This is a genomic window from Lacrimispora sp. YZC11, assembly GCF_057543815.1.
Map to the genome: position 1 here is coordinate 115,343 of NZ_BAAJYQ010000021.1, position 57,671 is coordinate 173,013.

51 protein-coding genes are annotated in these 57,671 nt (G+C 45.1%); 8 read left to right on the forward strand and 43 right to left on the reverse strand.

The annotated features are described in order from the left end of the window. Positions 1 to 8 precede the first annotated feature (8 nt). The 24 genes from AC27IJ_RS25670 to AC27IJ_RS25785 all read right to left on the reverse strand — a co-directional run bounded on the left by AC27IJ_RS25670 (position 9) and on the right by AC27IJ_RS25785 (position 29,138). Positions 9 to 1,244, reverse strand: a complete 1,236-nt coding sequence (locus tag AC27IJ_RS25670) for an ammonium transporter (protein ID WP_487151412.1) — start codon at positions 1,242 to 1,244, stop codon at positions 9 to 11. A 278-nt stretch (positions 1,245 to 1,522) separates the two neighbouring features. Next, positions 1,523 to 3,040, reverse strand: a complete 1,518-nt coding sequence (locus AC27IJ_RS25675; RefSeq protein WP_487151414.1) for a bifunctional metallophosphatase/5'-nucleotidase — start codon at positions 3,038 to 3,040, stop codon at positions 1,523 to 1,525. Between the two features lie 4 nt (positions 3,041 to 3,044). Then, positions 3,045 to 3,854: a phosphonate ABC transporter, permease protein PhnE gene (phnE, locus tag AC27IJ_RS25680; RefSeq protein WP_487151416.1), complete on the reverse strand. Its 810-nt coding sequence runs from the start codon at positions 3,852 to 3,854 to the stop codon at positions 3,045 to 3,047. Positions 3,855 to 3,866: 12 nt separating this feature from the next. Further along, on the reverse strand, positions 3,867 to 4,688 hold the full coding sequence (gene phnE / locus AC27IJ_RS25685; RefSeq protein WP_312503032.1) for a phosphonate ABC transporter, permease protein PhnE: 822 nt from the start codon (positions 4,686 to 4,688) through the stop codon (positions 3,867 to 3,869). After that, entirely contained in the window at positions 4,685 to 5,443 is a 759-nt protein-coding gene (gene phnC / locus AC27IJ_RS25690; protein ID WP_312443829.1) for a phosphonate ABC transporter ATP-binding protein, read from the reverse strand. The genes phnE (AC27IJ_RS25685) and phnC overlap by 4 nt, the downstream gene beginning before the upstream one ends. Before the next feature lie 92 nt (positions 5,444 to 5,535). After that, a complete protein-coding gene (locus AC27IJ_RS25695) occupies positions 5,536 to 6,642 on the reverse strand; it encodes a phosphate/phosphite/phosphonate ABC transporter substrate-binding protein (protein ID WP_312503031.1) in 1,107 nt (368 codons plus the stop codon). Positions 6,643 to 6,690: 48 nt separating this feature from the next. After that, positions 6,691 to 7,665: a LacI family DNA-binding transcriptional regulator gene (locus AC27IJ_RS25700; protein ID WP_312443828.1), complete on the reverse strand. Its 975-nt coding sequence runs from the start codon at positions 7,663 to 7,665 to the stop codon at positions 6,691 to 6,693. A 206-nt stretch (positions 7,666 to 7,871) separates the two neighbouring features. Continuing rightward, the gene (locus AC27IJ_RS25705) at positions 7,872 to 10,076 is read right to left on the reverse strand and encodes a DNA topoisomerase III (RefSeq protein WP_312443826.1); all 2,205 of its coding nucleotides are present in this window, start codon (positions 10,074 to 10,076) and stop codon (positions 7,872 to 7,874) included. A 36-nt stretch (positions 10,077 to 10,112) separates the two neighbouring features. After that, positions 10,113 to 11,498, reverse strand: coding sequence for an MATE family efflux transporter (locus AC27IJ_RS25710; RefSeq protein WP_312443825.1), 1,386 nt, complete (start codon positions 11,496 to 11,498; stop codon positions 10,113 to 10,115). Between the two features lie 250 nt (positions 11,499 to 11,748). Next, positions 11,749 to 12,762 (reverse strand): ABC transporter permease subunit, encoded by a 1,014-nt coding sequence (locus AC27IJ_RS25715; RefSeq protein ID WP_312443824.1) that lies wholly within the window; start codon positions 12,760 to 12,762, stop codon positions 11,749 to 11,751. Beyond that, a complete protein-coding gene (locus AC27IJ_RS25720; RefSeq protein WP_331655696.1) occupies positions 12,763 to 13,818 on the reverse strand; it encodes an ABC transporter permease in 1,056 nt (351 codons plus the stop codon). After that, a complete protein-coding gene (locus AC27IJ_RS25725; RefSeq protein ID WP_487151421.1) occupies positions 13,811 to 15,331 on the reverse strand; it encodes a sugar ABC transporter ATP-binding protein in 1,521 nt (506 codons plus the stop codon). Before AC27IJ_RS25725 ends, AC27IJ_RS25720 begins: the two co-directional genes overlap by 8 nt. Positions 15,332 to 15,483: 152 nt before the next feature. Continuing rightward, a complete protein-coding gene (locus tag AC27IJ_RS25730; protein WP_487151423.1) occupies positions 15,484 to 16,557 on the reverse strand; it encodes an ABC transporter substrate-binding protein in 1,074 nt (357 codons plus the stop codon). A 174-nt stretch (positions 16,558 to 16,731) separates the two neighbouring features. Further along, positions 16,732 to 18,171 carry a sensor histidine kinase gene (locus AC27IJ_RS25735; protein WP_487151426.1) on the reverse strand — a complete coding sequence of 480 codons (1,440 nt, stop codon included), beginning with the start codon at positions 18,169 to 18,171 and terminating at the stop codon, positions 16,732 to 16,734. After that, positions 18,155 to 19,783: a response regulator transcription factor gene (locus AC27IJ_RS25740; RefSeq protein ID WP_487151428.1), complete on the reverse strand. Its 1,629-nt coding sequence runs from the start codon at positions 19,781 to 19,783 to the stop codon at positions 18,155 to 18,157. The genes AC27IJ_RS25735 and AC27IJ_RS25740 overlap by 17 nt, the downstream gene beginning before the upstream one ends. Before the next feature lie 228 nt (positions 19,784 to 20,011). Beyond that, positions 20,012 to 21,451, reverse strand: coding sequence for a glycoside hydrolase family 1 protein (locus tag AC27IJ_RS25745; protein WP_312443816.1), 1,440 nt, complete (start codon positions 21,449 to 21,451; stop codon positions 20,012 to 20,014). Positions 21,452 to 21,472: 21 nt separating this feature from the next. Continuing rightward, a complete protein-coding gene (locus AC27IJ_RS25750; RefSeq protein ID WP_312443814.1) occupies positions 21,473 to 23,344 on the reverse strand; it encodes a beta-glucoside-specific PTS transporter subunit IIABC in 1,872 nt (623 codons plus the stop codon). A 216-nt stretch (positions 23,345 to 23,560) separates the two neighbouring features. Further along, positions 23,561 to 24,400: a BglG family transcription antiterminator LicT gene (gene licT / locus AC27IJ_RS25755; RefSeq protein ID WP_312443813.1), complete on the reverse strand. Its 840-nt coding sequence runs from the start codon at positions 24,398 to 24,400 to the stop codon at positions 23,561 to 23,563. 344 nt (positions 24,401 to 24,744) lie between these two features. Beyond that, the gene (dagF, locus tag AC27IJ_RS25760) at positions 24,745 to 25,479 is read right to left on the reverse strand and encodes a 2-dehydro-3-deoxy-phosphogluconate aldolase (RefSeq protein WP_312443811.1); all 735 of its coding nucleotides are present in this window, start codon (positions 25,477 to 25,479) and stop codon (positions 24,745 to 24,747) included. Between the two features lie 3 nt (positions 25,480 to 25,482). Further along, complete coding sequence (locus AC27IJ_RS25765; protein ID WP_487151432.1) at positions 25,483 to 26,613, reverse strand: DgaE family pyridoxal phosphate-dependent ammonia lyase; 1,131 nt, start codon at positions 26,611 to 26,613, stop codon at positions 25,483 to 25,485. Positions 26,614 to 26,634: 21 nt separating this feature from the next. Further along, positions 26,635 to 27,462, reverse strand: coding sequence for a PTS system mannose/fructose/sorbose family transporter subunit IID (locus tag AC27IJ_RS25770; RefSeq protein WP_312443809.1), 828 nt, complete (start codon positions 27,460 to 27,462; stop codon positions 26,635 to 26,637). Position 27,463: 1 nt separating this feature from the next. Beyond that, positions 27,464 to 28,213, reverse strand: a complete 750-nt coding sequence (locus tag AC27IJ_RS25775) for a PTS mannose/fructose/sorbose/N-acetylgalactosamine transporter subunit IIC (RefSeq protein WP_312443807.1) — start codon at positions 28,211 to 28,213, stop codon at positions 27,464 to 27,466. Positions 28,214 to 28,224: 11 nt separating this feature from the next. Beyond that, positions 28,225 to 28,716 carry a PTS sugar transporter subunit IIB gene (locus tag AC27IJ_RS25780; protein WP_312503016.1) on the reverse strand — a complete coding sequence of 164 codons (492 nt, stop codon included), beginning with the start codon at positions 28,714 to 28,716 and terminating at the stop codon, positions 28,225 to 28,227. 5 nt (positions 28,717 to 28,721) lie between these two features. Further along, a complete protein-coding gene (locus AC27IJ_RS25785) occupies positions 28,722 to 29,138 on the reverse strand; it encodes a PTS sugar transporter subunit IIA (RefSeq protein WP_312443803.1) in 417 nt (138 codons plus the stop codon). Between the two features lie 270 nt (positions 29,139 to 29,408). Here AC27IJ_RS25785 and AC27IJ_RS25790 point away from each other — a divergent pair, with 270 nt between their 5' ends. Both AC27IJ_RS25790 and AC27IJ_RS25795 read left to right on the forward strand, forming a co-directional pair. Next, positions 29,409 to 30,281: a MurR/RpiR family transcriptional regulator gene (locus AC27IJ_RS25790; RefSeq protein ID WP_312503014.1), complete on the forward strand. Its 873-nt coding sequence runs from the start codon at positions 29,409 to 29,411 to the stop codon at positions 30,279 to 30,281. 163 nt (positions 30,282 to 30,444) lie between these two features. After that, positions 30,445 to 31,935 (forward strand): arylsulfotransferase family protein, encoded by a 1,491-nt coding sequence (locus AC27IJ_RS25795; RefSeq protein WP_312443801.1) that lies wholly within the window; start codon positions 30,445 to 30,447, stop codon positions 31,933 to 31,935. A 159-nt stretch (positions 31,936 to 32,094) separates the two neighbouring features. On the opposite strand, the gene AC27IJ_RS25800 is transcribed toward AC27IJ_RS25795, so the two are convergent. Then, positions 32,095 to 33,552 (reverse strand): sodium:solute symporter family protein, encoded by a 1,458-nt coding sequence (locus AC27IJ_RS25800; RefSeq protein ID WP_487151436.1) that lies wholly within the window; start codon positions 33,550 to 33,552, stop codon positions 32,095 to 32,097. Positions 33,553 to 33,729: 177 nt separating this feature from the next. Here AC27IJ_RS25800 and AC27IJ_RS25805 point away from each other — a divergent pair, with 177 nt between their 5' ends. From AC27IJ_RS25805 to AC27IJ_RS25830, 6 genes are all read left to right on the forward strand, one after another. Further along, positions 33,730 to 34,437, forward strand: coding sequence for a LytR/AlgR family response regulator transcription factor (locus AC27IJ_RS25805; RefSeq protein ID WP_312443798.1), 708 nt, complete (start codon positions 33,730 to 33,732; stop codon positions 34,435 to 34,437). A 7-nt stretch (positions 34,438 to 34,444) separates the two neighbouring features. Further along, complete coding sequence (locus AC27IJ_RS25810) at positions 34,445 to 35,749, forward strand: GHKL domain-containing protein (RefSeq protein ID WP_312503013.1); 1,305 nt, start codon at positions 34,445 to 34,447, stop codon at positions 35,747 to 35,749. Between the two features lie 228 nt (positions 35,750 to 35,977). Then, positions 35,978 to 36,940, forward strand: a complete 963-nt coding sequence (locus AC27IJ_RS25815) for a methionine ABC transporter ATP-binding protein (protein ID WP_487151439.1) — start codon at positions 35,978 to 35,980, stop codon at positions 36,938 to 36,940. Further along, entirely contained in the window at positions 36,940 to 37,623 is a 684-nt protein-coding gene (locus AC27IJ_RS25820) for a methionine ABC transporter permease (protein WP_312503011.1), read from the forward strand. The genes AC27IJ_RS25815 and AC27IJ_RS25820 overlap by 1 nt, the downstream gene beginning before the upstream one ends. Before the next feature lie 14 nt (positions 37,624 to 37,637). Further along, positions 37,638 to 38,531, forward strand: a complete 894-nt coding sequence (locus tag AC27IJ_RS25825; RefSeq protein WP_312443794.1) for a MetQ/NlpA family ABC transporter substrate-binding protein — start codon at positions 37,638 to 37,640, stop codon at positions 38,529 to 38,531. Then, positions 38,531 to 39,310 (forward strand): DUF169 domain-containing protein, encoded by a 780-nt coding sequence (locus tag AC27IJ_RS25830; RefSeq protein WP_312503010.1) that lies wholly within the window; start codon positions 38,531 to 38,533, stop codon positions 39,308 to 39,310. Before AC27IJ_RS25825 ends, AC27IJ_RS25830 begins: the two co-directional genes overlap by 1 nt. A 149-nt stretch (positions 39,311 to 39,459) precedes the next feature. On the opposite strand, the gene AC27IJ_RS25835 is transcribed toward AC27IJ_RS25830, so the two are convergent. The 18 genes from AC27IJ_RS25835 to AC27IJ_RS25920 form a co-directional block, all read right to left on the reverse strand. Continuing rightward, positions 39,460 to 39,720 (reverse strand): GlsB/YeaQ/YmgE family stress response membrane protein, encoded by a 261-nt coding sequence (locus tag AC27IJ_RS25835; protein WP_312443792.1) that lies wholly within the window; start codon positions 39,718 to 39,720, stop codon positions 39,460 to 39,462. 257 nt (positions 39,721 to 39,977) lie between these two features. Next, the gene (locus AC27IJ_RS25840; protein ID WP_312443791.1) at positions 39,978 to 40,730 is read right to left on the reverse strand and encodes a hypothetical protein; all 753 of its coding nucleotides are present in this window, start codon (positions 40,728 to 40,730) and stop codon (positions 39,978 to 39,980) included. A 71-nt stretch (positions 40,731 to 40,801) separates the two neighbouring features. Next, complete coding sequence (locus tag AC27IJ_RS25845; RefSeq protein ID WP_312443790.1) at positions 40,802 to 41,224, reverse strand: hypothetical protein; 423 nt, start codon at positions 41,222 to 41,224, stop codon at positions 40,802 to 40,804. Positions 41,225 to 41,333: 109 nt separating this feature from the next. Next, on the reverse strand, positions 41,334 to 42,752 hold the full coding sequence (locus AC27IJ_RS25850; RefSeq protein WP_312443789.1) for a sensor histidine kinase: 1,419 nt from the start codon (positions 42,750 to 42,752) through the stop codon (positions 41,334 to 41,336). Next, positions 42,753 to 43,406, reverse strand: a complete 654-nt coding sequence (locus AC27IJ_RS25855; RefSeq protein WP_312443787.1) for a response regulator transcription factor — start codon at positions 43,404 to 43,406, stop codon at positions 42,753 to 42,755. It lies immediately after the preceding gene. Between the two features lie 243 nt (positions 43,407 to 43,649). Continuing rightward, a complete protein-coding gene (ascB, locus tag AC27IJ_RS25860; RefSeq protein ID WP_312503005.1) occupies positions 43,650 to 45,080 on the reverse strand; it encodes a 6-phospho-beta-glucosidase in 1,431 nt (476 codons plus the stop codon). Position 45,081: 1 nt separating this feature from the next. Next, on the reverse strand, positions 45,082 to 46,488 hold the full coding sequence (gene ascF / locus AC27IJ_RS25865) for a PTS cellobiose/arbutin/salicin transporter subunit IIBC (RefSeq protein ID WP_312443785.1): 1,407 nt from the start codon (positions 46,486 to 46,488) through the stop codon (positions 45,082 to 45,084). A 169-nt stretch (positions 46,489 to 46,657) separates the two neighbouring features. Then, a complete protein-coding gene (locus AC27IJ_RS25870; RefSeq protein ID WP_312503003.1) occupies positions 46,658 to 47,551 on the reverse strand; it encodes a MurR/RpiR family transcriptional regulator in 894 nt (297 codons plus the stop codon). A 13-nt stretch (positions 47,552 to 47,564) separates the two neighbouring features. After that, positions 47,565 to 47,948 (reverse strand): hypothetical protein, encoded by a 384-nt coding sequence (locus AC27IJ_RS25875; protein WP_312443782.1) that lies wholly within the window; start codon positions 47,946 to 47,948, stop codon positions 47,565 to 47,567. A gap of 14 nt (positions 47,949 to 47,962) precedes the next feature. Next, positions 47,963 to 48,802: a GNAT family N-acetyltransferase gene (locus AC27IJ_RS25880; RefSeq protein ID WP_313256591.1), complete on the reverse strand. Its 840-nt coding sequence runs from the start codon at positions 48,800 to 48,802 to the stop codon at positions 47,963 to 47,965. Positions 48,803 to 48,903: 101 nt separating this feature from the next. Beyond that, positions 48,904 to 49,677, reverse strand: a complete 774-nt coding sequence (locus AC27IJ_RS25885) for a sugar phosphate isomerase/epimerase family protein (protein WP_487151445.1) — start codon at positions 49,675 to 49,677, stop codon at positions 48,904 to 48,906. Positions 49,678 to 50,157: 480 nt separating this feature from the next. Further along, a complete protein-coding gene (gene deoD, locus AC27IJ_RS25890; protein ID WP_312443778.1) occupies positions 50,158 to 50,889 on the reverse strand; it encodes a purine-nucleoside phosphorylase in 732 nt (243 codons plus the stop codon). A 4-nt stretch (positions 50,890 to 50,893) separates the two neighbouring features. Beyond that, a complete protein-coding gene (locus AC27IJ_RS25895) occupies positions 50,894 to 51,805 on the reverse strand; it encodes a ribokinase (RefSeq protein WP_487151448.1) in 912 nt (303 codons plus the stop codon). Position 51,806: 1 nt separating this feature from the next. Further along, on the reverse strand, positions 51,807 to 52,775 hold the full coding sequence (locus tag AC27IJ_RS25900) for a nucleoside hydrolase (RefSeq protein WP_312443776.1): 969 nt from the start codon (positions 52,773 to 52,775) through the stop codon (positions 51,807 to 51,809). 3 nt (positions 52,776 to 52,778) lie between these two features. Further along, complete coding sequence (locus AC27IJ_RS25905) at positions 52,779 to 53,723, reverse strand: ABC transporter permease (protein WP_312443774.1); 945 nt, start codon at positions 53,721 to 53,723, stop codon at positions 52,779 to 52,781. A 19-nt stretch (positions 53,724 to 53,742) separates the two neighbouring features. After that, a complete protein-coding gene (locus AC27IJ_RS25910; RefSeq protein ID WP_312443772.1) occupies positions 53,743 to 54,888 on the reverse strand; it encodes an ABC transporter permease in 1,146 nt (381 codons plus the stop codon). After that, positions 54,885 to 56,435, reverse strand: a complete 1,551-nt coding sequence (locus AC27IJ_RS25915; protein ID WP_312443770.1) for an ABC transporter ATP-binding protein — start codon at positions 56,433 to 56,435, stop codon at positions 54,885 to 54,887. The genes AC27IJ_RS25910 and AC27IJ_RS25915 overlap by 4 nt, the downstream gene beginning before the upstream one ends. A gap of 66 nt (positions 56,436 to 56,501) precedes the next feature. After that, the gene (locus AC27IJ_RS25920) at positions 56,502 to 57,656 is read right to left on the reverse strand and encodes a BMP family ABC transporter substrate-binding protein (protein ID WP_312443768.1); all 1,155 of its coding nucleotides are present in this window, start codon (positions 57,654 to 57,656) and stop codon (positions 56,502 to 56,504) included. Positions 57,657 to 57,671 lie beyond the last annotated feature (15 nt).

Genomic DNA, 57,671 nt, shown 5'->3' on the forward strand with positions numbered 1-57,671 from the left:
CCTGTCTCTTAATCCATTCCATTAAATGCTGGATAGGCGTTTTCTCCGTGCTCCGAGATATCAAGTCCGAGAGCTTCATTTTTCTTTGAAACCTTAAATCCTTTTGTTACAAACGACGTAATCCCTGCGGTGATAAAAGTTCCTGCGACGGCGATCACAATGGTGATCCCTATGGCAGTCAGCTGGCGGAGGAAAAGGGCTGTTTCACCGAATGCAAGGCCGTTCCAGGCCGCCGCTGGATTAATGCTGGTTTTCCCAAATATTCCGGTGGCTATGCCGCCCCAGATACCGCCGATCCCATGGCATCCGAATACATCAAGGGCATCGTCATAGCCAAATCTGGGCTTTACTGCATCGATAAAAAAATAACAAATAGGGCTTACTAGGCCGCCAATGACAATCGCTGCCCAGACAGGGACGAAACCGGCTCCGGGAGTTATTGCCACCAGACCGATGACAAGGCCGGTGGAGGCCCCCACAAGGGTGGGTTTTCCGTTTTTTATGACCTCAACCAGCACCCAGGAAAGAAGGGCAGAGGCCGCTGCAATGTTGGTCGTCATGAATGCATGGGCGGCCAGCTCATTTGCTGCTAAGGCACTGCCCCCGTTAAAGCCAAACCAGCCAAACCAAAGCAGGGAGGCGCCGAGAAATACGAATGGGATATTGTGAGGATGGTATGGCGCTTTCCCCAGGTTCGTACGTTTGCCCAGGAGTATGGAAAGCACAAGAGCACTGACGCCGGAGCTGATATGTACCACATTTCCTCCCGCAAAATCTACTGAACCAATCTGGAATAAAAAGCCTCCTCCCCATACCATATGAGCCAGGGGATAATAAACGATCAATGACCAGAGGGCCATGAAAAGAACAAGGGAACCAAACTTCATACGCTCCGCAATGGCTCCGGTAATCAAAGCCGGTGCGATAATGGCAAACATCATCTGGAATATGGCAAAGGCCAGGGTGTTGGGATAAGGCAGAGTCGCGTCCGTAAAGGTGTTGAAATTGAAACCGGCCCATTTTAAATCACCGATGACTCCTCCCAGATCACCGCTGAAAGACAGGGAAAAACCGATCAATACCCATAAAACGGATCCGACACCCATTATGATGGCAGATGACATCAACATATTGATAACATTTCTGCGCTTTACAAGGCCTCCGTAAAAGAATGCCAGTCCCGGTGTCATAATAAAAACCATTGCCGAGCTTATTAAAAGCCAGGCCAAATCTCCATGATCCATAATCGAATCTCCTCTTTTTTCTAAAATAAAAAATGAGGCCATAACCCTGTGCGCTGCTGCACAATATTATGGCTTCATTGCCTTGAAATTTTTCTGCCGTTTCCGGTATAGGGCTAGACTAAAGGAAGAGCATATTTTTGTCAAGAAATTTTCGGAGAATGATTGGATAAACTTATTTATTTAATTAAACGATTTAAATAATAAATATAATTGTTTCAATTTAAATGATTTTTTCTGTGTTTAAAATTTTTACGCTGAGAAAGGACCGGTTATTTTTCTTACAGCAGTATCACCCCGCCGTTTTTCCTGATCTCTACCTCAGAATGCTTTCTCATATACTCCAGGGCCATCTGGGGAACCTCTGTTCCAATGCGTTTTATGACCCGGCATTCCCTATATATCTCGTAGCCTCCGGTGCCGCTTGCCCGGTAATCGCTCATGCAAAGACTTAAAAAACGTTCTCCAAGAGGCGCTCCCTTATACAGGATCTTTTTCACCCGTTTTCCCACGGGCTCTTTTAAGTCCGCTTCAAAGGTTATCCCGGCAAAGTAATCATAATTATAATGCTCTACTTTAGGCATCAAAAACACATCCGATATCTCAATATTCCCATCTTTTAAAGTAAAATATTCGGCACAGCGTTCCAAGGCCTTTTTAAGAGATTCTTCATTTACCTCCAGGACCACAAGAGTATTGGAAAATGGATACACCCGCACCATGTCCCGCATGGTCACATGATCCGGCAGGCTGATGGGCGAATTTCCCAGGCCAACGCAGGAAATATCCGCGCCCGAATATTCCAGCTGGACCTGATTGAAAAAATCTGCAATGGCTGACCCATGAAGGGCCATTTCCAGCTTATTCCTTTCCGCAACCGGCTCTTTTAAGCGGCCGATGTCCACATCCAGCCATTCCTGCACTGCCTCCTCCAACGGAAGCAAGGACTCATAAAGCTCTTTCCCATGAACCTCTCCGGCAGGGCAGATGGAAGAATTTACAGAAACCTTTCCGTTTTCAAACCTGATATCCAGACATGCATACTGCACGGCATTAGGAGCCAGCTGCAAGGTATGGGTCCCGAAAAGCTCTCTTCCGGGAACGGACATGTGCTGGTGGGCGGTCAAAAGGATGTCATAATCCAGCTCTTTTAAAATTCGGCAGCCCACATTTTCGCCGGTTGTACTTAAAATCATTCCCTTGTCAAGATCACATTCATAGCCGCCATGATAAATGCATATGGTGACATCCGCCTGGCTTTTCAGCTTTTGAAGTTCTTCCGCTGCCGCTTCAAAAGCATAGGTAATGCGGATCTTGTCTAAATGCTCCGGCTGCTCCCACACGTTTACATAATCCGTGACAATTCCGGTCACTCCCAGTCGAAGGCCATTTTCCAGGGTAAAGACATGGCTCCTTGATATCCGGGTATTTCCTTCTAAATCCTTAGCATTGGCACAGAGGCAGACTCCCTGAAGCGCCTGAAAGTATTCTGCAAGGCATTCATAGCCAAAATTAAAGTCATGGTTTCCCGGGACTACAGCATCGTACCCTGCCGCATTATATACCCTCGCTATAGGATTCATCTCCGGGGCAGCTTCTTTCCGTGAAGTGATGTAAGTAGCAAAAGGGGCCCCCTGCAGCGTATCCCCTCCGTCAAACACAAGAGTATTTCCATCCTTTTTAAAGTTGGAAATACAGTTTAAAAGCCCCATGGGCCGCTCTTCTCTGTCTCCGTAAGAGGTAGGGAACAGGTATCCGTGAACATCCGAAGTGTAATAAATTCTTGCCTGTTTCTCCAACTGATCACCCCCTGGCCAGCTTTACGCGGATTTTGGTGGAAATGTACTCCACGATAAGAACCAGAACCACAAGGCCTACCAAAATAGCCCCTGCCTCATTCCACCGATAGGAATTCATGGCAAAGATTAAAGGCGCGCCAATGCCTCCGGCTCCTACGAGTCCAAGAACGGTTGCATCCCTTAAATTAATGTCAAACCGGTAGATCACCGTTGATGCAAAGTTTGGAATGAGCTGGGGCAGGATCCCATACCGTATTTTCTGGAAGGTATTACAGCCGCAGGCATCTAAGGATTCCAGAATCCTGGTATCTAAATCCTCAATGGCTTCAATGTACATTTTGGATACCATACCAATGGAGCAGACGGACATGGTTAAAAGTCCGGTAAATGCACCGGGTCCGCTGACTCGGATGAACATGAGGCCATATACAAAGGCTGGAATGGTTCTCACCGCCATGATCACCAAACGGCTCAAATAAGCAATGGGAGCCGGCATCAAATTGGAAGCGGATAAAAAGGATAAGGGAATGGCAAGAAATGCCCCCACAATGGTTCCTAAAAATGCAATACAAATCGTTTCTAAAAGAAGATAGGGAACTCCTTGTACGGTCAGGTTAAAAAGCAGCTTCCTGTCCGGATGAATAATCCCGTTTAATATATTTCCCGCAATTGAAAGACCTCCAAGTCCGCCTCCTGAAAAATCCACGGCAGAACCTGACCATAAAATGAAGGCCAGGACAACCACGGTCACGGTTATCTTATAAACCGTATTTCTTGGGCGCTCTTCATATGCCTTTTCTATCTGTTTATTCATCTGCCAGCCCTCCTACACCAGTTTCCGGCGGCAGTAACGGCTCACCGACTCAATTAAAAATACGGCAACAAACAGCATGATAAGGATCATGCCCACGCTGGGGTATTCTCTCCAGCCTAATTTCTCATTCAGGATCAGACCAAGGCCGCCTGCGCCTACATAGCCTAAAATGGCCGCGTAGCGGACATTTCCTTCAAAGCAGAACAACCCATTGGAAATATAGGAAGGAAGTACCTGAGGAATGATGGCGCTCACAAATGCCCGGATCTTGGTGGCTCCAATGGCTTCCATGGCCTCAAAGGCCCCCATATCAGCAGTTTCGATCTCTTCATATAAAATCTTACCCATATAGGCAAAGGTAAAAATTGCTATAGCCGTAGTTCCTGCCAGGGTACCCAGGCCGAACACATAAGTGGCGATCAAAGCGGTTACCAGGGTAGGAAGTGTCCTTACAATGCTTAAAAACAATCTCATGATACCGACGATTGCGGCATTTTTTATGATATTGGTAGAAGCGGCCATTGCAAAGGGAATGACCACCAGCGCTCCTGCCACGGTCCCCAGAAGAGACATCTTTATGGTGTCAAACAAGGGCTTCCACACCTGGGCACTATAGGAAAATGCCGGAGGAACCATCATCCCAAGAATAACAAAGAACTGGTTTCCCCTTTCCAGTAAAATCCTCATATCAAAGCCGGTGATTTTCACGGACAGCACGGTTAAAAACACCAGGATCAAGGCGACCAGAGGAAGCCTGGAAACCGGCCGAAAGACGGTCTTTCCGCTGGACAATACGATTTTCCTGGGCGGAAATATCTTGTCATATAAACTCATCCTGCCGCCTCCTCTTCTTCTTTTCCTTCATATATCTGATCTAAAATATCCTGGGTAACTTCAGTGGCCGGACCGTCGTATACGATCTGGCCGGCCCGTATGCCTACAACACGGCTGGCATACTGGAGTGCCAGATCCACATGATGAATGTTTAACAGGATCGTAATGTTCATTTCCTTATTGATCCTTAAGAAATCCCCCATAACCTGTTTTGCAGTAACCGGGTCAAGGGAAGCCACCGGCTCATCCGCCAGGATGATTTGGGGGTTCTGGGCAAGGGTCCTTGCAAGGGCAACCCTTTGCTGCTGGCCTCCTGAAAGCTGATCCGCACGGACAAAAGCCTTATCCAGGATCCCCACCTTGTCAAGAGCCTCTAAGGCCCCCAGCTTATCCTCTTTTGGATAAATGCCGAATAAAGCCTTTAAAAACGGCAGTTCCGGTACCTTTGACATAAGGACATTATTAATGACCAGGGTCCTGGTCACCAGGTTAAAAGACTGGAAGATCATGCCGATCCTGCGGCGGAAGCGTCTTAACTCCTTTCCTTTTAACTGCATCACATCGGTCCCATCCACGGTCAGACTGCCTTCCGTGATATCATGCATGCGGTTGATGGTCCGAAGAAGGGTGGATTTTCCGGCACCTGAAAGGCCGATGATCGCAACAAACTCCCCCTGCTCAATCTTCAGATTAATATCCTTTAAGGCATGAAAACCATTGGGATATTTTTTACCTACCTGATTAAATTCAATCATATTTTCCTCATTTCCCAGGATAGAGAGAGGAGGCGCCGCAAATGTTTTCCGTTTACGACGCCTCCGCAGCCTGTATGTATTGTATTTATTATTTATTTTGCATTTAATTCCTTAATCATCTTCTGTGCCGCGCGTTCATTATCATAATCAGAGCTCTGTGCAGGCTTATATCCTTTGTGACTGTAGATGGCGATAACTTCCTTGCCCTCTTCTGTATTTCCAATGTTGATAAATGCGTTCTGAACTGCCTTTTTTAAATCATCATCCATGATTTTGGAGGTCTTGCTCACGCTGACCGTATCATTAAAAATTGGAGGAGTCACACCGATTACACCTGTTTCTTCCCAGATGGAGCTTGCTCTGCCGTATTCGGAGTTCCATTTGTCCACATAATCCCTGCGGGCATCTGCATAGGTACAGAGAACATCTACCTGGCCGGAAGCAAGTCTTGCAAATGCGCTTCCATAGGAATCAGACTGTACTGCGTGGGAAAGATTTAATATATTCTTCTGGAAATTATCCTGAAGCCATAAGGAGGGGTAAATGTATCCTGCCGGGGAGGAGGATGACATAACGCTCCAGTTTGCTCCGTCTAAATCCTCAAAGGTCAACGCTTCGCCTTTATTTACCTTGTCTGCAAGCGCTTTTCCCTTTTCAGAAGGTCCTGCAATAATAAGCGCACGGTAGGAGGTTGCCTGATCCGTAGTTCCCTCGGTGGCCTTACCGTCATTCCAGTCCTTAGCGGAATCGGAATTCTTATTCAATGCGTCTCTGGTGGCCGTAAGAATCACTTCTGCACCATCATCATAAAGGACATAAGTTCCTCCGGGAATCAGACCGATATCTGCGGTGCCTGCGGAAAGAGCTTCTCCAACCGCTTCGTAGCTGGTACCAACCGTAATCACTACTTCACCGATATCATAGCCTTCTTTTCCCAGCTCTGACTTCAGCATTTCTTTTAAAGGCTCTGTGGCGGTTACGATCTCTTCCGGCTCTCTGGAAGGAACAAAGTATACGTTCAGTTTGCCAATCTTCTTGTTCTCAGCTTTTGCCTCCGCCTTTGTGGTCTCTCCTGCCGCAGACGAAGCTGCCTCTGTCCCTGCTGCGGTTGTGGCTCCTGTTTGGCTGCCGCCAGAACATCCGCCGATCATTGCTGCACAAAGTGCTGCTGCCATTAATACAGAAACTGTTTTTTTCATACTGCTCTCCTTTTTTTGTGATTCATCGGTTCTTGAGATCATGGGTCTTTACGCACTGTCCCCTACCTCTAGCTTTGTCGGGAGAAAAATTGTCATATTGTCTTTGCGGCCTTCCTGGGTCTGTTCCAGCAGAAGCTTGATCGCCGTCTGCCATACGATATCAGGAAACATCCGGACCTTGGTGTAAGTGGGCCATTTGGATTCTAAGGTCTCAATGTCCTTATAGATGACTACCGCCACATCCTTTGGCACGCGAAGTCCTGCATCCTGGAAGGCTTCTAAAGCCCCTTCCGCGACTTCTTCGCTTCCTAAGAGCACCGCTTCCGGAAGACGGCCTGACTGGATTGCCTTCTTTGCCAGCTCATAACCGCTTTCCCTGCTGATATCGCCTATGTAAAAGTTCCCTTCCTCATAAAAGCCCCTCTGCTTAAAAGTTGCCCGGATTCCTTCCAGCCTCCGGTAGCCGATCCTTACCTGGCCTTCTTCATAAAGGCCTCCGATATAGCCGACGCTGCAGTATTTTTTCCTGTCCATGAGATAGTCCAGCATTTCATGGATTCCCTTATTAAAGTCCATAACAATGCTGTCGTACGCATAATCCTTTGGATCCGAATTGATGAATACGATGGCATAGCTCTGCATCCGCAGAAACTCCATCTCTTCCTCGGAAAAAACGCCGAAGGCCATGATACCGTCGTACTGACCAGGCTTATTTTTATCCAGCCGTTCAAACCGCACATCATTCTTTCCTGACATGGACTTTACGATCAAGTCCAGGGAAGAAAGCCTGATATTGGTCCGGTCCTTCCGGATAATATGCCAGTCAGCCACTCCTATGACAATTCCTCTTTCTTTCAGTGCATGACGCCTCCTGGGTGGGACATATTTTAACTCGTGGGCAATTCTGAATATCCTTTTTCTCACTTCCGGACTCACCACAATCGTATCATCCTGGTTTAGTACCCTTGATACCGTTGCAATGGATACATCCGCAAGCTGAGAAATTTCTTTTATTGTAGCCATAATCTATATCCTCACCTTTCAATTTTCATTATAATTGCAGTTTCTGTCACCGTCAATAAGCAAAGTAAAATTTTACTAAATTTTTACTTCAACTTGATCATAGATTCACAAAAAGGAGGTCCCAAGCGTATATTTCAAAGCAGAAAACATACTTGAGACATCCTTTCTTATTGTCCAGGCCGGTACAAGGGCTTTCAACGGAAAGGCTATTCCTCATTCCCTCCCAGGTTCAGCTTTGCAAAGGCGTCTGCAAAAGCCGAATTAATGGGCTTATCCTCTTCCTTTTTCTGCTGGTTCAAATACTTCGCCACATCTTTTTTGGATACCCCGGCTCCCTCCTTGGAACGCCGTTCCTTAAAGGAAGAAAGTTTTTCCTTATAACCACATCTGCATACAAAGATCTGTCCGTCTCCCTTTCCTTTAAGCTCCAGCTTCTTATGGCAGACCGGGCATCTTGCATTGCTGGTCTTAGAAACGACCTCCCTGTGCCCGCACTCCCTGTCCTGACATACCAGCATCTCGCTGTTTTTCCCTTTGACTGCCAGCATCCGCTTGCCGCAGTCCGGGCATTTGTGATTCGTTATGTTGTCATGGTTAAAACTGCCTTCGCCGGTCCTGATCTGATGGATCAAGTCTCCGGAATACTGCCTGATATCCTTCATAAACGCGGCCCGTTTTAATTTCCCCCCTGCGATTTCAGAAAGCCTCATCTCCCATTCAGCCGTCAGCTCCGGTTTCTTTAGGTCCTCCGGCACAAGAGTGAGAAGCTGTCTGGCCTTGGAGGTCAGATAGATATCCTTTCCACGCCGTTCCAGAAGAAATCCGGAAAATAGCTTTTCAATGATATCCGCCCTTGTGGCCACGGTCCCAAGCCCCCCTGTTTCTCCCAGGGTCTTTGCCAATCCTAAGTCTTTCGTTTCCATATAAGAAACCGGATTTTCCATGGCGGTAAGAAGGGTCGCCTCCTGAAAGGGCGACGGAGGCTTTGTCTTTCCTTCGGTCATGGCAACCGTCAGCCCTGCAAGCCGGTCCCCCTTTTTCACGGAAGGAAGATTTTGCTCCTTTAATTCCTGTTCCTCATCTTCCTCCTCCTGGTTTTCATATACTTCTTTCCAGCCAAGGGCTTTTACGGTCTTTCCTCTGGCTGCGAGTATCTCTCCGCCTAAATCCAGGGTGATCTCTGTCTGTTCATATTCAAAAGGAGGATACAATACCGCCAGGAATCTGCGGACCACCAGATCATAGATCTTCCTCTCATCAATGGTCATATGGTCCATTTGGACAAACTGTTCCGTTGGAATGATGGCATGATGATCCGTCACCTTCTTGTCGTTTACAAAGGAAGGAGATGCCTGGATCTTCTTGTTTACCAGCCTTCCTGCCAGCTTCCGGTATGGCCCGACGCCGCATGCTTCAAGCCTTTCCCTGATGGAGGGAACGATATCCGAGCTTAAATACCTGGAATCCGTTCTGGGGTAAGTCAGAACTTTGTGGTTTTCATAAAGCCTCTGCATGATATTTAAAGTCTCTTTTGCAGAATAGTTAAACCTTCGGTTGGCTTCCCTCTGCAGCTCCGTCAGATCATAAAGCTGGGGAGAATCGGTCTTCTTGGGGACGCTTTTCACCTCTGTGATCACGCCTTCGCCCTGAGCTTTCATTTTATTTAAAAGAGTTTCTACCCGGTCCTTGTCAAAGGAACGGAAGCTCTTCGATTTCTCATCCCGCCAGGTAAAGGAAAGGGCCGGGCTTGTACATTTGGCCGTAATGCCGTAGTAAAGCCTTGGAACAAAATTTTTAATTTCCTCTTCCCTTCTTGCGATAATTGCCAGTGTAGGTGTTTGTACCCGGCCGCAGCTTAAGCTGGCGTTGTACTTGCAGGTCAGCGCCCTGGTGGCATTGATGCCCACCAGCCAGTCCGCTTCAGCACGGCACATAGCCGCATCGTACAGATTATCGTACTCATGGCCATTTTTTAATTTTGCAAAGCCTTCCTTAATGGCCTTATCCGTAACGGATGAGATCCAGAGCCTTTTTATGGGTTTTTTATTCCCTGCCTTTTCCAGGATCAGCCTGGCTACAAGCTCCCCCTCCCGTCCGGCATCGGTGGCAATGATTATTTCCCCCACATCTCCCCGGTGGATCTGGGATTTTACCACACGGTACTGCTTTCCGGTCTGTTTGATGACTTCAAGCTTGAACTGGTCCGGCATCATTGGAAGATCCTCCATCTTCCACTCCTTATATTTAGGGTCGTAATCTTCAGGGTCAGCCAATGTAACCAGATGGCCCAGCCCCCAGGTGACCGCATATTTTTCTCCTTCTATCACACCATCATGATTCCTTGCACAATGCAGCACACGGGCAATGTCTCTGGCTACCGACGGCTTTTCTGCTATAATTAATGTTTTCATTTCATTCCTCCAATACTGCAATTCTTTTCCATTTTACTAATCCTGTTCCGATACAATATTATGTATCCACACGCCCTTTTTTACCAGCACAAAGCCAACGATGCATTTGACGATCTCCACCATCTGACACATGAAATACAAGGGTACGATAGGAATGGCGGTATACCGGCTGAGAGAATAGGCAATGGGAATGCTGACCACCCACATAAATACGCTGTCAAATAAAAAGGTGATCACTGTCTTTCCACCGGAACGCAGAGTAAAATAAGCCACATTCATGAACGCATTCATGGGCATGCACAAAGCCAGTATACGGATAAACCGGACAGCCAGGCTCCTGACCTCATCCGTGGTGTTGTAGATCATGGGGAACAGAGGAGCCGTGATAGCCAAAAGTCCTCCCATGAGCACGCAGGAACCGACGGAAAAAACAATCAGTTTCGTATCCGTTTCCCTGGCCTCCTCCATCTTTCCTGCACCCAAAAGCTGTCCCACAATAATGGACACCGCGCTTCCAAGGGCTAAGTAAACCACGTTAAATACATTTCCTATGGTTGCGGATATATTAAGTCCTGCCACCGCGGTCAGTCCTCTCACAGAATAACACTGCATCAAGGTGGCCACTCCGGCTGCCCAAAGGGCTTCATTTACAATGAGAGGCGTCCCCTTAACAAGGATGTTCCTCACAAGGCCCGCCGGTATATAAAAGCTGCTGTAAGCACCTGTAATAAACGGATTCTTCTTCGCATTCTTATGGGTCCAGACCACTATAATCGCTGCTTCCACGAATCTGGCCATAACGGTTGCAATTGCCGCACCCACCACACCTAAGGCCGGGGCTCCCAGCTTTCCAAAGATTAAGATATAATTAAATAAAAGATTTACCAGGACCGCCACAATTCCGGCTTTCATGGGAACTATCGTTTCACCGCACTCCCTTAAGGTACTGACATAAGCCTGTTCCAGCGCAAAGGGCATCAGGCCGATAAGCATGACCAGCATATACCGCCTGCCGTGCATCAATGCAGTCGCGAGCTCCGCATCATTGCCCTCTCCATGGAGATACATGGCGATCATGTCCTCTCCAAAGCAGAAAAACACTGCCACTGCAACCACAGCCAGAAGCGCACAGCAGATGATTTTAAACCGGAATGTATGCCGCACTCCGTCATGCTTTCCGCAGCCGAAGAACTGGGCGCCGAAAATACCTGCCCCTGATATGATTCCAAAAATGCTGATGTTAAAGACAAAGATCAGCTGGTTCACAATTGCCACACCGGACATCTGCTCTGTTCCTACCATGCCCACCATAATATTATCCAGCAGGCTGACAAAGTTAGTGATCCCGTTCTGGACCATAATAGGAATGGCGATTGTCAGCACCATCCTGTAAAATGCCTTATTTCCGATAAATTTTTTCATAAGTTCTTCCAGTAAAAGCGTGCTTTTCTGTTATACCTCCGTAAGTAAATTTTCTGCTTTTTGCAGTCCTCTTTTTTCCGTATCATAACTTTAATATGGAATAAGGGCTTATGTCAACATAATCCGGTTATTTCACCTGGTTTTTTCGAAGAGAGAGACAGGAAAAAATCAATAGGCGGGAACCGCTGTCCGACGGTTGTAATCCGTCTGGCAGCAGTTTCCGCCTATCTATCTCCCTTTCTTTCTGATCCTACTTCTCTTTTGCCTTGGCAAACAGACTTTGGAGAATGATAAAAAATGCCAGCAGAGCCGCAATGGTGATTTTCGTCCACCAGGAGGAAAGAGTCCCCTGGAAGGTGATGAACGTCTCTATGGTACCCTTTATTAAAACCCCAAACAGGCTGCCGAAAACATTTCCTACGCCTCCGGACAGCAATGTCCCCCCGATAACTGCGGAAGCGATGGCTTCCATCTCAAAACCCTTTGCCTGCTCCACAAAGCCTGCGCAGGTATTTAAGCAGAACAAAAACCCGCCTAATGCACATAAAAAGCCATTGATGACATACACGAAAAGCTTGGTGCGCTTTACATTTAATCCCATCATCAGTGCGGACTGCTCATTTCCTCCTACTGCGTAGATCGTCCGCCCGAATTTTGTATACTTTAAGACCACAAATACCAGAACCAGGACCGTCAATGCAATGATAACGCTTGGATAAAGAAAGGGGTAGTTCACCACACCCTTTTTATTTACAGTTCCGCCGAGAAAGGTCAGATTGATTTTACTCTTAGCCCACTTTAAAAACAGCTCGTTCTTTACACTGATCATTTCCTGGCTGATGATGGCCGTCATTCCTCTGGCAAAGAACATTCCCGCCAGGGTTACGATAAAGGGCTGTATTTTTAAATAGGCTATGAAAAATCCCTGGACCAGGCCAAAGAAAATTCCGATTACCAGGACGGTCAAAAGGGCCGGAACCGCTCCGATTCCCTTGTTTTCCATCATCCATGCAAGCATCATGCAGGTAAGGGCCACCACAGAGCCAACGGAAATATCAATTCCCCCTGTGATCATAATCATGGTCATTCCCGCCGCAATAACGATCAGGCCGGCATTGGAGATAAAAAGGTTTAAAAATACCTGGGGTTTTGCAAAGCCCTTGCTCTTAAAAATCAGGATTCCGGCTATGTACATTCCCACGAAAAGGGCAATGGTGATCATAAGCAGGAATATCTTACCATCTGCTTTTCCTCTGTTCTTCATTTACGCCACCTTCTTTCCCGCTGCATGGCCTGTTTGGAATCTTTTTGCCATTTTCTTAAGCTCCGTTGACTGAAGGGCAACAATGATCACCACGACGATAGCCTTATAAACCGGGATCTGGTCCGGAGAAACTCCCATAGCGTATAAGGTGGTGCTTAAGGCCTGTATGGTGTAAGCGCCGATAACGCTTCCAAGAAGGGAGAATTTACCGCCTCCCAGGCTGTTGCCCCCTAATGCTACTGCAAGGATCGCATCCAGCTCCAGATTGAGCCCGATGTTGTTGGCGTCTGCCGAATAGATCCTGGAGGATGCCACCAGGCCGGATACTCCGGCACAAAGGCCGCAAAATACATAGGAAAGAAAGATGATTTTAGAAGACTTGATCCCCATGAGCCTGGAGGCCCTGGAGTTAATTCCTACTGTCTGGATATAAAGCCCCAAGGTGGTTTTTTTCAATAAAACATAGGTAAGGATCACCATGAGAAGCGCTACGAATACAGGAGTTGGAACGGGAATCCCTGGTATGCTTGATCCAAGCATTTTATAGGATTCCACCCGGATGTAGGTGATCTGCCCTCTGGTGATCAGCTGCGCCATCCCCCGCCCTGCCGTAAACAGGATCAAGGTCGCTACCATGGGCTGAATCTTCATCTTCGCCACAAGAAATCCATTAAAACAGCCGCACAGCATACCTGCAATAACCGCTGCAAGTACACCTAGAATATAAGGATTCTGGAACTCATTCACGGTCTGCAGGCCGCCAGCCAGAAGATAGCAGCATACGGCTCCTGCCACGGACATGACCGCTCCCACGGAAATATCCGTACCTCCGGAAGCCGCCACCACCATGGTCATTCCCACAGCCAGGATCACCAGATCACTGGCTCGGTTGATCACATCGATGATGTATCCGTATAGAACGCCGTTTTTCATCGTTACCTGAAAAAAGGTAGGTGTTTTGATAAGGTTTGACAACAACACCAGAACAAGACAGAACAGAGGCAGGAACAAGCGGGTTCCTGTCAGCTTTTTAACAAACATTGTCATCCTATTCATTTCCCCCACCTCCTGCAATTGCCTTCATAATGTTATTCTGGTCCAGTTCGCCTTCCTCCAGCTCCCCTACCTTCTGCCCATCCCGGAGCACTGCCATACGGTTACAGGTGCGCAGCATCTCCTCTATCTCCGAGGAAATGAACATCACGGCCTTCCCCTCCTCTGAAAGCTTTACCACCAGCTTCTGGATCTCTGTCTTGGTGCCTACATCGATCCCTCTGGTGGGTTCATCCAATATGAGAAAATCCGGATCCGTAAGGAGCCATCTTCCTAAAATCACCTTTTGCTGGTTTCCTCCGCTTAAGCTTCTTATGGGGGTCTCCCTGTCAGCCGTCTTAATCTGCAAAAGCTCTATATACTTATCTGCAAGCTCCTCCTGCTTCTTTCTTCCGATAAGCTGGAACATCCCCTTTTTTGCCTGAAGAGCCAGGAGCAGATTATCCCGTACTGATAAATCCGCCACGATCCCTTCCTCTTTCCGGTTTTCCGGAAGGTAGGCCATGCCTGCCATCATGGCATCCAGAGGGGCTGACACTGAAACCGGCCGCCCATTTACTTTCAGCTCTCCGCTGTCCGGTTTATCCGCTCCATAAAGGCACCTGGCTAACTCCGAGCGTCCGGAGCCCAAAAGTCCGGTAAGGCCAATCACCTCCCCTTTACGGATCGTTAAGTCGAAAGGCTTTATGGTACCCTGCGTTCCGATCCCTTGGGCATCAATCACCACTTCCCCTGACCTTCCCTCCATCTCTCCGCTTTTCTTTATGGCAGCCAGATCGTCAAAATCCTTTCCCATCATCTTAGCCACCAACTGTACTCTGGGCAGCCTTTCCGTTTCATACTCTCCCACCAGGGTCCCGTTTCTAAGAACCGTGATCTTGTCGCAGACCTCATACACCTGTTCCAGGAAATGAGTTACAAATATGATTCCAACACCTTCCGATTTAAGGCGGTTCATCAGCTTAAACAGCTTCTCCGCTTCATTTTCATCTAAGGAAGAGGTGGGTTCATCAAGAATCAAAACCTTCGCGGACATATCCACCGCTCTGGCGATGGCAAACATCTGCTGCAAGGCAATGGAATAATTCTCAAGGGCCCTGGTCACGTCTATGCGGATATCCAGGCTCTCCAGCAGATCTTTCGCCTTTTTGTTCATGGTTTTCCAGTCGATCATGCCAGCCCGCCTTGGCTCCCTGCCGATGAATAAATTCTCCGCTACGGATAAATTAGGGCAGAGATTGACCTCCTGGTAGACCGTGCTGATCCCATGGACCTGGGCCTCCTGGGGAGAATGGTTGATGATGTTCCCTTGAAACCCGGCGATGGTGATTTCTCCTGATTCAAACTCCTCCACTCCTGTCAGGACCTTGATAAGAGTGGATTTACCGGCTCCGTTTTCCCCCATCAGCGCATGGATCTCTCCCTTTTTTAAAGTGAAGTCCACATGATCAAGTGCCTGCACCCCTGGAAATGCTTTTGATATATTTCGCATGGCTAATACGATTTCATTGGGCATAGAATCCCTTCCTTTCCTCCCCCGTCCTGCTTAAACCGGCAAATTCAGGGATTAAAAAAGGTGCAGGGCGGAGGACTATAAACCTCCGTCCTCTATTCCCCTGCACCTGTTTATCCAGATTCACTCCTGCTTACGGTCTTACGGCCTGCGGATTAATAAGCCCGTTTTGGCTTTTCCTGAGCCGCCGTATCTGCCGGATACACTCCTTCCTGTACATAGGCGATCTTATCCACATTTTCGCCCTTTTCCAGCTTCTGAATGATTTCAGCCACACGGGGGCCGTGAAGCGGGTTGCATTCCACGGATACATTCATATCACCGGCGATCATGGAATCAAATGCAGCCGCAACCGCGTCAAAGGAAATGATGATGATATCGCCCTTTGGTCCGCAGGTCTTTCCAGCCGCCTTGATGGCGTCAATGGCTCCAAAGGCCATGTTGTCATTTTCAGCGATTACAACGTCAATATCATTATAGGTCTTTAAGAAGGACTCCATTACCTCCTGTCCCTTTGCCTGAGTGAATTCACCAGTCTGCCGCTCCAGCATCTTCCACTTGGGATGATCCTTCATCTTTTCTTCCACGCCGTCGGTACGCCCGATCTGGGCAGAGGATCCGATGGTCCCCTGCAGGGTCACGATGTTGATATCATTGTCTGCACGGTTATTTTCCTTTAAATATCCATCAAGCCATGCCACCGCATCATAGCCTTCCTGTAGGAAATTGGAGCCAACCCATGCGGTATAAAGGGAGTCGTCGGAAACATCGATCATACGGTCAACGATGATGACCGGAATTCCGGCATCCTTTGCTTCCTGTAAAACCGTATCCCAGCCGGTTTCCGTGACCGGTGCGATCACAATATAATCTACATCCTGCTGGATAAAGTTACGGACTGCCTTTAACTGGTTTTCCTGTTTCTGCTGTGCATCATCGAATATCAGCTTATACCCGTTTGCTTCCGTAAACGTGGATTTCATGGATTCGGTGTTGGCTGTTCTCCAGTCAGATTCCGCACCTACCTGGGAAAAACCTACCACAAGCAGATCCTTTTTCTCCTCCGTCTTGGCTGCCTCTGTCTTCGTTTCCGCAGCAGCCTCTGTTTTTGTTTCCCCGCCGGCCGGCGCCCCGGTGGTAGCCGCCGTCTGAGAACCGCTGCATCCGGATAAAACCATGGCTGCGGTCATGGCAGCCGCCGTCATCATGCCCAGTAATCTTTTCTTCATATCCGTTCCCTCCAAAATGATAGATCGTGTTTACTTTTCCTAGAAACTACCTGTATCATATCGGTTACCGGCCCTTTTCTCAATGCAAAATCTTCTGTAAACGGTTGAGTTTCTTACGCCATTGCAAAGCATTCCAAAATGAGGTTGGATTTTTTATGGAAAAGGGGGATTTTTTTATCTGCTCCCCTTTAAAGAAGCGGGAATTTTAACCGTAACAGAGGTTCCCACTCCATACTCACTTTCAATGCTTAGTCCATAGGCTTCACCGAAATTTAGCCGGATCCGCTCCGCTACATTAGCTATTCCAAAGCCTTCCCGCAGGCCCACGTCCTCTCCTCCGCTGCGCACCAGGCTCTGCATCTTTTCAAGCTCCTCCGGTTTCATTCCGATGCCGTTATCTTTCACTCTTAGCAGGATGTCCCCCTCCTCCTGCCAGCCGCTGATCTTTAGAAAGCCTTTTTTCCTGCAATTCTTGATCCCATGGTAAAGGGCATTCTCCACAATTGGCTGCAGGGTCAGCTTCAAAGTAGAATATTCCATGATCTGCTCCTTAAAATCGATCTCATAATCCATAATGTCCTCATAACGGAAATGCTGGATCTGAAGGTAGCTGTTCACATGCTCCGCTTCTCCCCTGATGGTGATAAAATCCCGTCCATTGTTAAGTCCCATCCGAAGAAAGGAGGAAAAGGCCGTGATCATGTCCACCACCTCCTGATGCCGTTTCCCCTCTGCCAGCCAGACAATGGTATCCAGGGTATTATAAAGAAAATGAGGGTTGATCTGAGCCTGCAATAGCTTTAATTCGGCTTTCCTCTTTAACTCCTGTTCCTCCTTGATGTGGCGGATCAGCTCTCCGATCCGGATCACCATATGATCATACTGGTCGCTCAGCATCTGGATCTCCCGAATGTTGCTTTTGGGGGCTTTGACCTTTAGGCTGCCGTTTGCAAGCACCATGGTATATTCGCACAGCTCCTCAATGGGCTTTGTGATCTTCTTACCAAAGGAAGAAAAAGAAACGTTTAAAAATACGATGATATAGGCGGAAACCACGACGCATAAAGCAATAACCTTATTTGTCTGGGAATCCAGCTTCTGGCGCGTGGATTCTAAGGTCTTTGTTTCATTGTAAATATAATCAGACATGGTTTCTTCAATAAGGTCGGTAATCACATAAATGTCCTTATCCAGGCGCTCCATATTCCGGTCATAATCACCGATGATGCTGCTGGTACGGATGTCTTCAATTCTTTTTTCCAGAATGCCGATCAGGATGATGATCCCATCCAGCCCCTTTTTACTGTTCTCCTGGGGAGTGGAATCCTTTAACTGCTCAAACATCCTTCGGGAGTTTTCCAGTTCCCCATAGGGATTTAAGGAATCAAAGGTGTCCGCCCCTATGACAATGCGGTACATCTTATAATCAATGTTGGATTTAAAGTCAAAATTAAACTCCGTAGCCATGGTTAAGTTCCTTATGCTTTGCCGGTACTGCTTGTTCTGCCATGCCATCATATACAGCAATATCCCAATCATAATAATGACCGGGATAAATACGATTGCCTGCATGGATTGTATTTTTGCTTTGATCGAATCACGTTTTTGTACCATTTCTGCCTCCTGACCGGAATGCTTTCGGCGTAATTCCATGCGTCTTTTTAAATATGTAACTAAAATAATGAGGATCCTTATATCCCACCTGATATCCGATTTCCGAGGCCCGGAGATCTGTTTTAAGAAGCAGCTCCTTTGCCGCTCCCATACGGACCTTTGTTAAATATTCCACAAAGGTGATCCCCATTTCCTGGCTGAATATGGTGCTGAAGTGATTGGGGCTTATATTCACGGTAGAGGCCACCACGTTTAAAGAAATGTCCTCGTCCTTATAATGCCTTACAATATAATCCCTGGCCTTATCAAGAACCAGGCGGTATTTTTTCTGGGAACAGGTGGTGCGGAGGGTGATGGCCTTTGTAAGAATTTCCCTGGTGTACTTAACCGCCCCTTCCTCAGATCCCACACAGGGCTTTATGGTCTTCCCATCTCCAAATTCCTTTAGAACCTGCTCGGTCTCGAAACCAAGCTGGGTGACAAAAGCGATGACAGCCAGATAAACATCCATGATCAGATATTGCCTGAAGATCAAGGATTTGAAATTATTCCCGCAAGCCTCTAAGTATTCTTCCAGAAAATACTTTACCTCAGGAATGGAACCGTTTTTGAGAAAATTAGGGACAATATCCCGGCTCAGCCTGGTCATGTCCAGCCCTTCTAAGCTGATGGTTCCGGAATCGTCATGAAGCCGGACCGCCGCCTCTGCTGTAAGGAGCTGGTTGTATTCCAGCATATAGCGGCAGGCGTAGGCCTTACTAGCCGCTTTAAAACAGATTCTCAGCTCCCCAAGCCTGCATACCGGAACGCCCATTCCCCCGAAATACTCCATTCCCGGACAAGACTCCACAAGGCGGACCAAAAGCTCCTGGCAGGCGGCCACCTTTCTATCTAAATCTTCCCGGTCGTTTCCCATGACCAGGAAGGCATACCCTTCTGTCAGACGGTTAAATACGATGACTTCTGCCCTGCCTTCAAACCGGTCCTTTATCATCTCATCAAAAACAGCCCCCTGGTCCGTATACTGCTCCTGGCTGCCGGAGGCCCTTGCCTGAAATAAAATCAGATTATACATCGGTGCGCTAAGGGACAAGCTGTGTTCCTGCCCCTTTAAAAGGATCTCCTGAAGGCTTAAGTTTCCCGATACAATGGTATCAAACAGCCGGTCCCGCTCCATCCGCTTCCTCTCCTCCTGCTGCTTTAAAAACTCCAATTTATAACCCTTTTCGCTTCTCTCCTGGATAATTGCTTCGCTCATACGCTCCAGAGCCTCTAACAGCTGGCTGCTGCTTACAGGCTTAAGAAGGTAATCCGCTGCGCCGATCTTTATAGCCCGCTTTGCGTATTCAAAGTCATCATACCCGCTGAAAAACATGATGCGCAGGTCCGGAAGCTCCCTCTTCACCATCTCAGCCAGCTCAAGTCCATCCATAAAGGGCATCCGGATGTCCGTCAGCAGGATATCCGGTTTTGCTTTTAAGATCAGAGGATATGCCAGCTCCCCGTCCGGCGCCTCCCCCGCAAACTCAAATCCGTATCTTTCCCACGGGATACCATTCTTAATACCTTCACGGACTATTTTTTCATCCTCAGCAAGAAAAATTTTAACCATGTCCAATCCCCCCTGTATGCCCCACGTTCATAAGTAGATTATATAAAATCCAAAAAAGAAATATAAGGGAATAATTTCCGTCCCTGTTTTTTCATTCGTAAAAAAATACACTAAAATCATAGTACCACAAAAAGAGGACATCTTAAAGTTCCTGATTGATACGGAATCTTAAGATATCCTCTTACTTATGGAGCTGTCTAAGGCAGCCGGGAAATCAGCCCTGTATTTTTAATCCAGTTCTTCGCCATTGGTTTCAATTACCTTTTTGTACCAGTCAAAGGATTTCTTCTTCCTTCTGGATAAATCTCCGGTTCCATCGTCATATTTTTCTACGTAGATGAAACCGTAACGCTTTGCCATCTCACCGGTAGAGGCGCTGACTAAGTCAATACAGCCCCATGGGGTATACCCCATCAGATCTACACCATCATCTACAGCTTCTTTCATCTGTTCAATGTGTTTCCTTAAGTAATCGATGCGGTAATCGTCCCTGATGCTTCCATCCTCTTCCTTCTTATCATAAGCACCCAGGCCGTTTTCCACTACCATCAAAGGAATGCGGTAGCGTCCGTAAATCTCATTTAATGTGTAACGAAGCCCCTTGGGATCGATCTGCCAGCCCCAGTCGCTGGCTTCCAGGTAAGGATTCTTCGCCCCTCCCATTAAGTTGCCCGAGGAGGCTGCCTGATCCGGCGAAGCGGTAGCACAGTTGGACATATAATAGCTGAAAGTATAATAATCCACACAGCCTTCTTTTATGGTTTCCAAGTCTCCCGGCTCCATCTGGATGGATATCCCGTTTTCACTGAAATAACGGTTCATAAAGCTGGGATATTCTCCCCTTACCTGCACATCGCCGCAGAACTGGTTTAAGATCTGATTCCGCCTCTGGGTTTCTATAATATCATCCGGATTGCAGGTCAAAGGATATGTCGTAATATAACAAAGCATACAGCCGATCTTACAGTCCGGGTCAATCTCATGCCCGGCCTTCACTGCCTGGGCGCTGGCTATAAACTGATGATGAAGACCCTGGAAGCGGAGCTGGGGAATATCCGTCTGGTTTGTAAAATCTGTTGTTCCCTCATTTAAAATACCTAAGGAAAGGAAACCGCCCATGGGCATTGTTCCCGCATTGATCTCATTAAAGGTCAGCCAGTATTTCACCTTTCCCTTATACCGCTTGAACAGAGTTTCCGCATATTTAACAAACAGTCCGATGCACTCTCTGGAAGCCCAGCCATTGTACTTTTCCGTAAGAGTGAAGGGCATCTCGTAATGGGAAATGGTAACCAGCGGCTCAATGCCATGGTTTAAACACTCTTCGATCACCCTGTCATAGAATTCCAGGCCGGCCTCATTCGGCTCCTCTTCCATGCCCGTAGGAAAAATCCTGGTCCATGCAATAGAAAAACGGAACACCTTAAAGCCCATCTCCGCAAACAGGGCAATATCTTCCTTATAATGATGATAAAAATCGATAGCTTCATGGCTGGGATAAAATGTGTCCGGTTCTATGGCCCGGGTGATCCGCTTGGATCTATTATGGGAACCTCCCGTACATACATCAGGATCTGCTATTCCTTTTCCTGCCTCATCCCATGCGCCCTCACACTGGTTGGCCGCCACTGCGCCTCCCCATAAAAAGTTATCAGCAAATACAGACATATCACACCTCTTTCTGAATGATTAAACAATGGTAAGCAGCTTCTCTCCCGCCTCGACCTTCTTTTTATTGCTGGTCTTTAAGCTTACAAAGCTGTTCATATTGGATATAAGCACTGGAGTGGTTAACGATAAGCCCTCTTCCTTAATTTTCTCCATATCAAATTCCAGCAGCAGGCTTCCCTTTATCACCCGGTCCCCTTCCTTACAGTGAAGGGTAAATCCTTCTCCTCCAAGACGCACCGTATCAATTCCTACATGGATCAGGACCTCAGCTCCTGTATTCGTAGTGATACCAACCGCATGCTTTGTGTCAATCACCGCACTGATGATTCCGTCCGCAGGAGCATATACCATTCCCTCATCAGGGATTATGGCTACCCCTTCTCCCAGTACTCCACTTGCAAATACCGGATCCTCTACTTCTGTTAAAGAAATCACAGATCCCGAAAGAGGGCTTGCCAGCTCAATGGTCTCCACCAGCGGCTTTTTCTCTTCAGCAGAAGAATCCCCGGAAGCTTCCGGCTCCCCAGTCTTCTCCTCCGGCTTATAAAGGATGAGAGCCATGACAAAGGATACGGTCAGAGAGATAATCATGGCGATTACACCATTTATCAAATTGCCGAATCCCTCACCGCCGATCATGGTAATTAAGGACAGGGAGGAAGGCGAGCCACCCATGGAATAGGCTACCAGATGGGTAATACCGGAATAAAGACCTGATGCGGCTGCACCGATCACAGCTGCTATCATGGGTGTTTTGTATTTTAATGTCACACCATACATCGCAGGCTCTGTAACACCAGCCACAATTGCCGAGATTCCGGAGGCAGATGCGGTAGATTTTACATTTTCATCCCTGGAACGTGCTGCAACACCCAGGGAAGCACCTCCCTGAGCCAGGTTGGAGCAGAACATGGTAACGATTACTATTGCATCAAACCCAAAGGTTGCTAAACTAATGGTTAACATAGGTATCAATGCATAATGCATTCCGGTCATAACGATAAACGGCATGGCCGCAGAGATCAGCATGATGGTGAGCCAGCCTGCTTTGCTATATAAGAAATTGATTCCGACTGCCAGATAGTTTCCGAGAATGCTTCCCAGGGGGCCAACAACAACCAATGCAATGGGCACAGTAATGAATATGACCATCAGCGGTTTCAAGAATACCTTCAAAAGGTTGGGGCAGACCTTATCAGCAAACCGTTCAATATATCCCATAATCGGAACGATAAGGAAGATAGGAAGAACGGAGGAGCTATATACAGCCGACGTGACAGGCAAGCCAAAATATGTGGTGTTTCCCTGGCTCAGCAGACCCACTATATTCGGATGGATCAAAAGCGCCGCTATTACCATGGCCAGATAAATGTTGGAGCCAAGACGTTTTGCTGTGGTCATGGCCAGCAAAATGGGAAGAAAGTAGAAGAAAGCATCTCCTGCTGCGGATAAAATCACATACGTGCTTCCGGACGTATCCACTAGTCCAAAGGTAGTCAGAAGGGTCAGCACTACTTTAAGCATACCGCAGCCAAGCATGGCCGGAAGCAGAGGGGTCATGCAGCCGGCTACAAAGCTGCACATACGTGAAATCAGATTCTCCTTAGGCCCCTCACCCTCATTCCCGGTGCTTTCTTCAAAATGTCCAAGCTTTAAAAGTTCCTTATATACATTTGATACCTCGTTGCCGATGACCACCTGGTACTGTCCGCCCTGGCGGACCACCCGGATTACACCCGGCACCTTTTCAATTTCAGAATCTTTTGGAATTGTGCTGTCTTTCAGCACGAACCGCAGGCGTGTCATGCAATGGGACAACCCGCTCACATTTTTCTCTCCGCCAACCTTGTCAAGCATGGTTTGTGCGGTCTTTGCATAATCAAATGCCATATTGTCTCCCCCTTATTCTAAGGTTTATTCATTGTTATCTATCTGAAAAGACGTCTGCCGGCTATCTTAAAACGCCTTATCATTCAATAAAAAAGTAAATAAAAAGGGCCCTGCCGAAAAGCAGCCTGCAGATAATATAACCATTGCAGCCTACTCTCCATGCAGGGTCCTGCCCGGACCATCTTTCCCGTCCGGTAACACTCCCAGCCCTCTGTTTTAAATCAGTTCTCTTGTAACTTTTTCTATGTGGATCATCAGATACATCATTTCTTCCCGGTCTATTTCATAGTAATACCGGTCGTGTATATAATCTGCTATTTTAACGATGCAGTTATAGGATCTGCGGTACTTATCCTTTAGCAGCTGATACCACTCTTCATTGCTTTCCTCATATTGCTTATTCTGCAGCATGCGCTGGGCAAAGAAACGTATATGGGTCACAAAACGTCTGTAATCCCAGGACTCCGTATTCAGCCTGATCTGAAAGGAAGCCTCCACAATATCCACAATGTCCTTGATAATTCCTGTAATAGCCTCTAAATCATCGGTTTCCTGCCGGTTTAGCTGGCCATAAACAAAATGAAACGCCAGGAACATGGCTTCATCCTCTTCCATGGAAATATCCAGCCTTCTCCGGATTAAGTCGACCGCATACTGGCCCACCTTAAACTCATTGGGGTAATACCGCCTTCCCTCCCAAAGCATGGCATTGCGGAGAATGGTCCCGTCTTTGTAACGGTCTACCGCACCGGCGATATGGTCGCACACCGGTAGAATGATCCGGGAATCCAGCCGCATTCCAAACTCGCTTTTGGCGTAATCCACCGTCTGTTCACTGATCTCCCAGTATTCCTGGGGAAGCTTTGCGAAGTACTCTTCAAAATGACGGGCATCCCGCTTGTCATTCTGTATAAATACCCGTTCCACCAGCTTCCGGTCCACCTCATCGCCCTTTTTCTTTCCAAAGCCGATGGATTTTCCTTTCAGTATGATTTCTTTTCCCTCGGTATTGAAAGCTGATACCATGTTATTGTTCAAAACTTTTTCAATCTTCATATGCCCTTCCAGTAATAAAAAAAGACAAGCTACGAGGATTATCACATAACTAGGATACGTGATAACAACCATGTAGATCTTGCCTGCCTTACCAGTCACAAACTACTCTTCTATTTTCTAAACGCAGTATATCATGGATCATTGCATAAGTCTATTTGCAAATTTGTTTAATAATACTAATATTTTTTGTGCAATATGCACAGCTAAGTGTATCTTATAAAACATCCGCTTGACTTCCCCGTCATATCCAAAGGTACCACTTCCTCAGAGTGCCAATGGCACATGCCCCGTAAAGGTAAAAATGCCGTTTTCAGCCTTGTCCCGGCTAAAAACAGCATTTTCCCTTATTTTACAACTTCCTTTATCATCTCATAAAGAGCCAGGACATCCGGGATTCTTGTGGCTCCGGTTTCCTTATCAATGATAGAAGAATATACATGAGGGATGATATGCTCCACCCCTGCGGCAACAACAATTTCCAGGATTTCCTTAAAATTATCAAGATCAATGCCTCCCGTTGGCTCCAGCCCAAAGCCGGTTTCCCCGCAGGCCTTTGCCACAGCCTCTAATTCTTCTCGTACCTTAAGACCTCCCATTGGGAAATACTTTAAGGAATCAGCTCCCTGTTCCCGTGCCATGGCAATGGCTGTATTAACAGGTACTATGGCAGGCTCTAAATCCTTGCTAAGAGGCCCTGTGGAAACTTTTACAAAGCCCGGCTTTCCGCAGGGCGCGACCATAGAATTTAAGAAAGGTCCTTCCCCTGCCTTTGCCCTGGTATAACCGCCTGCCGTAAAGGTCTGATTGATGTGCTTTGGCTTTATCTGTCCGGAGATTTCCGCCACTGCCTTCCACTGACCCGGATTTCCTGCTCCCAGACCTACGGAGATGTTGTTATCCACTGCGGTCTGATATTTTTTCATATCATCCACAGCGCTTTTAACATCCGGATAATTTACCGACAGGAGGCCAACTGCCACATGGCCCTGTGCCGCCTCATAGATTGCCCTGGCATTATCCACGGAATTGGTCAGGCAGTTTAAGCAAACCCTTCCTTTATAAAAATTTAGTTTCTCCATCTCTTACTTCCCTCCATTTGCTGACTTCTGGATTTCTGCAAGCCTGTCATAGATCAAGTCCAGCTCGCCCACACTTTTTAATGGCCTGGGGTCAACTGCAATGGAACCTAGATTTGCCTGGTAGTCCCTGGTAAAGATCGCCACATCTCCCTCCTGCAGCTTTCTTACCACTGCCTTCGCATCCATGCCGTAATACTCCGGGTTGAACTCAATCTTGCAGCGGTATATTTCTCTTCCGGCCTCATCCCTTATCATGGTTGTTTTACAGCCCCGTATCTCCCCTACGCGGACCGCAAACCGTTCCAGTTCTTCTTTTGTAACAGGACTTCTTTTTCCGCCGTCCAAGTACTCTTCAATAGCTTTTAAAAGCCCCATGGTACATTCTTTTCCCACCTTCATAGTACGTCCGATGCCTTTATACTGAAGCCTCATATGGTCCGCCAGCTCCCTGGTCTTACAGGCCACAAAGCCGCTGGTAGGCCCTTCGATTGCCTTGGCTCCGCTGTAACATACGAAATCCGCTCCCATGGCAGCATAAATCTTCAAATCCTCTTCCGCCGCCGCATCTACGATACAGGGGATTCCCAGGCGGTTCGCCAGATGGATCACCGATCTGACATCCGCCATCTCCTTTTGGACGCAGTGATGGGATTTAACGAAAAAGATCGCCAGTGTATGTTCTGTCACCGCCTGTTCCATATCGTCAACCGTAGAGCCATTGGCATAACCGGCTTCCACGATTTTTCCTCCTCCCACCTGGATCATCTCACCAATGGGCGCGCCGAAATCCACATTCTGCCCCTTTAGGAGGATCACCTCCCGTTTCGGCTCGGATGGCAGGATATCATAAAGATGTTTTACCTTTTGGAGATTGTCTTTACAGATCAGGGAAGCCACTGCCAGGGCAATGCCCGCAGAAGCACTTGACGTAACACAGGCATCCTCTGTTCCGATCATGCTTCCGATCTTCTTTCCCGCAAAGGCATAAAGATCATCCATTACCACGTAATTTCCGGCGGCCTCCACCAGCGTTTCTCCCACCTCTTTCGAAATGGTAGAAACGCCCAGCTTTGTCATTCTTCCGGAGGCATTGATCACGGCCTGCAAGCCGTTTCTGCTATATATGTTTTCCATGTTTCTACTCCTTAAAAGCCCTTACAGGATGCCAAGTAAGGAAGTTATAACGGCCACTGCCACAACCGTAAGCAGGATTCTGTTGTAATAAGGCCCCTTCTTCCTGAGATACATATAGATGGTAAATACGGCTGCCAAAGGCAGTAAACCTGGTGCTATGGTATTTAATATATCCTGAACCACGATCTCCGTTCCGCTGGAAAATCCGAATTTTAATGGAGTGGTAATGGTTACATAACTCGCGGACAGAGCACCCATCATCGTAAGGCCGATGACATTGGCCGTAAATATGATGGATTTCATCTTCCCGCCGTGAAGCAGCGACATAACGGATTTTTTGCCCAGGGTATAACCGTTGTGGATCAGGCCGTAGGCAATGGCAATGGTAACCGCCGGATACAGGATCAGGGGCATGAGGCCGCCAAGGGCAGACCCGTTGCTTGCGAAGGGCAGGAATATGGAAATGATGATTGGCATGATGGCAGCCCATACAATCGCATCACCCATTCCGGCAATGGGGCCCATCAGTCCGGTCTTAATGCCGGTAATCGCCTCATCGGTCACATTCTCCCCATTGGCCTTCTGCTCTTCCATGGAAATGGCAATTCCCTGAATGATTGCACCAAAGATTCCTTCCGTGTTAAAGAACACCAGATGGCGTTTTAAGGCCGCGCTCAGTTCCTCATCCGTATTGTAAAGCTTTTTTAAAACCGGCGTCATGGAAGCGCAGAATACCAGACTCTGCAAACGCTCATAGGAATTGGAAAGTTCCGCGCCGGCATAATAGATCCACATAGATTTTGTAATATCCTTTTTTGTAAGCTTTTTTACCTGTGTCTGCTCTCCCATCTTAAACTGCCTCCTCCTTCAACTGGAATAAACCTAAAAGCAAAGCCATGCAGGTTGCAAAAATGGCCACTGCCATGGTGTCAAGCTTCAAATACATGACTGCAAAGAATCCGACGATAAAGAATGGCACCAGAGTCTTTTTTCCGATAACCGACAAAGTGATGGCAAAACCAAGAGCCGGAAGAATCCCTCCCATGATCTCAAAGGAATGCATGAGCCACCGGGGAAGAATGGTGATCAGTTTTTCCACGGCTGTCACGCCGAAATAGTCAATGGCAAATACGATAGGAAAACGGATGATCAGTCCTGCAATGGCGGGGTAGAGAAACGCCGCCCGCAAAATACCTCTTGTATCCGCCTTCTCCGCATAACGGTCCGCCATATGTACCCACACCGCATTGGTGGTTCTTCTTAACTGGTCCACAAAAACTCCGATGACACCAAAAGGAATTGCCAAAGCTATGGCCACCTCCGGAGTCATATTGGACATGACCCCCAAAGGGATGGCGATACAGCCTGCAAGAGCCGGATCACTGGGAACATTTCCTCCCGGCGTAGACGTAACCCCTAAATAAACCAACTGAAGCCCCGCCCCGATCTTCATAGCCAACGGCATATTCCCGGTGAGCAGGCCTACAAAAACTCCGATAACTACGGGCTGAAGCAGCATAGAAGAAAAGGTATACCCAAATCTTAAGCGGCAGAACCAGTAATAGAACCCCATACATACAGCTAACATCAACACACTCATGTCATACCTCCTTAGTTATTATATTTTTTTAATATCCCTTCCAAGTTCTGAGGAACATCCTCAGGAATGGTCTGGAAAATGACCTTTACCCCTGCCTCCTGAAAATATTCCAGCTTTTTAACATCCTCATCATCCAGGGTTATGTTTTGAAATACCACCTTGCGGCCTGGCGCTCCCCCAAGGCCCCCCACCTGGATATCCGTAACCTTAATCCCTCCGTCGTATACCTTTTTCATGCTTTCCAGATCCGGAAGAAGCAAAAGCACCCGTCCATTTCCAAACTGGTTCTCCTCCCACTTGCTGACTGCATCCGCCCTGCTGCAGCATTCTACCTTAACCCCTGCCGGAGCTGCCATTAAGTAGATCTCCAGCATAAATTCATCGGCTGCCAGGCTGTCACTCACCACGATGATTTTATTTGCCTGGGACTGGTTGACCCATTTTGTCATGACCTGACCGTGAATTAGCCTGCTGTCGATCCTGCATAATACGATTTCTGCCATCCTTCTTAACTCTCCTTTCTGTCTATGGACTTCATGACCTCACTCACCACGTCCATGACCGATGCCTGTCCCTGCTTTAATACCACATCAAAGTTACAGGTACCCGTGTACTGGATCTGTGTGCAGGCCTCAATCATAAGGGGCGCATTGAGACCTGAAATCACCTTAATGTTCCGCTCTTTTCCAATCTTAGCTCCTGCATTCGTGGTAGTCCCCCCGAAAACGTCCGTCATGATCAAAGACCCTTCCGGCATTCCGGCTGCATAAGTCTCCACAAGGGCGTAATACTCAGAAAACGTCACCTCCGGTGTCAAAGGAATCTCGTGAACAAAATCCACGCTTCCCATGATCATCTTAAGGCTTTCCGTCAGCGCCATTCCCCAGCCCCCGTGGGTCAAAAGTAGTATCTGCGGCTTTTCCATTTCGTACCTCCATTTCTTTTCGTGTGACCTTTGATAATTGGAATTGTAGCATACTACATTTTTAATGTCAATATTGTATTTATAGTATTTATACATATACAATTATGTATTTCACTACTTTTATTGTAATTATAACTTTTTTAACCCTGGAATATTGTATTTTGATTTTAAAATATGATATACTTATTCTGAAATTCACTACAGAAATGCTACAGAAACAACAACACGGCTTCCCTTTTCGGGAAGGATGAAAGGAAGGCTGTACAGCAAATGACTGAGAACTATGAACTTTTTACATTAATGGCCCGGATTGACGGCATGTCAAACCAGTTTACCAAGACTGACTGGAAAATCGTCCAGTATATTAAGAAATCCACGGCTAAATTCATTGAGCTGAGCGCTCAGGAACTGGCAAAGGAAATCGGGACATCAGACGCCAGCATTATCCGCTTTGCCCAAAAGGTAGGCTATTCAGGGCTTAATGAGTTAAAATATACCATGCAGAAGGAGATCGATAAAAGCTCGTCTTCCGTCAATCACTCCGACTACTCCACGCTCCTTAACGACAACAAGATGCTCTTAGACAGCCTGTTCAATCTCACAAATCCTATGGACATCAATCATGTCAGGGAACTTATGCTGAAATCCCAGCGCATCTTTATTGTGGGATTAAATTTTAACCAGAATGTAGCGGAAATCATTGCCCACAAGTTTATGACCATCGGGCTGACAGTCCAGGCACTTACCAATTACGATTCCTTAAAATTATATCAAAGCCTGTCCAGGGAAAGCGACTTGTTCATTACCATCTCCCTTTCCGGCAATCACAAACAGCTTTCAGCCATGTTAGCGGACTTTAAGAAAAACGGCAGCAGCGTGCTTCTGATTACGAATTACGAAAAATCTCTTTGTTCTCCCTATGCCAACATCACTCTGTTGGTTCCGAAAACAGACCTGCTTCACAGCAGCAATACCATATCAAGAGAATTTCTCATTCTGGTTCTCTTTGATATGCTGTTCCACAACTTTTTAACTGAGGACGTGAAATCATTCCAGAACTTCCAGAAAGCGGCCTCCTACTCCAAATTGAGCAGCCAGGATGATACCAGAGACGGGCTCAGACGACTGATGGATTTGCTGTAAAATCTGTCTAAGAAAGCTCCATTTGCCTTTTATCCACAAAATGACCCGCTGTGTCATTCTTTATTCACATTCATAGGATGGTACAACAAGGACAGGACTTAATGCTGCCGGATAACCTGGCATACGGTCCTGGAGGTTGTATCCGAGAGGAGGACACACAGCAATGGAGGAACTAAACGAAACTGCAAACAGTCAGGTGTGGAACTTTTATTCCGCGCCCTGCCTTCACCCAATGAAGGTTAAAATTAATGTTGACAGACCCGGAACCGCTCCCGGTTATCTGTTTGCCGCGCCATATACAGGGTTTGGGGAAACCTTGATCGGACAAACGGGCTCCCTGATTATGGATCAGACCGGCGATCCGATCTGGTTTCGGCCCCTTAAAAGCCGGTATCAGCAGAACACTGATTTTAAGGTACAAAGATATAAAGGAAAACCAGTCCTCACAATGTGGCAGGGCACCATTTCCGGAACCCAGACCGAAGATCCCAATCTGCCTGACGGAGACCCGGAACCGGGCGCTTATTTTCAGATATTAGACCAGAATTATAAAGTAATTAAAAAACTGAAGGCAAAGAAAGGGTTTACCTCTGATGTTCACGAATTTACAATCACCAAACGAGATACTGCATTATTTACCGCAATAAAACAGGTACCGGCAGATTTAACCATGTATGGCGGTCCGGCAGACGGTTATATAGACAATTACTCCATTCAGGAGGTTGACCCGGAAACCGGTAAGCTTCTGTTCTTTTGGAATGTTCTGACCCACGTAGACCCTGCCGACTCCTTGGTTCCTGCTTCTTCCGCTCTGGCATCCAATAACATCTGGGATTGCTATCATGTTAATTCTGTGGAAGAAGGACCGGACGATACGCTTTTGATCAGCATGCGCAATATGTGGGCTATTTACCAGATCGATAAGCAGACAGGAGAAATCCTATGGCAGCTGGGAGGAAAAAAGAGTGATTTCACTTTTGGCCCAAACGCAACATTTTCATGGCAGCATGACGCCCGGCACAGGTCCGGCGACAGAATCAGTCTGTTCGACGATGCCTGCTGCGCTTCACAAAGCTCACCGCCAGATAATGTCGCACGGGGCCTGATCCTTCATCTTGACTTTCATGACATGACGGCAACGGTATCAAGAACTTATTACCATGATCCGCTTTTATTCGTCGCCAGCCAGGGAAATGTCCAGCAATTGCCGGGCTGCAACCAACTTGTAGGATGGGGACAGGAATCCTATCTTTCCGAATTCAAATATGCGGGCAACACGGCTGCGGATCCGTCGGTAAATTTCATATATGATATGGAGTATCCCGGCGATAACATCTCTTACCGGGCATTCAAATATTGTTGGGAGGGGACTCCTGCCTGTCCGCCTGATATAGCCGTAACTTTGTCTCTCCCCAATGCAGTTGTGTATGCATCCTGGAATGGTTCGACGGAAACAGCCGCCTGGCGGGTTCTCTCCGGGCCTGCCCCGGATTCTCTGGACATTGATATTTGCAGCACTCCCCGCACTGGATTCGAAACAAAAATAATAGTACCGTCTTTGGGACCATATTTTCAGGTAAAGGCATTGGATGCCTGCGGTAATAAAATAGGTGAATCAAAGATTGTCTGCCTGGATTACGATTTACTGTCTTAAACCCAAACTAAATTCCACACGATAAAACCTATACGCAAAAGCAGGGAGTCTGCGAAACTATTCGTTAGTTTCGCAGACTCCCTTTTCCTGTTGAAATTCTATTTTTAATTTACCGCCCTATTCGCCTAATGGAAAATAGCCGTTTACCCGAAAAGGTGATCAGTCATCTTCCTCCGGAATCAGTTCCGTAGTCTCTTCCTTAGGCGGCATGGCAAAGGAGAAAATAACAAAACAGATGAATGCTGCAATCAGTCCGGGTATGATGGGCTGGCTGAATTTGAACCCAAACAGCACACCTTTGGCAATATGCTCCAGATATACGACAACGATAGTTCCTGCTGCCAGGGAAGCGATGGTCCCTGCTGATGACGCCTTTTTCCAGTAATGTCCCATGACATATGGAAAGAAAGAGCCCGCCGCGCGAAGGGTAAAGCAGAACATTAGGATGGATACGATACTCTGGGTATTAAATAAAGCAATCAGCATGGAGGCCACACCTACGAGACACATAACGATCTTTGTAACTTTCATAACGGACTGGCTGGAAGCGTCCGGCTTTAATACTGCCTTGTAAATATCGTTGGAAAAGATTGATCCTGCCCCCAATAAGTCGGAATCCGAGCTGGACATAGTGGCCGAAATAATGCCGGAAAATAAAAGTCCGCAGACAACGGCCGGCATAGTATTAATCGCCAGGATGGGAAGTGCATAGCGGGCTCCCACATCTGCAAACTGTTCAGAGCTGAATTTCCCCATATTCATTAATGCCAGGGTTATAATACCGAGAATTGTAGGAATAAACGCATAGATAAAATTAATAAGCGCTGCCAGCCAGGCGCCGCCTCTTGCAGCCTCCTCATCTTTAGCGGCATAAAAACGTGATACCGCCTCCTGTCCCACGGAGAACGTAGCAGTGTACATGATAATAAGGGAAATAATCCCAAATAAATCATAGCCCTGGAACATACTTAAAGTCCCCTCCGGAATATTAGCTGTCACATTACTCCAGCCCCCTGCGTACCGGAGTGCAAAAGGAACCGCTATAATCATACCGATAACGATCAGGAACACCTGGACAAAATCTGTTAAAGTAACGCTCCATAAACCTCCCATAATGGAATAAACAGTTACCACCACCGCTACGATGATGACTGCCACCTGATAATCAATACCAAGCATGGTGGACAAAATGACTGCTGAAGCAATAAACTGTCCTGCCGTAAGCCCAACCAAAGGAAAAAGCATGATAATAGCCGTGATAATGCCGCAGGACTTATTGTAACGTCTCCGGAAATATTCAGGTACGGTCTTAACCGTTGCCGCCCTGAACCGGGGAGCAAAAAAGCTTAAAATAGCAAATGCGATTCCCATGGTGATTATGTACCAGGCTGCACTGAGTCCAAAGCCTGACATCCCGTTCTGCACCACTCCAAGAGAGCTTCCTCCCCCAATTTCCGTAGCTGCCAGTGTTCCGGCCATAAGCAGCGGACCAAGACGGCGTCCTGCCACCAGAAAATCTGTATTAGTCGAAATCTTGGTGGATGAATACCAGCCGATCCACAACATGAGCAGCAGATAAATGATAACGATGGCAGTTACAACAACATTTGCTCCCATAAAAACCCCTCCTGTTTTCTGTAAGAAAATTCTTTTGTAAATCCAGTTTAGCATACTCTCCGGCCCGGTCACACATCCGATTCTGTCAATTACCCACCAAATATGCAGATTCCTTCTCTTGTCTTGACTTCTGCCGGAAATCTAAATACAATGGAATGAGATCGGAGGGACTTTTCTATGCTGCGAATTGCCATCTGTGACGACAGCAGAGAAGACAGGAAGTTAATTCTTGACTTTGTGTGCGACTACTATAAAAAGCATGATATGGATGCTCAGATTGATGATTTTGAAACTGCTGGAAAGTTACTTTCCGCAGAGGAAACCTATGACATCTATCTGCTGGATGTCATTATGCCTGTCATGACCGGCATAGAAACCGCCAAACAACTGCTCAAAAAGAACGAAGCTCCTGTCATCATATTCATCACTTCATCCTTGGAATCTGCCGTAGACGGTTACCGGGTCAACGCCGCAGGCTTCGTCCTAAAGCCCTTAGTCCAGCAGGATTTTGAAGAAACCTTAAGGCGTGTCATGGAACAAAATTTCAAATCCAGGGAAGCCTCTATTTCCATTGTACATAACCGGGTCCCCATGGAGCTTAAGCTAAGCCGGATCCTGTATTTTGAAAACAGACTGCACCGGGTCTACATTATCCTTAGAAACGGAGACATCCTTTCCAACCACCAAAAACTTAATGAACTTCAGGAAGAATTAAAGCCGCAAGCCTGTTTTCTCCGGTGTCATCAAAGCTACATCGTAAATCTAAACTACGTAGAAGCCTTGGAACCTATGGGTTTTTTGATGACAAACGGACAGACCGTTCCTGTTTCCCGCAATTTCTACAAAGAATGCAAGCATGTATATTATCGTTTTCAATTAAAGTGAGGCCGACATGAATGATGCAGCATGTAACGTCGTATTAAATCTGATTAATGTGGCAGTCCGCATGATGCCTATTTTCGTTTGCCTGGAGCCAAAGAGGAAGAACCGGGAAAACATCGCGGCTGTATCGGTTTATCTATGGGTCATCATGGTATCCCTCCAATCCCTTTTTAACATCAGCGAACCTGTTTTTCTCGTCGTCCAGGGAATATTCTCTTGCTTCTTTTTTCTTCTGCTTCTCATATTTTTTAACGGAGAATTGATAAAAAAGGTATTTCTTTATTTATCTGCCTGGCTTTTTGCAGTCCTGTCCATGTCATTAAACGAGTTTGCCGCCTCAGTTTTGGGTAAATCCATATTCCTTTCCTATGGTCAGATCTGCGTCATCGTCTCTTTCCTGTCTGCCTGCGGATTCTTTATTTTTGTCCGATACTGGCTGAAAGGCAAGACCGGCCAGCTTTTTATCCAACTGTCCAAACGCTCTCATCTGCTCCTTGCCGCGTATCCGGCCATTTCCCTGGCCATTTCCCTGTTTGGAACCTCCACCATATTTTCCAGAGAATCCATTGCAAAAAGAGGCTTTGAAGATGTAGTATTCTATTTGGCCTTCTGTACCATGATCCTGGTGCTTTATGTCATGATTCTGGACGGTACCCTGGAAGCTGTTTCCAGAAAGAAAACAGAAGAAGAACTTTTTTTTGCAAGGCAGCTCATCGGTAAGCAGAGAGAGCATTACAACCAGATGTTAGAACATGCAGATGAGCTTCGGATCATCCGCCACGATTTCAGGCACCACATCCACGCTCTTCTCCATATGGACAAAGACCAGCAGAGAAAATACTTACTTGACTTAAACAAGGAGCTGGATACTCCGAAAGAGCAGAATTACTGCGAAAATCCGGCCGTCAACCAGGTCCTTCAGGAATACGGCACCCGCTGTCAGGAAAACCAGATCGAATTCGTGGCAAGCCTGGATATATCCGCCCACATCCCTATCGATGACCTGACCCTTTGTATTGTCATAGGCAACCTTCTGGAAAACTCCATGGAAGCCTGCTTAAAGCTTAAGAAAGGCCGCTTTATCCATTTGCAGGCAAGATGGATGCAGGATCATCTCATGATGCTTGCGGAAAATTCCTACAACGGCCAGATCAAAGAAAGCGGGGGAAGGCTTTTATCCAGCAAACAGGATGGGGGTCTGGGGTTTTTAAGCATCCGCAGGATATTAAACCGGCCGGGAGATGACTTTGATGTATGCTTTAACGATACCACCTTTACAGCCATGGTAAATATCATGGACCGCTCCGGCATCTGACAGGCTTTCACCCCAATCCTACCGCAGCCGGAGAGGAATCTAACATTTACATACCAGTTATATATAGAAATATCCTATAAATACTATGTATTTATAGGATATTTCAATTTGACTAATCCATATAGGTAAGACATAATAAAATAGATTTTATTGAAACAGCAACTTTTTGCTGCGGACTTTTCTATATACTGATACAGAATAAACTATAACAACAGATTAGGTGCAGCCGTGATAGAAATAAAAAATATAAATAAAACGTTTGGAGATCTGCAGGTTTTAAAGAACATCAGTCTGACCATAGAAGACGGAGAGGCCTATGGACTTGTAGGCCCCAGCGGAGTTGGAAAATCCACACTATTAAATTGTCTGGCCGGACTGGATTCTTATGAGTCCGGTTCTATTATTGTTGACGGTGTGCCTCTGGAATCCTTAGGTGAGAAACAGGCAAGGCTGTTCCGGAAAAATATGGGGATGATATTCCAGAATTTTTCTCTGGTGAGCCGGAAAAATGTATACCAAAACATTGCCCTTCCCATGGAATGCTGGAAAGTGCCCCGATCCCAGATTAAAAAAAGGGTTTATGAACTGGCAGAAATGGTGGGACTAAAGGAAAAATTAATGGCCAGGCCCGCAGAACTAAGCGGCGGTCAAAAGCAGAGAGTCGCCATAGCCCGGGCCCTGACCATGAACCCCAAATACATCCTTTCTGATGAAAGCACGTCCTCTCTAGATCCCAGCATCACCGTCTCCATCTTAAATTTATTGGATAAGATACGGAAAGAAATGGGAATCACCATTATCCTGGTTACCCATGAAATGTCGGTGGTACAGCAATTTTGCCGCCAAATGACGATTATGGATGCCGGTACGGCGACAGTCTCCGGAGATGTTAGAGAGCTTTTCTTCCAAAAACCCCCTGCCCTGCAAAAGCTTCTGGGCATAAATGAAGGGGAAACCATTCCAAAATCAGGAGTCAATGTTACCTTCGGACTTGCCTTTGACACCCTGTTATGGGAATTGGGGAAATTAATGGAAAAACCCTATAAAATCATTAATTCGGATTTTATTGAATTTCAAAACCAAAAGCATGGCAATGTAACTATAAATATAAATGCAGAAGATTTGCCCGTTTGTGAGAACTATCTCCAATCCCGCGGCATCGTTTACCGGACCGAGAGGAGGGCACTTTGATGAACACCATATCGCAATGGCTGGAAAGATCCTATTTACTGCAATATCTTCCAACGGTAATCCTTCCGGCTATCTTCGCCACCCTTCAGATGGTTTTTGTCTCCGCCGTTTTATCCATCTTTTTCGGCATGATCCTGGGCATTATTCTCTTTATCACGGATAAAGATGGGCTTTCTCCCAATCGAACGGTGAATTATGTCCTTGGAAAGATAACAGATATTATCCGGTCATTTCCCACTATGATATTGATTGTTGCCATTGGGCCGCTGACCAGACTGGTGCTTGGAACAAGGATCGGAGCGGAAGCTGCCATATTTGCAATTACCATCGGCTGTACGCCATTTGCAACCAGAATGACGGAGAATTCCCTCCAGACAGTGGATCCTCAGCTCATAAAAGCTGCCAAGGCCTTCGGCGCTTCCAAGCCTCAGATAATATACAAAATCATGTTAGTAGAAGCATTGCCAAGCCTTGTATCCAATTTCACCATAATGATGATCAACATGCTGAATATGACAGCCATGGCAGGAGCCGTGGGAGCCGGTGGGCTTGGGGCTGTCGCCCTGACATACGGATACCAGCGGTTTGACTATGCAATTATGTATTTTGTAGTTATCATTCTCATTCTGTTCGTTCTTCTGATCCAGGGATTAGGAAAAATGATACATAACAAGCTGAATTAGTAAAGGAGAAAATTATGAAAAAAAGAACATTATTTTTAGCTTTAACTGCCATGCTGGCAATCGCAGGCACAGCAGGATGCGGGAAAAATGACCCCACGCCAAAAACAGAAGAAGCCACGCAAGCCGCAGGAAGCCAGGAGACCACCAAAAGCGTGGAAAACAAAAAAGAGGCTTCTAAAAAAATCGTAATCGGAGGAACCTCTATATCTAAGGTTTACTACGATGCTATTAAAGATATCTTTGAAGCAGAAGGTTATGAAACGGAATTTAAAACCTTTGATTCCAACCCGGTGGTTTTAGAAGCATGTGCAAGCGGAGAAACGGACATGGCACTGGGACAGCATAAAAAATTTGTTATGAGTTACAATAAAAATAATAATGCAAATCTTGACATGGCAAAGCCATACGCCATGTATACAGGAATCGGCCTGTATTCTGAAAAATATTCCTCAGCCTCAGAATTCCCTGACGGTGCAAAAATTGCAGTGATGAACGATGCCATGAACGAAGACATTGCCCTTCGGATTCTGGAAAACCAGGGTCTGATCAAGTTGAATGCAGACCAGAAACAGGCAACAGTCGCCGACATCGCGGAAAACCCAAAAAAGCTTGAAATCATTGAGTTGGATCAGGGACAGACCGTGACCACTTTATCTGATGTAGACGGTGCATGTGTTTTCTTTACCCATATGGCTGCAGCAGATAAGGATGCCTCTTCTTATATTGCAAGAGATTCTTCCATGATCAATTACCCCATGGGCGTCATTGTAAGGAAAGAAGACGTGGACTCCGACTGGGCGGTTGCCTTTGCAGAATGCTTTAAGGATCCGTCCGTTCAGGAAAAGATAAACAAGGCATTTCCAAATGTATTTGAATTCTATAAAAGCGACGATCAGGTGAAGGAATAGTGGCTGACCATTGGAAAGAAGATGTTTCAAAATTATATGCTTCTCTGAACCTTACCCGTAAGGCCGTAGGGGTAAAACTGATTGAAACAGAAGCCGAATTTCAAAGAATGGAAGCGGTATTTCCTCAAAAGCCCATCCGTTACTGCCAGATGGTGAAAGGAGCCAGCGCAGGGCACAGCATTAAGGCCAATGCAAGCTCTTTCTCCTGCCTGAGCGGCCCAAGAGTTCTTGGAATCAACCATGCCGATGAAAAAAATGCTCACGGAGAAAACTGGGCCAGATTAGGACTTTACTCCAGCCGGGAATTAAGCGCGCAGGTACGGGCAGGGCTTTCCTACTCCCAGCAACCGATGTACGGAGTGTTAGTACAACCTTTAGAAAAGTATGAGGAAGCACCGGATGTGGCCGTGATCGTGGCAAATCCCTACAATATCATGAGAATCACCCAGGGATACGCTTATTCTTACGGCATGCCCGGAAACATCAATATGCTGGGCAACCAGGCCGTCTGCCTGGAATGCTCCGCAAGGCCATATGTGACCCAGGACATGAACATTTCCCTGTTATGCATCGGTACACGGCATCTGGCCGGCTGGGGAAAGGATGAGATGGCCGCAGGAATCCCTGCATCAAGATTTTCCAAGGTAGTTGACGGGATTTTTCAGACCATTAACATCATGGAAGACGATGAAAGCAAAAAAAGGATTGCGAAGAATTTTGCGGAGTGCGGGATTCCATTTGATATGAAATATCAGTATAATTACTATAAGGATTGTTAAGGCAGTTTAAGAGCATGCAAAAAGGGGTATGTCAAATAATCTGTACTGTATTCTACAGTTTATTTGGCATACCCCTTTTGCTTAAGCAAGCGTATCCGGATCGCTTCAGGATATTTTTTCTTATGGCATGAACAGCCTCGTTAACTATTTTACTCAGTCTTCTGTCTTCTTACTGCATTTACGATACATAATAAAATAACGGAACCCACGACAGAGACGATCAAGCTCCAGATATTAAATCCGGTAATGCCGGTTCCTCCAAGAAGGCCCATCAAAAACCCGCCGATTAAGCCGCCGATGATCCCTACCACGATATTGGCGCCAGCGCCCATACTTTTATTATTACCAGTGAACATACTGGCAATCCAACCGGCAAGAGCACCAATAATAATCCAACTTAAAATTCCCATCGTTTATTACCTCTCTTTAAAAGAATTATTTATAATGAAATTCATCATTATTTGTGTAAAAACCTGTCAGTCAATAAATTCAACATATGGAACGGATCATTTACTCGTACTGACATACGGGATACCGTGTATAAGTTTTTGTCCTTATCAGGTATTTATAGTTAGTTTGTACCATAATTGTATTTTTTATACACAGCATAAAAAAAGGTACTGTTTCCAGTACCTTTTGAATAATTGAGACCGTATGATCACAGTGTTTACTCTTCGCTAAGATTTAATCCCATAATTCCTGCCTGAACTTCATTAATCCTGTCATTGGCGATGATTGCTTTCCCTTTTACACCCTCCAGACTATTTATTATCTCTCCATCCGGTACATTGGGGTAAGCTCCATTCTTATACTTCAATACAGAAAACTGAGCCTTGGTTTCGTTATAATACGGAACAATTAATTCATGATAGCCGTTGTCTAACTTATCACTGACAACGATTGGTTCATTTATTAATGTAAACTCCTGAACAACGTGCAGCTTTCCACCATTTTCAGATAACAGCAATGCACTGCTTCCACCAGAGCCGCTGGTGTAAGGACCTGTAACCATAACAAATATTTCATCCTTGCCGTCATCATTCAAATCAATATAGTTATAAAAATAATGTGTTGTTTCATAATATTCCTCCGGTACCTCCATATCTTCAATTATTAGATCTCTTAGTTCTTTAAACGGCTTTGTCTCTGCTTTCATGCCCGTTATGCCTTCCGGTAATTTCAGCATTGGAACTTCACTGGTCTCTTTTTCATTGGCAACCGATGTTTCTTTTGAATCAGCATTCTCAGAATATGTACCTTCTGTCTGGGCTGACTCTTTCTGGGCTGCTTCCTCTGTTACTTCTGCAGCCTTAGTATCCTTTTGAGCGTTTAATGTTTTGTTCCCGCAAGCACTTATGGACAGTGTTACTGTAATTGCAAGGCTTCCTAATAGTAGTATTCCGTATTTTTTGTTCTTCATCTGAATATCCTCCATTTGTTTTTAGGTTATACTGTATTCTCACAAATAAATGTAACAAACTTGTATTATCTCTACGGGTTTTTTAAATATTTTTCCCACTGCATTTCCAAGGTATCATCTTTTCCCCCCGCCGGCTGAATGAATAATATCTTGCCGCTTTCCTCTTCCAAAGTAATTTGATATTTAATATCCTTTATTGTCAGAGAACCTTTCCAAATAAGCATAGAACTTGATGGCGTCTCTGAGTCAATTAATAAGTAAGGAGTTATATCAATCTCTCTTAATATAGGACCATATATACTAATCTCCAAAACAGGAATCTTACTCAGCTCCCGAAAGCACTGTCTGCGTGCCTCGTATAAACTAAACCTGTCTCCTGTTTTAAGTTCAATATGCTTTAAATTTGCATTGCCGTCAGTTAACAGCTTCATTTTTTCCTCTATTGTTAACGTATGTTTTTCTAGTTTATCCATCTGAAAAACGTTCATATCCATTTCTTTTATCTCACTCAGCAGCTTCCGGTCCTGATATTGGAAATAAAGATATGGAAAGATCAAGATTGCAAATGCTAAGACAGCTACCTTGGCCAGATATAATACATAATTAAATGTCCTGTTCATCTATACTTCCTTTCCATATCAATGTCACCGTAGTGCCTTTACCGACTTCACTCTCAAACAGCATTTCACCTTTATGAATATTCATAATGTTAGAACAAATAGCTAATCCCAGACCTGCTCCCCCATCTGCTCTGGAACGGGATTTATCCACACGGTAAAAAGCTTCCCGAATTTTCGAAATTTCCTCTTTTGGCATACCCACCCCGTTATCCGTAATTGTAATCCACACATTACCACTCTTACAGCCAGTTTCTATAGTAATCTCACCATTCACGCCAGCCGCTTTTCCACCATTATCCAATATATTCAATAAAACATTTTTCATAAGTTCCATATCTGCTCTAATAGGAAAATCTATAGAAGATCTTTTTACGGCAATTCTCTTTTTGTCAAAAACGGGTTTCATTGCTTCCAAAGCATCTTCCAACAAATTCTGAACTGTACTGATGGTATAATTGGGTATTGCATTCTTTTCTATTAACAACTGCATCATCCTGTTAGAAAGTGCCTCCAGTCTCTTTCCTTCCGAAATAATATAGTTCACGGCATATAGGAAATCCTGCTCCTCCATTTTGCTTCTCTTTATTAAATCTGCATACCCTATCATGGCAGTAAGAGGCGTTCTGATTTCATGTGCCAAGCTTCCCGCAAGTTCTTCCTGCTTTTTTGCTGTTTCCTTCAGCAACCGGATTTTTTCTTCTAATTGTTCCGCCATACCATTAAAATCGGATGCCAGGATGCCAACTTCATCCTTCTCCTTATATTCCACTCTCTCCGTGTAGTCTCCTGACCTGATCTTTTTCACTGCATGAATCAATTTATGAATCGGTTTTGTTAACTTTATAACATTGACAGCGTTTATCAATGCACTTATGGCCCCTACAATAATTACAGTTATTATAAATATTCTTTGCTGCTCCGCTTTCTCCATAAAAATCTGTGTAAGATCTTTATGAACCTCTATTTTAATAGGTTGCCCAAGCAGTTCTGTCAGAACCGACATTTGTAAGATATAACCTTTTGCATTCTTATCTACACGGTAAACTATCCTATAAAGAGATAATTCACCACACTCTTTATCTAAAAATCCTGCATCATCGTTCTGAAATAGTACCTTTCCACTTTCATCGCTTATTCTATAAGATTCTTCATACCAATTATCTTTCAAGATATCAATTGCTTCCCCAATGCTTTTCGTTGGTTCCTTATACAATGCACTGCTATCATTCGCAAGCAGCGTTACCAATTCCCGATGAATGTTTTCGATATTTTCTTTTTCCCTCTCAACCTCCAGCAGATATGCCTTATGGAATGTCATTGACAGCAGCACAACCCCTTCTAATGTCAATGCGAATAGAACGACCAGAAATGTATTTGAGAATATCTTCCAGGAAAGCTTCATTTAATCCTCCAAACGGTATCCAATTTTAAATACAGATACCAATTGATCATATAAATCTAATTTTTTACGCAGCCTTTGTATATGCATATCAACCGTTCTACTGTCTCCAGTATACTCCCCTTCCCATACTCTCTCATAAATTTGCTCTCTGAATAATGCCAAATTCTTATTTTTAATAAATAGCACCAGCAATTTAAACTCTTTCTCTGTTAATGTAATCTCCCGTTCATCCTTTGTTACCTTGTGAGATGATACATTCACTGAAATATTCCGATAAGACAAGATTTCATCTGTTTTATAATACCGCCTGAGCACGTTTTCAATCCTGACCTGCAATTCCTCAATTTGAAAGGGCTTTGTCAGGTAATCATCAGCACCTAACTTGAACCCCTTTACTTTGTCCTGCACACTTCCTTTTGCAGTCAAAAATATTACCGGAATTTCCATAGGGCGGATAAATTCCATTAATTCAAATCCATTGGCCTTTGGCAGCATGATGTCCAGAAGAATCAACGAATACCTTTTTTCCAAAACCTTATTTGCAGCCGCCTCCCCGTCATAGACCTGTTCACATTCATACCCCATCGTTCTCAAGCTTAGCTTGATAAAATCAGATATAGGTTTTTCATCTTCGACAATCAAAATATTATGCATTTTTATTTCCTTTCTATCCAGCTTCCCATTTCCCATTTAATAAGTCAGATCCAGAAACTAATTTATGGTATCTGTTTATATTCTTCTTATTATCTCATATTGTTCGCCTTACTATATATAAAAACATATATATGTATCAATCTTGTAAAAAACCGGAAGACAACACAAGTAAATAATAATACGTGATTTTATAAATTACAACATAAAAAGGACTCCACACTCTCATGTGAAGTCCTTCTTCTGTCAGTCTATATCACTTCCATTGCTTTCAATTACTTTTTTATACCAATCAAAAGATTTCTTTTTTCTCCGCTGCAGCGTCCCGCTTCCGTCGTCTGCCCGATCCACATAAATAAAACCATAACGTTTACTCATCTCTCCTGTAGATGCAGAGACAATGTCAATACAACTCCAGACCGTATACCCCATTAACTCCACTCCGTCATCAATAGCTTCTTTCATTGCCTGAATATGGCTTCTCAAGTAATCAATGCGGTATTCGTCCTGTATGCTTCCATCTTGTTTTATCTCGTCTTTTGCACCTAAACCATTTTCAACAATAAACAAAGGTTTTTGATAACGATCATACAACTGGTTCATGGTAATCCGGAGTCCCAGCGGGTCAATACTCCAGCCCCATTGACTTGTTTTTAAATAAGGATTCTTTACAGAACGGATAATATTGCCATCACTAGATGCTTTATCACTCATATCCGCAGCCACGCAGCGGCTGGTATAATAGCTGAAAGAAAGGAAATCCACCGTATTTTTGAGAATCTCTAAATCCCCCTCTTCCATGATAAGGCTGACTTCCTTATCACGAAAGAGTTTTCGGGCATAAGATGGATAAGCTCCCCGTACCTGCACGTCAATGAAGAACAAATTTTCCTGCTCTTTTTTCACAGACTCCCAAACGTCCTCAGGATTACAGGAATAAGGGTAAAAACTGCCTCCTGCAAGCATACAGCCCACCTGATTGCCAGGATCCCATTCATGTGCAAGCTTAGTGGCCAAAGCACTGGCTACCAAAATATGATGTGCGGACTGATAGGTAATCTGAGCTTTATTTTCCCCTTCCTTGAATGCAATTCCCGCTCCGGAAAAAGGGCTGTGTAAGATAATGTTGATCTCATTAAAAGTCAGCCAATATTTTACTAATCCAGAAAACTCCTTAAAACAGGTTTCCGCATAGCGCAGGAAAAAGTCCAAAACCTTTCTGTTTCTCCAGGAACCGTATTTTTCCACCAGCCCCATAGGAGTATCAAAATGGCATAACGTTACCAAAGGTTCCATACCATATTTCTTACACTCCAGAAAAATATTACGGTAAAAATCAATTCCAGCCTGGTTGGGCGTTTCCTCGTCTCCAACAGGAAAAAGCCTTGACCATGAAATAGAAGTACGGAATACTTTAAAACCCATTTCCGCCATTAAAGCAATATCTTCTTCATAATAATGGTAGAAATCAATTCCCTTATGGCTGGGGTAATACTCCTCTTTCTGCAATTCAGGACGGGGAACTTTTCCTGTCTTTACTTCCAATCTTCGCGCACCATGAGGAATTACGTCAATATTACTTAACCCCCTGCCCCCTTCACGAAAGGCGCCTTCCGCCTGATTGGCGGCAATGGCTCCTCCCCAAAGAAAACCCTCCGGAAATTTAAAATCGCTCAAATTATTCCTCCTCTTCCGGAATATCCTCGAAACCAATCACCAAAGTCAGTATAAACGACAATACAATAGACAAAATCGTAATACCTGCAATCCAGGCAATACTGGTTCCCGGATGTTCAGGATCAATAAACTGCACTCCTGTTAAAACACTGGGGGAAACCATGGAACGGCTGGCAAGTCCCCCGATTCCCGCTAAACAGCCGCAAACAAATCCTGTTATCAAAGATGCAATCAAAGGACGTTTTAAACGAACTGCAACACCGTAAAGAGCCGGTTCCGTAGTCCCTGCGATTAAAGCAGAAGAAGCTGCCGCAAGGGCGGTTTGGCGAAGCTCCCTGTTTTTGGTTTTTAAAGCTACTGCCAGGGAAACTCCGCCTAAGGAAAGGTTTGCGCCTATTTCAGACGGCATAACAGTTCCTTCCATTCCTGTATCAGAAATGGTCTGCAAAATCGTAGGGGTAAACACCCTATGCATGCCTGTAATAACCAGTAAAGGCCAAATTGCTCCCATAATACCAACCGCCAGGAAACCAAGTTTTGCCTGTACAAAGAATACGAATTTAGAAATTGACGTACCAATTAAAATTCCTGCAGGTCCGATGATTAAAATAGCAATAGGAGCCGCAATTAATAAAATCAACATTGGCTTTAAGAAGTTTTTCGTTACTGCCGGCGTAATTCTGTCAACGCCCCGTTCAATATAAGATAAGATCCAGGTCATACAGATCGCCGGAATTACCGTATAGGTATATTTTACGGACGCTATGGGGACTCCCAGAAAATGCGCCGCCGTTTCTCCAACAGTTACAGCCTCCATCAAACCGCGGAAATCCGGATGAATTAAAGTTCCCGCAATGGCAATGGCAAGAAACATATTTGTCTTAAATTTCTTAGAAGCAGAAGCTGCTACCATCACTGGTAAGAAATAAAAAGCACCGTCTCCTATGGAGTTAATAATCTTATAAGTGTCACTGTCCGCAGACAATATGTTTGCCATAGCCAACAGCATAACTAATAATTTCACCATGGAACCGCCGATAATTGCAGGAATTAATGGAGACATGGTTCCCACAATGGCATCTAATATGTTATTTCCGATTTTCTTTAAGGTCAAAGGCTCTTTCTTCTCTCCCCTTGCAACCTCACTTTGTTCACCAAAGTCTCCTAATTTTAAAATTTCCTGGTAAGCAGTTCCAACATGGTTTCCGATAATAACCTGAAATTGCCCGCCCTGCTTTACAACTCCCATAACGCCGTCAATGGCTTTGACTGCCGCATCATTTGCCTTGCTTTCATCCTTTAAGACAAATCTCAAACGGGTCATACAGTGAGTAAGGCTGGAAATATTGTCGATTCCCCCAATATGTTCCACAATCGCTTTTGATACAACCGCATAATCTCTCGCCATCTTTACATTCCTCTCTTATCAGTTGATGATTTTACATAGTTTTCGCTGATTGTGATTATACTGTCTATCAAGTTCCTTGTCATCAGTTCTAAGGCGTAAAAAAACAAGTGACGGCAATTCTCACTTGTTTTTTCTACGTAACAGTATGTTTTTTAAGTTTGCAACTTTCCTAATTTGAAGTATGATCCGTTCCATCGGAAGTATACCGGTACAGCTTCTTTCCCAGCCGTTCCACAATACTGATCGCAGGCATCTGGGTGGTAATATCATAAATCTTTAACCGCATATAAGTCACATAGTAAGCAATGTTGTAGTCCGATAATTTCGCCACAGTGCAATTTTCCGTATTAGTCACACTTAAAATCTGGCAATTTTGTTCCTTAAAACGGATCACATGGCCTATGGTATCGTTAGACTCTCCGGAAACCGAAAATACAATAACCAGGGCATTTTCAAAAAACCTGCTTTCCGTGGGATAATGAGGTTCGTCAATATAAAGACAAAACTTTCCCATACTGGAAAAATACCTTGCCCCATATTTAGCCACAATCCCGGACATGCCGCTGCCTACAAAAATTATGCGGTTTGCACGGACAATCACTTCTGTCAGCATTTCCAGCTTTTTCTCAAATTCTTCCGAAGTAGTTTTCTTTAAAAAGTCAATGACTTCCGTTACGTCATCCGCCGCATGCAATTCTTTTCCCTTGTCAAAATGCTGCTTTAACTTTATCTTAAACTCGGCATACCCGTTACAATCCATTTTCTTACAAAAACGCAGCACCGTAGAAGTGGAGACATGGGCTTCCTGAGCCAATTCCCGAATTCTCATGTACTTTACTTTATCGTAATTTTTCGTCACATAATGATATACTTCCATTTCCAGATCATTCAGTGACTTAACCTGCTCTACTCGAAACATCCCTTTGTCCCCTCCTTCCCTGCCACGCATTGCCACTGCGGCAAGTTTCTGCTCTTCAAACCACAACCCTGTTGTTTGTTCCCAATTGGCGTTATTATTTGCCCATGCCGAATGAACGCCCCTATCAAATTGCAATTGATTCATTTTGCTCACTTCTTTACGAAATAAGCCACTCTTTTGCCTTCTCCAAATCATCTATGCAGGTCATCATGAACGAAACATCAGTCTTCTTCTTTTTAATATAACTTTTCATTTTTAAATCCAGCCCAATAAAAACCACTTTACGCAGCGGCCTCTTTAACAAAACAAAACTGTCAACGATGAGTTCTAACATCTCTTTATCAACATCCGAATCATCAAGAACAACTGCGATAAAGGAACTCGTAGACGGTCTGCTGATTTGTATCAGATCCTGCTTAAATTTTTGCTTTAACAATTCCTTTGCATCATAGATGGAATCCAAATGTTCACACCAAATTTCTCCACCATTATAAAATAAGGAAAAAGACTTTTTCTTCAAACCAAGTTCATACTTCTCCATTGAATGATCCCCAATCAAATTTTTCGTTCCATGCAAATTGAATCTGGCATATCCGCATACTGCCCATAATTTTGTATAATTTTATATCCTGCCTTTTTATACAAATGACTGGCAGCTTCTAACGGTTTTCCGGTCTCTAAAATGCACCATCGATATCCTTTGATTTTGGCCTTTGCCTCTAATCTCCGAACCAATTCTGCACCCAATCCTATATTCCTGTACGATGGCTCTACATAAATTCTTTTTAATTCTGCATGATCTTCATCATACATTTTAAAGGAACCACAGGCAATAGGTTTTCCTTCCCGATATGCAACAATCACGTCATGAATATTATCTCTTTGATTATACTGTTCATACTGACTTCTCTGAAATTTGCCCCCAACGATTTCATCAAGAGCGCTATCTAATCTGTTGCAAAGCATTGCAAAATCCTGATCTTCCCCATCCGTATCCTTAAACTCTAATTCAGATAGATTTAGCAGCTCCATTTTTGCTTTTTTGCTAAGTTTATGAATAACAGCATCATATGCTTCATCAATCATCTGAAACAACATTTCCATATCGGAGAAATCATCCAGATTAATAGTATTCCAATATGGCTGCTGAATCGGCGGGCAGTGATATCCGCGTACTATAATCTCAGGATAAAGCTGCCGATAAAGATATGCTTTATCCGGCTCACATTTTAGCGTTATCTTATAAAACGTTTCTTCCGGGATGAGCTGCGCAAATATCTTTCCCATAACCTTATAACAGATTGGATACTCTCCAAATGGTCTTGCCTCATATGCGCCTGTGTGCTTCAAACAATATTCTTCAATCGCTAGAATTACTTTTGTATTATTCTCCATACTTTATCTCCTAAGCTGAAGCGAAGTCTACAAAAAACATGATTAAATGGTTCCCAAAGTGACAGTTTGAATTCTTCATATGCTTTTGTTATTTCTTGCTTTTACGGATTATAGAGTCTTAATGCTTCCAATCTTTTTGCCCGTTCAAACGCTTCTTGCAAGAATTCCTCTGCCGATAAATGCTTATAATCCCAATTCATAGCCTCTATTGCAGTTGCACCCGAATAATTCTTTTCTGCAATTTTTTTCATAGCTGCAGCCCAATTAATTGGTCCGTCAAAGGGCAACTGGTGTTGGGAATAACTTCCACCAATATCATGTAAATGTAGCGCCATTAACCTGGAACCGTACATGGATAATAAATCATCGTCCGGATAGTAGTGGTAGTGATGTCCGCAGTCATAGCAGAATCCAATACGCAAAGAATCCACTTGCTCCAGCACATATGCCAAATTAGCAAGGTTCCGTAAATTCTCAAACGCAACATTGATGCCAAGCTGTTCAGCTTTTTCAGCGATTCTCTTGATTCTGTCCAGACCTAATGTGTTATATGGATTGTCTTCACTGGGCAAGTGCACCACCATTGTGGGTATCTCAAATTCAGCGCAATCTGCAACACATTTCAAATAGCAATCGGTTAAAGCTTCACCATCCAGATTATCAAGCCAGAGGTGGTTTTGATTTTGGACTGGTGTGTGGATATTCTCTATAAAAAGACCTGCCTCCCGCACGATTTGTGGTGCGTCGCGGTAATAGTTTCGACCAAAGCCTTCACTCCACCATAATAAAACGCCATCAAATCCCACTTTTTTTATTAACTGATAACGTTCCTTTATCGGCAATTTATAGCCAAACCAATCATAAATTGTTATCATAAGCCGCCGCCTTTCTTTACTTTTCCGTAATAGCTTTTATATAATTCATAGAATTCCCCCAACTAAATTCTATAATAATATACTTGTATATAGCGGGATATTGCTGAAAAGTGTTTATTCCACATCCAGGGTTAGGACATTAAGGTTCTTCTCCGTAAATTCGTATTACCATATAGGGAGCTTATCATTATTGCTATAATATAAAAATTTTACTAATTAGTAATTATATACCATATTGATTATAATTACCATATTACAATCATGTATTTTCAAAAAATTATACACTTAATTATCCCATGAAATAAATACCTCTTAATTCTCGATACCGCGTAAACGGTTCATTAGCCTCACCCTAATTAAGCCATCCCAGAAAAGATACTGAACAATTTGAACCAGAAATCCAATAGAATACACAAAGAATCCACAAAATCATTATAATGTCATGATTTTGTGGATTCTTCTCAGATATTCCTTACTTCATTAAATAATCGAAAGTGCCAGTTCCATCATCCTGGTAAAAGAATTCTGCCTGCCCTCAGCAGAGATTTCTTCCTCTTCAAACGGCGAGTCTGAGATCGTTAAAATACACAATGCATTCGCTTTTCCATAGGCCGCATTCGCATAAAGGGCAGTAGACTCCATCTCACACGCCAGAACTCCCATATCAGCCCATGATACACCTGTTTTTGGCAGCTTCGGTTTATAAAATGCATCTGTGCACAGAATATTGCCGACATGATACGGCAGATCCATCTCTTCCGCGCTCTGTACCGCCTGACGCAGCAATTTGTAACTCGCTGTACAGGAATAATCTCCCGGCAACTGATATGTTGCCAGATAGTTAGTCTCCGTACAACTGCCGATGGCAATGATTACATCCCGCAGTTTCACTTGTGGCTGCATCGCTCCGGCAGTTCCGATCCGAATTAAATTCTTCACACCGTAAAAATGAATCAGCTCATAAGAATAAATCCCGATTGACGGGCAGCCCATTCCAGTTCCCATCACCGATATCCGTTTGCCCTTATAGTAACCGGTGTATCCCAGCATTCCTCTTGTATTATTAAACTGTGTTACATCTTCCAGAAAATTGTCAGCAATAAACTTCGCCCGCAGAGGATCGCCTGGAAGCAGAATTGATTCTGCAATATCACCTGGCTTTGCATCAATATGAGGAGTTGGTGTGTGTTTCATAGCATCAATTTCATTCATCCTTTTATCTTCCTTCCCGTTTGTTTTTTACCGTTTCTTCCACTTCTTTTCGTCCCGGGATTGATGGTGCCGCCCCCGGTCTTGTTACTGCAATAGCCGAAGCCACCGACGCCAGACGCAAAACATCCTCGATCTTTTCACCTCTCATAATCCCCGAAATAAAATATCCTGTATAAGTATCTCCTGCAGCCGTTGTATCAACCGCTATCACTTTTACCGCCTCCTGACGGTAAATCTGCTTTCCATCCCAGTAAACAGATCCTTTTTCCCCAAGTGTCATAACTATTTTGGCATCAGGAAATTTCGCCGCCAGCTTTACCAGCACCACTTCGTCACTTTCGCCCGATGTTTCTGCTAAAGATGCTGCTTCCACCTCGTTCACCAGAAAGTAATCTACCAGGTTTAACGGTAATTCTAAAACCTTATGATCCATTGGAGATGGATTCAAAACAATCGTCATTCCTATTTCATGCGCCCTGCTGATGATATATCCCAGTTCACTGATCTCATTTTGCAGAACAACAAGATCCCCAGCACAAAAACCAGACAGAACCGCTTCAACCTGTTCTTTACCGATCCTTTGATTCGCTCCGCCGAAAAGAATGATGCAGTTATCCCCCTCACTGTCATTCTGGATCATTGCATGACCGGTTTGCACTTCATCGCGGATTGCAACACAGCCGGTATCCACCCCCGCCTGATTCAGGATCTCCAGCAAAAATTCGCCCTCATTCCCGATAGCCCCGGCATGATATACTTCTTCCCCCGCTCTTGCCAAGGCAATCGACTGATTTAACCCCTTCCCGCCACTGAACACATTTAAATAGTCTGAAGATATGGTTTCTCCTTTGCGAACAAAGTGTTCTACTTTATATACATAATCAATGTTCATAGAGCCAAAATTTAATAGTTTCATGCTATACCTCGTAGCTTTTTATGGTTTGGATCAGCAGTTCTTTAAAACGCGCCTTATCAAACTCCATTGCAGCAAGCACATTCTTTTCACTGCTTTCTACCGGATAGTAAACTTCTCTGCCGATATCCTCCTTTGGCGCCATCCCTATATAATCCCGGTAATCACAGACAGTCATTCCTCTTGTGAACTCTCCCTTCGTCTCCACATCTACATGCATCGGCAGTGCACAGATAATAATCGCCGGATCAATCAACCATGCTATCGCACAAGCATCACACAGTTGCGATTGCCGCCCCTGATTGACCGAATATTCCAGTAAATCTGCTGCCACTGCCGCTACTGGCCCCGGCAACTCCTTAAGCTGTTCCACGTCATCTATTGTCATGGAATTCTGACGGCACAGGTTAAGCCCAACCATCCGGATCGGAATCCCGGACTCAAAAACAATTTTTGCTGCTTCCGGGTCCACAACTATATTAAATTCTGCACAGGCATTATAATTTCCGGTTGTAACCGAGCCCCCCATGGAGATGATTTCCGGAATCTTATGTTTTAACTCTGGCTCCTTTAAAAGCGCCTGTGCTACATTAGTCAATGGTCCTAGCGTTACCAGAGTCATGTCTGTCTGATAGCGAAAAGCATCAATCAGCGCATCCACTGCATGTTCCTTTCGCTGTGCTCCTTTCAGTTCCGGAACCATGATATTCCCCAACCCGCTGCCACCATGAACATTTTCTGCCCGCTCAGGTTTTGCAAACATCGGCATATCGTAGCCGGCATAAACTGGAATATCTCCATGTCCCGCCAGCTCCGTCAAATATCTGGCATTACGGAACGTATGATCAAGTCCGGTATTTCCCCCAACCGCCGAAATCCCGACAACAGAAAGATGCTTCATTGCCAGCAGCAGTGCAAAACTGTCATCAATTCCCGGATCACAGTCGATCCATACTTTCTTACTCGTTTCCATCGTTTATGCTCCTTCTCTCTTCAGCCCTTTTTCTATCCGCTTCTTCTGATTGATCCGGATCATATTGATCAATACAAGGGCAATTATTGTTGCTGCATAGGGAATCATTTCTATAAATTCCGTTGGAAAATTAGTTCCCTGACTTTTTAGCGTAGTTGCCAAGGCATCCGAAAAGCCAAAGAAAACTGCTGCTACCGCGGTTCCGATCGGATTACTACCGGCAATATTCATCGCTGACAAACCGATATATCCTCTGCCGTTTGTCATATTCTTCATAAAGAAACTAACCCATCCCATCGACATGAATGCTCCGGCAAAACCGCAAAGCACTCCCGAAACCAGAAAAGATATATAACCAATCTTTTTCACATTGATTCCCACCGATGCTGCCGCCTGGGGGTTTTCCCCAACTGCCCGCATCCTGAGTCCCAGCCGGGTCCGATACAGGAAAAACCATACCAAGTAGATGCTTAAGAATGCCAGATAAGTAAGTAGGTTATGTCCCGACAGTACCTGTCCCAAAAACGGAATCTTATCAATTAGCGGTATTGCAACCGAGGGAATCGTATAGGCCTTAATCGCTGCCGATGTAGCCGCTTTTTCCCCGGTCAGCAAATACATGACAAATACTGTGCCGCCGCCGGCAACTAAGTTAAACGCAATACAGGTCAGATAAAGATCTGTTTTACCGGACAGATTGGACAATGCCAATACCCCGCCGGAAAGCACACCAAAGATAACCGCTCCCAGCAAGCCAATCCAAACATTCCCGGAAAAACCGGCAAAAATAACACCTGCCAACGCTGCCGAAAGCATCATTCCTTCCAGTGCCATGTTAAGCATTCCGGCTTTCCGGTTAATGACCGCTGCCAATGCCACAAAAATCAGCGGTGTTGATAAACGCAGTACTGAAAATCCAAAACTTGCAAACCATTCTATTGTAAACATACGCGTTCCTGCATGGATATTACTCCACGCTTTCCTTTCCGGCTTCTTCTGCACTGTCTGCCAAAATTTTCTTTGCTTCTCTTTCCCGGTCCATCTTCATGTCTTCCTGGGCTGCTTTATAGATCAGTTTCTTCTTATATCTTCCCATGAATTCTTCAGCCGCTACCAGAAGAATAACGATCCCCTGGATAACAGTAATGAACTCAATCGGAATATCACCTTTGGAGTTTACAACATCGGCACCGATCCGGATATATGCCAGCAGAATCGCTGATACCGGAACCAGAATCGGATTTTTTCTCGCCAGAACTGCTACCATCAGGCCATCAAAGCCATGCTGGGTACTAACGACCCATTTGTAACGATCATAGTTGCCCAGGATCTCACACGTACCGCCCATGCCGGCAAAAATACCGCCAACCAACTGAGCCAGAATAATCGTCCCGTTCATGTTGATACCGCTTGCTTTGGCGAAGTTCGGATTACTTCCCACAACCCGCATCTTATATCCAAAAATGGTCTTATAAAACAAAATTCCAACGAAAGCCACAGCAATCAAAGCCACAAAGAATCCCGACTGAACCCGGAACTTTCCAAAGATCATGGGAAGCTTTGCCGACTCCGGAATCATATAGGATCCCAGCGAACCGATTGACGGATCCCGCATGAAATATTTCAGCACCCAGATCGATAAAAATGCCAGAATGCTGTTAAGCATCAGGGAGACCACCACAATATTGGCCTTAAACTTAACATCCAACCATGCCGGAATCACAGATACTAAGAACCCGACTATCGCACCAACTGCCAGCAGGATCAAAAGCATAACCGGTGTCGGCAAGCCCGTTCCGCCTAATGAAATAGCTGCCAGAGAAACAATACACCCTGAAAACATAAAAATGCCTTCACCGGAGAGATTAAACTTATTCACTGCATACATAAAACAGAAACATAATCCGGTAAATGTAAACGGAATCGCCAGATTAATTATGCTTCCGACTCTCCGCACGGAAGAAAACGGACCTAACACAAATTGTTGAATAATGTAGACCGGATCATCACTGATGGCAAACAACGTAACCAATGCAATCCCATAAGCAATGCCGATAGCAACAAGGATGCGTACCAATTCGACTGTTGTTTCTATTCGCCTTGTTTTACTCATAGCACATCCTCCATTTCTTTTGCTGTCATTGTCTTAATACCCAGCATATATTCCCCCAATTCATCTTCTGAAACGAGATTCGCCTGCTTAAATGCTGCTACAATCTTCCCTTTCCGCATAACCAGCAGTCTGTCAGAACACTCCAGCACTTCATTCAAATCGGCTGAGATCAGCAGGGAAGCCGTCTTTTCTTCCCTTGATTTACGGACAATTGTCTTACGAATCATTTCCGCTGCGCCGACGTCAATTCCCCTGGTCGGCTGATTGGCCAGAATAAAATTACAGCCGGATGTAAACTCTCTGGCCACCACCACCTTCTGGATATTACCGCCGGAAAGCATCCGTACCGGCTGGTTTCTATCATCGCAGGCAATTTCAAAATCTTTGATACACTGATCTACAATCTGGTCAATATGTTTACGGTTAATAAACGGTCCCTTCCGGTACTGCGGCTGAAAATAACGGTCCGAAATAATATTATCCCGAATTGACATATCTCCGGCACAGCCAAAAACCATTCTGTCTTCTGGAATAAATGCCAGCCCCAACTGCCGGATCTGGTGAACGGTTTTACCTGATATGCCGGTTCCGTTAATGGATACTTCACCGGAAGAGAAGATACCAAGTCCTGATAATACATCAGAAAGTTCACTCTGGCCATTTCCTTCTACACCGGCAATGCCCACTACTTCACCCGCACGAATATCAAGAGAGACACCATCTAGTACGGTCTTGCCCATTTCGTTGATCTTAATCAGATTTTTGATATGTACAACAACCCCGCCGGGCTTCGGCTGCTCTTTATCAATCTTAAGTACGACATCTCGGCCAACCATCAGTCTTGAGATATCGGTTTCGCTCATATCTTCCAGTTCATAACTACCCAGACAAAAACCATGGCGCAGGACCGTAACACGGCTGCAGATTCGTTTTACTTCTTCCAACTTGTGCGAGATAAAGATAATCGAATGTCCGTTGTTTTTTAACAGAATCAACTGTTCAAACAATTCATCCGTCTCCTGGGGCGTCAGGACCGCTGTCGGTTCATCCAAAATGATAATTTTCGCTCCTCGAATCAATACTTTCATGATCTCAACCTTCTGCATCTGGCCAACCGAAAGATCCATCACTTTCATCTTGGGATCAATATTAAAATTATACTTTTCCGCTACTTCTCTGGTTATCTCCACCGCTTTGTTATAATCAAACGTTCCCTTTTTCATCGGTTCGATTCCCAAAGCCACATTCTCCGCTACGGTCAGTGACGGTACCAGCATAAAATGCTGATGTACCATTCCAATGCCTTTATCAATGGCGTCCAGAGTATTTTGAATCTGAACCTCCTGCTCTTGTACCAGAACACGTCCGGACTGGGCACTTTCCAGCCCGAAGAGAACTTTCATCAACGTCGTTTTTCCTGCTCCGTTTTCCCCTACCAGAGCCAGAATTTCACCTTCATTCAGCCAAAAGGTAATGCCCTTATTGGCAACAAATCCATTACTGTAAATCTTAGTAATGTTCTCCATTCTCAAAACTTCACCAGACATATCTTCCTCCTACGGCAAACTGCCGAAATTTCTGTAAAAAATCCCGGCAGTTTACGTTTTGTTCTGTTAAGGTGCTACACTGTCAAGCATTGTCTGATACTCGGCCTCATCCGCAAAATCATAGTAAGATTTTACTGACTTTTCGCCGCTGACGATCTTAGCCTGTGCCTCTTCCATATTCTGACGAACTTCTTCCGGAACGTTTTCTTTGAAGAAATCATTATCAACATATCCAACCGAACTTTCCGCCAGACCCAGACGGTTCACTTTCTTCCAGACATCTTTTCCAGTCTCAACATCATGGAAAAACGATACAAAAGAATCACCGACATTTTTCAGCATGGATGTTAAAATCACATCAGCCAGTTCCGGATTCTCGGAATTTTTATAATACTGATACTGATCGGAATCCACACCAATTGCCCAGGTATTCAGTTCTTTACAGGCTTCAAACAAACCGCCGCCGGCTCCGCCAGCTACTTGATAGAATACATCAGCTTTTTTATCTCTTGCCTGCGACAGACAAAGTTCTTTCATCTTGGCCGGATCCGTCCAGGAACCAACTGTCGCCTTAACAACTTTGCACTCCGGATCGTAATCCTGAACACCATTTACAAAACCGGTGACAAAATCAGCAATAACCGGATTATCCATTCCCACATTTACCGCCACAACTTTCGATTCAGACATACCAGCGGCCAGCTGTCCTACCATGTAAGAGCCCTCATTCTGGGCATAGAAAATCAGAGCCATGTTTTCCGGTATCTCAGATTCATCCATAGAATCATCAAAGCATACAAACTTAACCTCCGGATATTCCTTCGCCAAGCGGATCAAAATATCACGATATGTAGAGGATGCTACGATATATTCATAGCCTTCGTCAATGGTATCCAGCATGGCATCTTCCCATTTGTCCGCTTTTGTCTCATCGCCGGCTTCAACAGTCTTACAATCCCAACCTTCTGCACGTAATATTTTCATTCCCTCTTCACCGGAATCGTTAAAAGACTTGTCCCCTAAATTTCCGACAATATAGGCAATCCGCCCTTTTTCGCTGCCCTTACCAGCCGGTGCCCCACTCTCAGTTTTTGTTTCCTGGCTGCCGGTTTCAACTGCACTGGAAGATTTTGTTGTTCCTCCCGAACCACATGCGGTAAGACCTGCTGCCATTGCCGTGGCTATCACGACCGCGATTACTTTCTTTACACCTTTTTTCATATAAAACCTCCTCTT

Excerpts from the sequence above, each read along its gene's own strand:
- AC27IJ_RS25670 (WP_487151412.1), bottom strand. The coding sequence starts at position 1,244 with ATGGATCATGGAGATTTGGCCTGGCTTTTAATAAGCTCGGCAATGGTT.
- phnE (WP_487151416.1), bottom strand. The coding sequence starts at position 3,854 with ATGAATAAACAGATAGAAAAGGCATATGAAGAGCGCCCAAGAAATACG.
- phnE (WP_312503032.1), bottom strand. The coding sequence starts at position 4,688 with ATGAGTTTATATGACAAGATATTTCCGCCCAGGAAAATCGTATTGTCC.
- phnC (WP_312443829.1), bottom strand. The coding sequence starts at position 5,443 with ATGATTGAATTTAATCAGGTAGGTAAAAAATATCCCAATGGTTTTCAT.
- AC27IJ_RS25695 (WP_312503031.1), bottom strand. The coding sequence starts at position 6,642 with ATGAAAAAAACAGTTTCTGTATTAATGGCAGCAGCACTTTGTGCAGCA.
- AC27IJ_RS25700 (WP_312443828.1), bottom strand. The coding sequence starts at position 7,665 with ATGGCTACAATAAAAGAAATTTCTCAGCTTGCGGATGTATCCATTGCA.
- AC27IJ_RS25705 (WP_312443826.1), bottom strand. The coding sequence starts at position 10,076 with ATGAAAACATTAATTATAGCAGAAAAGCCGTCGGTAGCCAGAGACATT.
- AC27IJ_RS25710 (WP_312443825.1), bottom strand. The coding sequence starts at position 11,498 with ATGAAAAAATTTATCGGAAATAAGGCATTTTACAGGATGGTGCTGACA.
- AC27IJ_RS25715 (WP_312443824.1), bottom strand. The coding sequence starts at position 12,762 with ATGAAGAACAGAGGAAAAGCAGATGGTAAGATATTCCTGCTTATGATC.
- AC27IJ_RS25720 (WP_331655696.1), bottom strand. The coding sequence starts at position 13,818 with ATGAATAGGATGACAATGTTTGTTAAAAAGCTGACAGGAACCCGCTTG.
- AC27IJ_RS25725 (WP_487151421.1), bottom strand. The coding sequence starts at position 15,331 with ATGCCCAATGAAATCGTATTAGCCATGCGAAATATATCAAAAGCATTT.
- AC27IJ_RS25730 (WP_487151423.1), bottom strand. The coding sequence starts at position 16,557 with ATGAAGAAAAGATTACTGGGCATGATGACGGCGGCTGCCATGACCGCA.
- AC27IJ_RS25735 (WP_487151426.1), bottom strand. The coding sequence starts at position 18,171 with ATGGTACAAAAACGTGATTCGATCAAAGCAAAAATACAATCCATGCAG.
- AC27IJ_RS25740 (WP_487151428.1), bottom strand. The coding sequence starts at position 19,783 with ATGGTTAAAATTTTTCTTGCTGAGGATGAAAAAATAGTCCGTGAAGGT.
- AC27IJ_RS25745 (WP_312443816.1), bottom strand. The coding sequence starts at position 21,451 with ATGTCTGTATTTGCTGATAACTTTTTATGGGGAGGCGCAGTGGCGGCC.
- AC27IJ_RS25750 (WP_312443814.1), bottom strand. The coding sequence starts at position 23,344 with ATGGCATTTGATTATGCAAAGACCGCACAAACCATGCTTGACAAGGTT.
- licT (WP_312443813.1), bottom strand. The coding sequence starts at position 24,400 with ATGAAGATTGAAAAAGTTTTGAACAATAACATGGTATCAGCTTTCAAT.
- dagF (WP_312443811.1), bottom strand. The coding sequence starts at position 25,479 with ATGGAGAAACTAAATTTTTATAAAGGAAGGGTTTGCTTAAACTGCCTG.
- AC27IJ_RS25765 (WP_487151432.1), bottom strand. The coding sequence starts at position 26,613 with ATGGAAAACATATATAGCAGAAACGGCTTGCAGGCCGTGATCAATGCC.
- AC27IJ_RS25770 (WP_312443809.1), bottom strand. The coding sequence starts at position 27,462 with ATGGGAGAGCAGACACAGGTAAAAAAGCTTACAAAAAAGGATATTACA.
- AC27IJ_RS25775 (WP_312443807.1), bottom strand. The coding sequence starts at position 28,213 with ATGAGTGTGTTGATGTTAGCTGTATGTATGGGGTTCTATTACTGGTTC.
- AC27IJ_RS25780 (WP_312503016.1), bottom strand. The coding sequence starts at position 28,716 with ATGGCAGAAATCGTATTATGCAGGATCGACAGCAGGCTAATTCACGGT.
- AC27IJ_RS25785 (WP_312443803.1), bottom strand. The coding sequence starts at position 29,138 with ATGGAAAAGCCGCAGATACTACTTTTGACCCACGGGGGCTGGGGAATG.
- AC27IJ_RS25790 (WP_312503014.1), top strand. The coding sequence starts at position 29,409 with ATGACTGAGAACTATGAACTTTTTACATTAATGGCCCGGATTGACGGC.
- AC27IJ_RS25795 (WP_312443801.1), top strand. The coding sequence starts at position 30,445 with ATGGAGGAACTAAACGAAACTGCAAACAGTCAGGTGTGGAACTTTTAT.
- AC27IJ_RS25800 (WP_487151436.1), bottom strand. The coding sequence starts at position 33,552 with ATGGGAGCAAATGTTGTTGTAACTGCCATCGTTATCATTTATCTGCTG.
- AC27IJ_RS25805 (WP_312443798.1), top strand. The coding sequence starts at position 33,730 with ATGCTGCGAATTGCCATCTGTGACGACAGCAGAGAAGACAGGAAGTTA.
- AC27IJ_RS25810 (WP_312503013.1), top strand. The coding sequence starts at position 34,445 with ATGAATGATGCAGCATGTAACGTCGTATTAAATCTGATTAATGTGGCA.
- AC27IJ_RS25820 (WP_312503011.1), top strand. The coding sequence starts at position 36,940 with ATGAACACCATATCGCAATGGCTGGAAAGATCCTATTTACTGCAATAT.
- AC27IJ_RS25825 (WP_312443794.1), top strand. The coding sequence starts at position 37,638 with ATGAAAAAAAGAACATTATTTTTAGCTTTAACTGCCATGCTGGCAATC.
- AC27IJ_RS25835 (WP_312443792.1), bottom strand. The coding sequence starts at position 39,720 with ATGGGAATTTTAAGTTGGATTATTATTGGTGCTCTTGCCGGTTGGATT.
- AC27IJ_RS25840 (WP_312443791.1), bottom strand. The coding sequence starts at position 40,730 with ATGAAGAACAAAAAATACGGAATACTACTATTAGGAAGCCTTGCAATT.
- AC27IJ_RS25845 (WP_312443790.1), bottom strand. The coding sequence starts at position 41,224 with ATGGATATGAACGTTTTTCAGATGGATAAACTAGAAAAACATACGTTA.
- AC27IJ_RS25850 (WP_312443789.1), bottom strand. The coding sequence starts at position 42,752 with ATGAAGCTTTCCTGGAAGATATTCTCAAATACATTTCTGGTCGTTCTA.
- AC27IJ_RS25855 (WP_312443787.1), bottom strand. The coding sequence starts at position 43,406 with ATGCATAATATTTTGATTGTCGAAGATGAAAAACCTATATCTGATTTT.
- ascF (WP_312443785.1), bottom strand. The coding sequence starts at position 46,488 with ATGGCGAGAGATTATGCGGTTGTATCAAAAGCGATTGTGGAACATATT.
- AC27IJ_RS25870 (WP_312503003.1), bottom strand. The coding sequence starts at position 47,551 with ATGAATCAATTGCAATTTGATAGGGGCGTTCATTCGGCATGGGCAAAT.
- AC27IJ_RS25875 (WP_312443782.1), bottom strand. The coding sequence starts at position 47,948 with ATGGAGAAGTATGAACTTGGTTTGAAGAAAAAGTCTTTTTCCTTATTT.
- AC27IJ_RS25880 (WP_313256591.1), bottom strand. The coding sequence starts at position 48,802 with ATGGAGAATAATACAAAAGTAATTCTAGCGATTGAAGAATATTGTTTG.
- AC27IJ_RS25885 (WP_487151445.1), bottom strand. The coding sequence starts at position 49,677 with ATGATAACAATTTATGATTGGTTTGGCTATAAATTGCCGATAAAGGAA.
- deoD (WP_312443778.1), bottom strand. The coding sequence starts at position 50,889 with ATGAATGAAATTGATGCTATGAAACACACACCAACTCCTCATATTGAT.
- AC27IJ_RS25895 (WP_487151448.1), bottom strand. The coding sequence starts at position 51,805 with ATGAAACTATTAAATTTTGGCTCTATGAACATTGATTATGTATATAAA.
- AC27IJ_RS25900 (WP_312443776.1), bottom strand. The coding sequence starts at position 52,775 with ATGGAAACGAGTAAGAAAGTATGGATCGACTGTGATCCGGGAATTGAT.
- AC27IJ_RS25905 (WP_312443774.1), bottom strand. The coding sequence starts at position 53,723 with ATGTTTACAATAGAATGGTTTGCAAGTTTTGGATTTTCAGTACTGCGT.
- AC27IJ_RS25910 (WP_312443772.1), bottom strand. The coding sequence starts at position 54,888 with ATGAGTAAAACAAGGCGAATAGAAACAACAGTCGAATTGGTACGCATC.
- AC27IJ_RS25915 (WP_312443770.1), bottom strand. The coding sequence starts at position 56,435 with ATGTCTGGTGAAGTTTTGAGAATGGAGAACATTACTAAGATTTACAGT.
- AC27IJ_RS25920 (WP_312443768.1), bottom strand. The coding sequence starts at position 57,656 with ATGAAAAAAGGTGTAAAGAAAGTAATCGCGGTCGTGATAGCCACGGCA.